The organism is Streptomyces sp. 2A115 (assembly GCF_052245575.1).
Classification (GTDB): Bacteria; Actinomycetota; Actinomycetes; order Streptomycetales; family Streptomycetaceae; genus Streptomyces.
In genome coordinates, this window is the sequence record NZ_JBQQCG010000037.1 from 57,672 (window position 1) to 107,120 (window position 49,449).

At 70.4% G+C, this 49,449-nt stretch carries 39 protein-coding genes and 1 pseudogene; 23 read left to right on the plus strand and 17 right to left on the minus strand.

All coding sequences use genetic code 11. The features are described from left to right. Positions 1 to 55: 55 nt before the first annotated feature. Positions 56 to 1,552 carry a ketol-acid reductoisomerase gene (locus ACTWQR_RS28765; protein WP_443230092.1) on the plus strand — a complete coding sequence of 499 codons (1,497 nt, stop codon included), beginning with the start codon at positions 56 to 58 and terminating at the stop codon, positions 1,550 to 1,552. A gap of 17 nt (positions 1,553 to 1,569) precedes the next feature. Here the strand turns inward: ACTWQR_RS28765 and ACTWQR_RS28770 are convergent, their stop codons facing one another. From ACTWQR_RS28770 to ACTWQR_RS28780, 3 genes are all read right to left on the minus strand, one after another. Next, on the minus strand, positions 1,570 to 2,487 hold the full coding sequence (locus ACTWQR_RS28770) for a phosphotriesterase family protein (RefSeq protein WP_443230131.1): 918 nt from the start codon (positions 2,485 to 2,487) through the stop codon (positions 1,570 to 1,572). A 23-nt stretch (positions 2,488 to 2,510) separates the two neighbouring features. Continuing rightward, positions 2,511 to 3,095 (minus strand): DUF4865 family protein, encoded by a 585-nt coding sequence (locus tag ACTWQR_RS28775; RefSeq protein WP_443230093.1) that lies wholly within the window; start codon positions 3,093 to 3,095, stop codon positions 2,511 to 2,513. Between the two features lie 71 nt (positions 3,096 to 3,166). Next, complete coding sequence (locus ACTWQR_RS28780) at positions 3,167 to 3,742, minus strand: TetR/AcrR family transcriptional regulator (RefSeq protein ID WP_443230094.1); 576 nt, start codon at positions 3,740 to 3,742, stop codon at positions 3,167 to 3,169. A 182-nt stretch (positions 3,743 to 3,924) separates the two neighbouring features. On the opposite strand from ACTWQR_RS28780, the gene ACTWQR_RS28785 reads away from it, so the two are divergent. Genes ACTWQR_RS28785 through ACTWQR_RS28795 form a run of 3 tightly spaced genes read left to right on the plus strand, consistent with a single transcriptional unit; the run spans position 3,925 to position 7,561 of the window. Beyond that, entirely contained in the window at positions 3,925 to 4,227 is a 303-nt protein-coding gene (locus tag ACTWQR_RS28785) for an SHOCT domain-containing protein (protein ID WP_443230095.1), read from the plus strand. Beyond that, positions 4,224 to 5,003, plus strand: coding sequence for an ABC transporter ATP-binding protein (locus ACTWQR_RS28790; protein ID WP_443230096.1), 780 nt, complete (start codon positions 4,224 to 4,226; stop codon positions 5,001 to 5,003). Before ACTWQR_RS28785 ends, ACTWQR_RS28790 begins: the two co-directional genes overlap by 4 nt. After that, positions 5,000 to 7,561 carry an ABC transporter permease gene (locus ACTWQR_RS28795; RefSeq protein WP_443230097.1) on the plus strand — a complete coding sequence of 854 codons (2,562 nt, stop codon included), beginning with the start codon at positions 5,000 to 5,002 and terminating at the stop codon, positions 7,559 to 7,561. The genes ACTWQR_RS28790 and ACTWQR_RS28795 overlap by 4 nt, the downstream gene beginning before the upstream one ends. A 74-nt stretch (positions 7,562 to 7,635) precedes the next feature. Here the strand turns inward: ACTWQR_RS28795 and ACTWQR_RS28800 are convergent, their stop codons facing one another. Together ACTWQR_RS28800 and ACTWQR_RS28805 are read right to left on the minus strand one after the other, a co-directional pair. Beyond that, the gene (locus tag ACTWQR_RS28800; protein WP_443230098.1) at positions 7,636 to 8,169 is read right to left on the minus strand and encodes an ATP-binding protein; all 534 of its coding nucleotides are present in this window, start codon (positions 8,167 to 8,169) and stop codon (positions 7,636 to 7,638) included. Positions 8,170 to 8,383: 214 nt separating this feature from the next. Then, on the minus strand, positions 8,384 to 8,707 hold the full coding sequence (locus ACTWQR_RS28805) for a hypothetical protein (RefSeq protein ID WP_443230099.1): 324 nt from the start codon (positions 8,705 to 8,707) through the stop codon (positions 8,384 to 8,386). Between the two features lie 331 nt (positions 8,708 to 9,038). Here ACTWQR_RS28805 and ACTWQR_RS28810 point away from each other — a divergent pair, with 331 nt between their 5' ends. Beyond that, positions 9,039 to 10,172 (plus strand): PLP-dependent cysteine synthase family protein, encoded by a 1,134-nt coding sequence (locus tag ACTWQR_RS28810; RefSeq protein WP_443230100.1) that lies wholly within the window; start codon positions 9,039 to 9,041, stop codon positions 10,170 to 10,172. A gap of 127 nt (positions 10,173 to 10,299) precedes the next feature. Here ACTWQR_RS28810 and ACTWQR_RS28815 read toward each other — a convergent pair whose 3' ends face one another. Then, positions 10,300 to 10,779, minus strand: a complete 480-nt coding sequence (locus tag ACTWQR_RS28815; protein WP_443230101.1) for an SRPBCC family protein — start codon at positions 10,777 to 10,779, stop codon at positions 10,300 to 10,302. A 130-nt stretch (positions 10,780 to 10,909) separates the two neighbouring features. Further along, positions 10,910 to 11,767, minus strand: coding sequence for a DeoR/GlpR family DNA-binding transcription regulator (locus ACTWQR_RS28820; RefSeq protein ID WP_443230102.1), 858 nt, complete (start codon positions 11,765 to 11,767; stop codon positions 10,910 to 10,912). 292 nt (positions 11,768 to 12,059) lie between these two features. Here ACTWQR_RS28820 and ACTWQR_RS28825 point away from each other — a divergent pair, with 292 nt between their 5' ends. After that, entirely contained in the window at positions 12,060 to 14,468 is a 2,409-nt protein-coding gene (locus tag ACTWQR_RS28825) for a hypothetical protein (RefSeq protein ID WP_443230103.1), read from the plus strand. A gap of 4 nt (positions 14,469 to 14,472) precedes the next feature. Here ACTWQR_RS28825 and ACTWQR_RS28830 read toward each other — a convergent pair whose 3' ends face one another. The 4 genes from ACTWQR_RS28830 to ACTWQR_RS28845 form a co-directional block, all read right to left on the minus strand. After that, on the minus strand, positions 14,473 to 16,908 hold the full coding sequence (locus tag ACTWQR_RS28830) for a right-handed parallel beta-helix repeat-containing protein (protein WP_443230104.1): 2,436 nt from the start codon (positions 16,906 to 16,908) through the stop codon (positions 14,473 to 14,475). 177 nt (positions 16,909 to 17,085) lie between these two features. Then, on the minus strand, positions 17,086 to 17,691 hold the full coding sequence (locus tag ACTWQR_RS28835; protein ID WP_443230105.1) for an Rv1733c family protein: 606 nt from the start codon (positions 17,689 to 17,691) through the stop codon (positions 17,086 to 17,088). 160 nt (positions 17,692 to 17,851) lie between these two features. Next, on the minus strand, positions 17,852 to 18,676 hold the full coding sequence (locus ACTWQR_RS28840) for an MOSC domain-containing protein (protein WP_443230106.1): 825 nt from the start codon (positions 18,674 to 18,676) through the stop codon (positions 17,852 to 17,854). 45 nt (positions 18,677 to 18,721) lie between these two features. After that, a complete protein-coding gene (locus ACTWQR_RS28845; protein ID WP_443230107.1) occupies positions 18,722 to 19,159 on the minus strand; it encodes a DUF6643 family protein in 438 nt (145 codons plus the stop codon). Between the two features lie 273 nt (positions 19,160 to 19,432). Between ACTWQR_RS28845 and ACTWQR_RS28850 the strand changes: the two genes are divergently transcribed. Continuing rightward, on the plus strand, positions 19,433 to 20,725 hold the full coding sequence (locus tag ACTWQR_RS28850; RefSeq protein ID WP_443230108.1) for a TerD family protein: 1,293 nt from the start codon (positions 19,433 to 19,435) through the stop codon (positions 20,723 to 20,725). A 34-nt stretch (positions 20,726 to 20,759) separates the two neighbouring features. On the opposite strand, the gene ACTWQR_RS28855 is transcribed toward ACTWQR_RS28850, so the two are convergent. Beyond that, entirely contained in the window at positions 20,760 to 21,974 is a 1,215-nt protein-coding gene (locus ACTWQR_RS28855; protein ID WP_443230109.1) for a glycosyltransferase, read from the minus strand. A 58-nt stretch (positions 21,975 to 22,032) separates the two neighbouring features. Between ACTWQR_RS28855 and ACTWQR_RS28860 the strand changes: the two genes are divergently transcribed. Together ACTWQR_RS28860 and ACTWQR_RS28865 are read left to right on the plus strand one after the other, a co-directional pair. Further along, on the plus strand, positions 22,033 to 22,818 hold the full coding sequence (locus tag ACTWQR_RS28860) for a glutamate racemase (RefSeq protein ID WP_443230110.1): 786 nt from the start codon (positions 22,033 to 22,035) through the stop codon (positions 22,816 to 22,818). 96 nt (positions 22,819 to 22,914) lie between these two features. Beyond that, positions 22,915 to 23,472, plus strand: a complete 558-nt coding sequence (locus tag ACTWQR_RS28865) for a hypothetical protein (RefSeq protein WP_443230111.1) — start codon at positions 22,915 to 22,917, stop codon at positions 23,470 to 23,472. Positions 23,473 to 23,515: 43 nt separating this feature from the next. On the opposite strand, the gene ACTWQR_RS28870 is transcribed toward ACTWQR_RS28865, so the two are convergent. Further along, positions 23,516 to 24,592 (minus strand): O-antigen ligase family protein, encoded by a 1,077-nt coding sequence (locus tag ACTWQR_RS28870; RefSeq protein WP_443230112.1) that lies wholly within the window; start codon positions 24,590 to 24,592, stop codon positions 23,516 to 23,518. Positions 24,593 to 24,811: 219 nt separating this feature from the next. Here ACTWQR_RS28870 and lnt point away from each other — a divergent pair, with 219 nt between their 5' ends. From lnt to ACTWQR_RS28890, 4 genes are all read left to right on the plus strand, one after another. Further along, positions 24,812 to 26,425: an apolipoprotein N-acyltransferase gene (gene lnt / locus ACTWQR_RS28875; protein WP_443230113.1), complete on the plus strand. Its 1,614-nt coding sequence runs from the start codon at positions 24,812 to 24,814 to the stop codon at positions 26,423 to 26,425. A 66-nt stretch (positions 26,426 to 26,491) separates the two neighbouring features. Further along, positions 26,492 to 26,965 carry an NUDIX hydrolase gene (locus ACTWQR_RS28880; protein ID WP_443230114.1) on the plus strand — a complete coding sequence of 158 codons (474 nt, stop codon included), beginning with the start codon at positions 26,492 to 26,494 and terminating at the stop codon, positions 26,963 to 26,965. A 60-nt stretch (positions 26,966 to 27,025) separates the two neighbouring features. Beyond that, the gene (locus ACTWQR_RS28885; protein WP_443230115.1) at positions 27,026 to 27,826 is read left to right on the plus strand and encodes a 3-hydroxybutyrate dehydrogenase; all 801 of its coding nucleotides are present in this window, start codon (positions 27,026 to 27,028) and stop codon (positions 27,824 to 27,826) included. A 57-nt stretch (positions 27,827 to 27,883) separates the two neighbouring features. Further along, positions 27,884 to 29,809 (plus strand): helix-turn-helix domain-containing protein, encoded by a 1,926-nt coding sequence (locus tag ACTWQR_RS28890; RefSeq protein ID WP_443230116.1) that lies wholly within the window; start codon positions 27,884 to 27,886, stop codon positions 29,807 to 29,809. Positions 29,810 to 29,871: 62 nt separating this feature from the next. Here the strand turns inward: ACTWQR_RS28890 and ACTWQR_RS28895 are convergent, their stop codons facing one another. Beyond that, positions 29,872 to 31,263, minus strand: coding sequence for an MFS transporter (locus ACTWQR_RS28895; protein WP_443230117.1), 1,392 nt, complete (start codon positions 31,261 to 31,263; stop codon positions 29,872 to 29,874). A gap of 741 nt (positions 31,264 to 32,004) precedes the next feature. Here ACTWQR_RS28895 and ACTWQR_RS28900 point away from each other — a divergent pair. The 3 genes from ACTWQR_RS28900 to ACTWQR_RS28910 are packed head-to-tail and all read left to right on the plus strand — an operon-like array spanning position 32,005 to position 35,660. Continuing rightward, positions 32,005 to 33,303, plus strand: coding sequence for an NtaA/DmoA family FMN-dependent monooxygenase (locus ACTWQR_RS28900; RefSeq protein ID WP_443230118.1), 1,299 nt, complete (start codon positions 32,005 to 32,007; stop codon positions 33,301 to 33,303). A gap of 1 nt (position 33,304) precedes the next feature. Beyond that, positions 33,305 to 34,615 (plus strand): NtaA/DmoA family FMN-dependent monooxygenase, encoded by a 1,311-nt coding sequence (locus ACTWQR_RS28905; protein ID WP_443230119.1) that lies wholly within the window; start codon positions 33,305 to 33,307, stop codon positions 34,613 to 34,615. A gap of 1 nt (position 34,616) precedes the next feature. Continuing rightward, entirely contained in the window at positions 34,617 to 35,660 is a 1,044-nt protein-coding gene (locus tag ACTWQR_RS28910; protein WP_443230120.1) for an MsnO8 family LLM class oxidoreductase, read from the plus strand. 277 nt (positions 35,661 to 35,937) lie between these two features. On the opposite strand, the gene ACTWQR_RS28915 is transcribed toward ACTWQR_RS28910, so the two are convergent. Beyond that, positions 35,938 to 37,257 carry an NtaA/DmoA family FMN-dependent monooxygenase gene (locus ACTWQR_RS28915; RefSeq protein WP_443230121.1) on the minus strand — a complete coding sequence of 440 codons (1,320 nt, stop codon included), beginning with the start codon at positions 37,255 to 37,257 and terminating at the stop codon, positions 35,938 to 35,940. Positions 37,258 to 37,493: 236 nt separating this feature from the next. Between ACTWQR_RS28915 and ACTWQR_RS28920 the strand changes: the two genes are divergently transcribed. Further along, the gene (locus ACTWQR_RS28920; RefSeq protein ID WP_443230122.1) at positions 37,494 to 38,693 is read left to right on the plus strand and encodes an MFS transporter; all 1,200 of its coding nucleotides are present in this window, start codon (positions 37,494 to 37,496) and stop codon (positions 38,691 to 38,693) included. A gap of 959 nt (positions 38,694 to 39,652) precedes the next feature. Here the strand turns inward: ACTWQR_RS28920 and ACTWQR_RS28925 are convergent. Together ACTWQR_RS28925 and ACTWQR_RS28930 are read right to left on the minus strand one after the other, a co-directional pair. Next, complete coding sequence (locus ACTWQR_RS28925; RefSeq protein WP_443230123.1) at positions 39,653 to 40,153, minus strand: flavin reductase family protein; 501 nt, start codon at positions 40,151 to 40,153, stop codon at positions 39,653 to 39,655. After that, positions 40,150 to 40,638, minus strand: a complete 489-nt coding sequence (locus ACTWQR_RS28930) for an NADPH-dependent FMN reductase (RefSeq protein ID WP_443230124.1) — start codon at positions 40,636 to 40,638, stop codon at positions 40,150 to 40,152. Before ACTWQR_RS28930 ends, ACTWQR_RS28925 begins: the two co-directional genes overlap by 4 nt. A gap of 243 nt (positions 40,639 to 40,881) precedes the next feature. On the opposite strand from ACTWQR_RS28930, the gene ACTWQR_RS28935 reads away from it, so the two are divergent. From ACTWQR_RS28935 to ACTWQR_RS28960, 6 genes and pseudogenes are all read left to right on the plus strand, one after another. Then, complete coding sequence (locus tag ACTWQR_RS28935) at positions 40,882 to 42,207, plus strand: NtaA/DmoA family FMN-dependent monooxygenase (RefSeq protein WP_443230125.1); 1,326 nt, start codon at positions 40,882 to 40,884, stop codon at positions 42,205 to 42,207. Positions 42,208 to 42,280: 73 nt separating this feature from the next. Continuing rightward, on the plus strand, positions 42,281 to 43,483 hold the full coding sequence (locus ACTWQR_RS28940; RefSeq protein WP_443230126.1) for an MFS transporter: 1,203 nt from the start codon (positions 42,281 to 42,283) through the stop codon (positions 43,481 to 43,483). Beyond that, on the plus strand, positions 43,480 to 44,772 hold the full coding sequence (locus ACTWQR_RS28945; protein ID WP_443230127.1) for an MFS transporter: 1,293 nt from the start codon (positions 43,480 to 43,482) through the stop codon (positions 44,770 to 44,772). The genes ACTWQR_RS28940 and ACTWQR_RS28945 overlap by 4 nt, the downstream gene beginning before the upstream one ends. 302 nt (positions 44,773 to 45,074) lie before the next feature. Continuing rightward, entirely contained in the window at positions 45,075 to 46,703 is a 1,629-nt protein-coding gene (locus tag ACTWQR_RS28950) for an ABC transporter substrate-binding protein (protein ID WP_443230128.1), read from the plus strand. Between the two features lie 258 nt (positions 46,704 to 46,961). After that, positions 46,962 to 48,944, plus strand: a complete 1,983-nt coding sequence (locus ACTWQR_RS28955) for a dipeptide ABC transporter ATP-binding protein (RefSeq protein WP_443230129.1) — start codon at positions 46,962 to 46,964, stop codon at positions 48,942 to 48,944. Positions 48,945 to 49,148: 204 nt separating this feature from the next. Then, positions 49,149 to 49,449: pseudogene (locus ACTWQR_RS28960) on the plus strand (NtaA/DmoA family FMN-dependent monooxygenase); the annotation flags it as partial.

Sequence of the window (49,449 nt, forward strand, 5' to 3'; positions counted from 1 at the left end):
GCGCTGCACAAGTTGCGCTTGCCGCAACACTCGGTCGGAGCCTACAACTCGGACCATGCCCTCAACCACGCACATCTCGACCAGGACCCCGACGACGTACACCTCCAGCGTCTTCCCGCTCGAAACCATGGCCGTCCCCGGCGGAGCCGAGACCATCCTGCGCGGCGGCCGCCACCTCTTCCCTCTCCTCCCGCGGGCCTTCGCGGGCGTCCACCGCGTCGGCGTCATCGGCTGGGGCCCTCAAGGCCGGGCCCAGGCAAGCAACTTGAGGGACTCGCTCGCCGACACGGACATCCGCGTCGCCGTCGGACTGCGCCCCGGCTCCGTCTCGGCCGCCGACGCCCGCGCGCACGGCTTCACCGAGGAGGACGGCACGCTCGGCGACTGGCTCACCGTCACCGCCGAGAGTGATCTGCTGATCCTGCTGATCGCGGACGCCGCGCTCGCCGCCCACCACGAGGAGATCTTCGCGGCGCTCAAGCCCGGCGCCACCATCGGGCTGTCACACGGCTTCCTGCTCGGCCATCTCCGGGAAACCGGCGGCGAGTTCCCCGCCGGGCACGGCGTGATCGCCGTCTGTCCCAAGGGGATGGGCGACTCGGTGCGGCGCCTCTACGAACAGGGCGCGGAGATCAACGGCGCTGGGATCAACAGCAGTTTCGCGGTCCACGCCGACCCCGACGGACGCGCGGTCGACCTCGCGCTGGGCTGGTCGGTCGCGCTGGGGTCCCCGTACACCTTCCGGACCACACTCGACAGTGAGTACCTCTCCGACATCGTCGGTGAGCGCGCGATCCTGCTGGGCGCCGTCCACGGCATCGTCGAGAGCCTGTACACGCGCTTCCGCCTCGCGGGCGACGACGCGGTTACTGCGTACGAGAGGTCCTGCGAGAACGTCACCGGCCCGATCGCCCGCACGATTTCCGGCGACGGCCTCCGGGCCGTGCGCGAGAACCTGGACCCAGCCGCGCGTGCCGTCTTCGACCGCGCGTACGCGGCCACCTACGGCCCTGCCCGCGACCTCGTGGCCGAGATCTACGACGAGGTCGCCGACGGCACCGAGCTGCGCAGCGTGATCCTCGCCGAACGCCGGCTCGGCAGCCGCCCGATGACCGTGATCGGCGGCTCGCCGATGTGGGCGGCGGGCGATGAGGTCCGCGCCCGCCGGACCCAACGCACCCTGCCCGTCGACCCGTTCACGGCCGGCGTGTTCGTCGCCACCATGACGGCCCAGATCGATGAGTTCGTCGAGCGCGGCCACCCCTGGTCGGAGATCGTCAACGAGTCGGTCATCGAGGCCGTCGACTCACTGCTGCCGTACATGCACGCCCGCGGCGTCGCGTACATGGTCGACAACTGCTCCCGTACGGCCCGCCTCGGCGCCCGCCGCTGGGGCCCGCGCTTCCAGGCGGCGTACGAGCAGATCGCCTTCCCCGCCTCCCGGCTCCCGGCCGACCAAGCCCTGTTGGACGCCTTCGACACCCATCCCGTGCACGGCGCCCTGGCCGCTGCCGCGAAGCTCCGGCCGTCCGTGGACATCGCCGTGGCCTAGGGGAGGCCGACGGATCCTCAGGGCCAATCCGCGGAGAACGCCCGCCCGGGGTTCTCGGTGAGGATTCTCCCCATCAGGTCCTTGCCGAGCGCGAGTTCGAGTCGTGGCTTCACCCGGCGGAGCAGATACGGCATCCCCGGCCCGCCGTTCACCGAGCGTGCCCCGGCCGTCGTGGTGTCTCCGCCGAGCAGCAGCCGGTCGCCGAAACCGGCGTCGGCGAGAGCCCGTACGGCGTCCGGCATGCACCAGTCCGTGGCGTGGTTGGCCCGGGAGGGTCCGTCGAAGGCGAGGTACGCGCCCGCGTCGGCGGCCTCTCGATGAACCACCAGATCGGGGGAGCGGTTGAGGTGCCCGAGGATCACCCGGTGCGGTGCCACCCCCAACTCGCCGCACAGCAGGTCGAGTACATCGAGTGCGCCCGTGCCCAGCTCCAGATGTACGGCGATGGGCGCACCCGTCCTGTGGTGCGCCTCGGCCGCCGCGGTCATCGTCCAGCGGGCGTGCGCGTCGACCGCGTGGAAGCCGCCCGCCACCTTGATGAACCCGGCTCGGACTCCCGAGGTGCCCAGGCCCTCCGTCAGCTCGGACACGAAGAGGCCGGCTAGCCTGCCCCGCAGTTCGCCGAGCAACTCCGGGGCGTAGTGGGCGGCTTGGTGAAGGCCGGTCGCGGCGACCACGTGGACGCCGGTGGAGCGGGCGAGCAACGGCAGGTCCGCGGCCCGCCGCCCCAGGCCGTACGGGGTCCACTGCACGACACTGCCGCCGCCCGCCGCACGGAACGCGGCCAGTTCGGCCGTCGCGGCGGACGCGTCGCGCAACTCCTGCCTGGGAAGCCGGGGGCTGCTGAGGAACAGGTGGTCGTGGGCGTCGCACAGCCCCAAGTCCGCTGGGGATACATCTCCCAGGACCGTACGGACAGCAGGGACGGCGGGTATCGGTCGGGCCGTACCGGCCGTGCTCACCACTGCCGACCCCGCGCCAACCGGTCGCGCCCCGGTGCCGACAGATGCAGTACCCGGTACACCTCGCCGGCCGCCTTGGGCGTGTCATGGGCCCAGAGGGAGAAGTGCACCAGTTCCCAGTGACGCGGATCGACGGCGACTGCGGCACACACCGCGCCGTCCAGCGCGGCCAGCCTCCCGGCCTCCCGCACGGCCTCCTGCGTCACCTCGGCGAGCGGGACCCCCTCCGGAACGCTCACGCGCCTGCGTACCGCGACCTGGGGCGCGGAGGCCGCGGACACCCCGTCCTCGTACGCGAGGCCCATCCAGTGCTGCACGACCGGGCGGCCGAAGTCGTTCACCAGGCCCTGGAAGCCCGGGCCCCAGAGGAAGGAGTTCATGCCCTCGGGGGTGTGCCACAGGTAGAACGGCCCGTACTGGTTGACCGGCGAGCCGTCCACCCCGCGCTCGCGCATCAGATAGGCCTTGAGACCGAGGCCGTCCCAGTCGTCGAGCAGGTGCCCGACGCGGGACACCCGGTCGCGGATGATCCCCATGTCGTAGTCGGCGGGCAAAGTGAGCTCGTACTGCATCGCGTGCACGGAGGCGCCTTCCTCGGGACTCAGGATTCGGACTCGGACTCGGTGTTCCTCGCACGGAGTGTCCGCGCGCGTCACCGAGCACGGGAGAGCAGGGAGAGCAGCCCGCGCACTCCCGTGTCGAAGGCGGCAGCCGACCCGGACGCGCGCGCCAGTACATAGCCGCCCTGGACTGTCGAGACGATCACCGCGGCGATCTCCTCGCCGTCCAGCGAGGGCGCGAACTCGCCCCGCTCCTGGCCCTCTTCGACGATCCCGGCGAGCCGCTCGCGCAACCAGTCCAGCGTCTCGTCGACGGGCGCGCGCAGCTCGTCGCTCTCGATGACCTCCGGGTCCATCGTGAGCCGCCCGACCGGGCAGCCGCGCAGCACATCGCGCTCGCGCCGGAGATAGGCCTCGATGCGCTGGTAGGGAGAACCAGGGCCGCCGAGTACTCCCTCGGCGGTAGCGCGCATTTCCTCCGCCGTGCGCCCAATCGCGGCCAGGGCCAGGTCGGACTTGCCGGTGAAGTGGTGGTACATGCTGCCCTGACCGGCGCCCGACCGCTGCAGGATCGCCTTGGGGCTGGTGCCCACGTAGCCGCGCTCCCACAGCAGCTCGCGGGTGGCCTCGATCAGTCGCTCCGGAGTGCTCATGCACCCACTGTACATACCAGTAGGTACAGAAGTGCGGGGGTGTGGAAGCAGCCGCGCGCCCACTGCGTACTCCCGCGGGGGTACGCACACTGCCGCTGACCGTATGACGACCCGGACCCCCTCCCGGGACGAGTCTCGAAGCATCACCGAAACAGCCAGAAACAGCCAGAGACAGCCACTTGAGGAGATGACTTCAGATGCAGACTCTCGCGCACTGGGACGGCGGCCCCGGCCCGTGGATCCTGTTCTTCCCGCTGATCTGGGCGGCTGTCGTGATCGGCGTCGTAACCCTCCTTCGCCGTACCGTGTGGCGCGGTCGCCGAGGCCCGTGGCGCGCTATGGACGACGCCCGCACGGACGCCCGTACCACCGGCGACTCGCCGATCGCGATGCTCGGCCGGCGCTTCGCCTCCGGCGAGATCGACGAGGACGAGTACTGGCGCCGGCTCTCCGTCCTGGACGAGCAGTTCGGGCGTACGGGCAAGGGCGGTGCGGCATGAGCACCGCGACCGCCACGAAGGGCACGAAGACCGCGGCACGTGTCGCCGACGCCGTGAAGGTGTACGGCAGCGGCGACACCGCCGTGCGGGCCCTGGACGCGGTCAGCGTCACGTTTCCGGCCGGGCGCTTCACCGCGATCATGGGGCCCTCGGGCTCCGGCAAGTCCACCCTGATGCACTGCGCGGCCGGCCTGGACGCCCTCACCTCCGGGGCGGCGTTCATCGGCGACACCGAACTGAGCAAACTCGACGACCGCCGCCTCACGATGCTGCGCCGCGAGCGCATCGGCTTCGTCTTCCAGGCCTTCAACCTGGTGCCGACGCTGACCGTCGCGGAGAACATCACGCTGCCCATGGACCTCGCGGGCGGCAAGGGCAAGGGCAACGGCTCGGCGGAGTGGATCGACGCGCTCGTCGACGTCGTGGGGCTGCGCGACCGGCTGCACCACCGTCCGTCCGAGCTCTCCGGCGGACAGCAGCAACGCGTCGCCGTGGCCCGCGCGTTCGCCGGACAGCCCGATGTCGTCTTCGCCGACGAGCCGACCGGCAACCTCGACTCGCGCTCCGGCGAGGAGGTCCTGAACCTCCTCGGCCGGGCCGTACGCCAGATGGACCGCACGGTCGTCATGGTCACCCACGACCCGGTCGCCGCCGCGCATGCCGACGAGGTCGTCTTCCTCGCCGACGGCCGCCTCGTGGACCGGATGGAATCCCCCACGGCCGACAAGGTCCTCGACCGCATGAAGGCCTTCGACAGCAAGGGGGCACCATCATGAACGCGTCCGTGCGGATCAGCGTGTCGTCCCTGCGCGCTCACAAACGACGCTTCGCCGGTACCTTCCTGGCGGTGCTGCTCGGCGTCGCCTTCCTGGCCGGCACCCTCGTCATGGGCGACACGCTGCGCGCCAGCTTCGACACGATGTTCGGCAACGCGACCAGCGGCACGGACGCCGTCGTCCGCAGCGCCGACACCATCACCACGCCCGGCGAGAGCGAAGGCGTGCGCCAGCCCGTCGACACGGACCTGGTGAAGACCGTCGACGAGACGCCCGGTGTCGCCGCCGCCGTGCCCAACATCCAGGGCGCGGGCCAACTCGTCGCCGCGAACGGCAAGCCGATCGGCGGCGAGGGACCGCCCACGCTCGCGGGCAACTGGATCGACGACCCGAAACTCAACTCGTACCAACTCGCCGAAGGGCGGGCCCCGTCGAAGTCAGGCGAGGTCGTCGTCAACCGCGGCGCGGCCGAGACGGGCGACTTGAGGATCGGCGACACGACGACGCTGCGGACGCCCGATCCGGTCAAGGTGACGATCGTCGGCCTCGCGACCTTCGGCGGCGAGGACGGCATGGCGCAGGTGACCTTCACCGGCATGACACAGGCCGACGCCGAGAAGTACCTGACCGCGAGGCCCGGAGAGGCCGCGAGCATCCTGGTGCGAGCCGGTCCCGGCACCGGGCAGCAGGAACTCGTCGACGCCCTGACTCCCGTACTCCCCAAGGGAATTGAGGCGATCACCGGGCAGGAGCTGGCCGAGGAGAACAACGACATGATCTCCGGGCAGTTCCTGAGCCTCTTCACCACCTTCCTGCTGGTGTTCTCCGGTGTGGCGCTGCTGGTCGCGACCTTCTCCATCCACAACACCTTCGCGATCGTCGTCGCCCAACGCACCCGCGAAAACGCCCTGTTGCGAGCCCTCGGCGCCTCGCGGCGCCAGGTCACCGCCTCGACCCTCGTCGAGGCGAGCGCGGTCGCCGTTGCGGCGTCCGCCGCCGGTCTCGCGGGCGGCATCGGTATCGCGGCCGGCCTCCAGGCACTGTTCCCGGCCATCGGATTCCCGTTCCCCGAGGGCGACTTGGTGATCAGCGGCCTGGCGATGATCCTGCCGCTCGCGGTCGGCGTCGTGGTCTGCCTCGGCTCCGCGCTGCTGCCCGCCGTACGCGCCGGGCGCACCGCACCCCTGGCAGCGCTGCGGGAGACGTCCGTCGACCAGTCCGGCGCGTCCCGCACCTGCGCGGTCGTCGGCACCGGTCTCGCCGCACTGGCGGTCGCCATCACACTGACCGGTGTCATCGTCAGTCCCTCCCTGTGGCTCGCGGGCGCCGGGGCCCTGTTGGCACTGGCCGCCTTCGTGGTCCTCGGCCCGGTCGCGTCGACCACCGCCGTACGCGTCCTGGGCAGCCCCCTCGACCGACTGCGCGGAGTCACCGGCGGCCTGGCCCGCCGCAACGCCCTGCGCAGCCCGAAGCGGACCGCCGCCACCGCGAGCGCGTTGATGATCGGCGTCGCCGTCGTCTCGTTGTTCACGGTGTTCGGCGCTTCCCTGAAGGCCACCATGGACCAGACGGTGTCCCGGTCCTTCGCGGGTGATGTCGCGGTGAGCACCCCGTCGTTCGGGGCGGGCGGCAGCGGACTGAGCCCGAGGCTCGCCGGTGCGATCGCCGAGCGGCCCGAGGTCGACACGGCGGTCGGACTCGGCCGAGGAGTCGCCGAAGTCGAGGGCGAGGGAAGGGCGTTGACGGTCACCGACCCGGTCGCGCTCGCCCGCACCTTCGACCTCGGCAAGGTCCAGGGCTCGCTCCAGGACCTGGGAGCAGACGGCATCGCCATCACCCAGAACGAGGCCGACAAGCAGGGTCTCAAGACCGGCGACACCACTCAACTCGCCTTCACCGACGGCGAGAAGGAGACCTTCACGGTCCGCGCGGTCTACGGCCAGTCGGAACTCGCCGGCGACTACGTCATCACCCGCGACGCCTGGGCCCCGCACCGCACCCAGGACTCCGACACGCTTGTCGCCGTCTCCTTCAAGGACGGCGTGAGCGCGGCAGACGGCAAGACTGCGGTCGAGAAGGTCGCGGCGGCGTACGGCAATCCGGAGGTGCAGACCCGCGACGAGTACGCGCAGTCCTCGGCCGGCGGCATCGACATGATGCTCACCCTGGTCTACGCGCTGCTCGCGCTCGCGGTGCTCATCGCGCTGCTCGGAATCGCCAACACGCTGACGCTGGCGGTCCACGAACGCACCCGTGAACTCGGCCTGTTGCGGGCCGTCGGGCAGACCCGTTCACAGCTGCGCGCCATGGTCCGCTGGGAGTCGGTGCTGGTCGCCGCGTTCGGCACGGCGGGCGGACTCGCGCTCGGCGGGTTCCTCGGCTGGGTACTGGTCAAGGCATCCGACGGAGCCTCCGACAGCGCCTTCGCCTTCGCGGTGCCGCCGGTCCAGCTCCTGGTGGTGGCCCTGGTGGGCCTCGCGGCCGGAGCCCTCGCGGGCTGGCGCCCGGCCCGGCGGGCCGCACGCCTCGACGTGCTGCGCGCCATCGCCACCGAATGACGGGCCATCGCGGAATGACGGGCCTTCGCCGTCGTGTGAACCAGGTGACGGAGGAGGCCTTGGTCACCGCCCGGTCAGCCGGCAACGGCCGACCGGGCGGGAGCGTGTCCGGCCTTGAGCACGCCGGCGGCGTGCTCCACCTCCGCGAAGCTGCGGGCGGGCGACTCCGCGGCCGCGCCGTACGGCGGGCAGGGAGGCAGCGCCGCCGTGGGGGAGGATGCCGGAAGCGTGAACCACACGACCTTGCCCGACTCGCCGTCCGGGCGCACACCCCAGCTCTCGCTGACCGCGGCGATCATCGCGAGCCCGCGCCCGCAGGTGTCGGAAGCGTCGGCGTCCCGTACCTCGGGCAGCCGGGGGTCGTGGTCGTGCACCGACACCGTGAGCCGGTCGAGCAGCAGCTCGATCTCCACGGTGCACAGCTTGTCGGGCCGGGCGTGCTGGTGGACGTTGGTCAACAGCTCCGTCACACCGAGCGCGGCCCGGTCTATCAAGGCGTCCAGATGCCAGTAGCGCAACTGCGCAGAGACGATTCTGCGGACCTGGCCGATCCGCGACGGCAGGGCTTGGAGCTCCACCGTGCAATGCCTGCTTGGCTGGCTGATCACGGCTGCGACTCCCCGAATTGAGGTCCGGAAGAAGACGGAGTACGGATCCAGCGGGCTGCCTGCGCGCGACGGCCGCCTGCTGTTGGTGGCCGGCGGGCTGGTTCGCAGCGTTATCGCCGGTAAACCCAGAGTGACGTGAGAACAGCGTGACCCAGGAGGTGCGGCCCCGCAACTCGCGGCGATCCGGGCAGCTGTACTTGTGGCGGCCGGAGCCTCAGTGCCCGCGCCCCGCCGCCTTGCGTACGGCCTCGATGAACCGGCGGGCCGCCGGTGGGCCGGGCTCCCCCGGAGCCGGGTCGTGGTCACCCAGGGTGAGCAGATAGCGCGTGCCGTTGACGTCCGCCAGCGCCCGGTCGTCGTGGGCGAACCAGGGCTTCGACGCCCGGACCGCCTGTACCGGCGCGCTGTCGATCTCGCTGCCGTAACTGGTGAGCAACTCCAGCCTGCCGCCGCTGATCCGGACCTGTCCGGCCCGCGTGAGCGAACGCAGCCTCTTTCCGATCCGCACGCCTGTGGCTGTGAACTCCGGCTCCGCCATTGTGCCCCGCCCCCTAGTGCGCTTCGGTGGTGCTCTGTCGTGATCCGGCGTGGATCCTGATCCAGTGTGCATCCCCGCATGGGATCGCCGTCCCCTGCGGTGCAGTCTGCCCGCGTCCGGCGTCGAGCACCAGTGCGCATGACGACGTCACAGGTGCTCTCCGGCGCACTCGCGCGGATGCGCCCCCCACCGCCCGCGCACAGGTGCACCAGGGGTTGCTTTGAGGGGCTCAAAGTTATGTTTATGCAGGTGAGGAGGGTGCGGAAGGTGTCTATGATCGGGGTGTCCGACCGGGTGAACCGGCGTCGGCGCGACCCGAAGGAGCCCCGCCGTGACGACCCCACAGCAGGCCCGCCCCTATGAGCCGATCGCCACGCTCGATGTCGACCGCAGCGACACGGAGTACCGGCACTGGCTGAAGGAAGCCGTACGCAAGGTCCAGGCCGATGCCAACCGCTCGGCCGACACGCATCTGCTGCGCTTCCCGCTCCCCGAGAAGTGGGGCATCGACCTGTATCTCAAGGACGAGTCCACCCACCCCACCGGCAGCCTCAAGCACCGCCTGGCGCGCTCGCTCTTCCTGTACGGCCTGTGCAACGGCTGGATCCGCCACGACCGCCCTGTCATCGAGGCGTCCAGCGGATCCACTGCCGTCTCCGAGGCGTATTTCGCCAAGCTGATCGGGGTGCCCTTCATCGCGGTCATGCCCCGCACGACCAGCGCCGAGAAATGCCGCCTGATCGAGTTCCACGGCGGGCAGTGCCACTTCGTCGACGACCCGCGGACGATGTACGCGGAGTCGGCGGCCCTGGCGGCCCAGACCGGCGGGCACTTCATGGACCAGTTCACCTACGCGGAGCGGGCCACGGACTGGCGCGGCAACAACAACATCGCCGAATCGATCTACCGCCAGCTGGAGCTGGAGCGGTACCCCGAACCCGCGTGGATCGTCGCCACGGCCGGCACCGGCGGCACGTCGGCGACCATCGCGCGATACGTGCACTACATGCAGCACAACACCCGCATCTGTGTGGCTGACCCGGAGAACTCCTGTTTCTTCGAGGGCTGGACCACGGGCGACGCGAACGTCACCACCGACTGCGGTTCGCGCATCGAGGGCATCGGCCGGCCGCGCATGGAGCCGAGCTTCGTGCCGGGCGCCATCGATCGGATGATGAAGGTGCCGGACGCGGCCAGCGTGGCCGCCGTGCGGGCCCTGGAACAGGCCATAGGGCGCAAGGCGGGCGGCTCGACCGGTACGGGTCTGTGGGGCGCGCTGAAGATCGTCGCCGAGATGGTGGCGGCGGGGCGTACGGGGAGCGTCGTCACGCTGCTGTGTGACCCCGGGGACCGCTATCTGGACAAGTACTACTCGGACGAGTGGCTGGCCGGTCAGGGACTGGATATCGCTCCGTATGCGGCGGCGATCGAGTCGCTGCTCGTTACCGGGGTCTGGCCGGACTGAGCGGAGCACGCCGCGGGGAACGCGGTACGCAGACTGCGGGTCATCCGTGGCTGGTCGCGCAGTTCCCCGCGCCCGTGAGGGGCGCCCCGGCCGGCCGCCACCTCGGCCCTGGGCACGTCGTCCCGTCTCACGCGTGCGTAGAGCTCAGCCGGCGATCCAGCTTTGTCACCGCGTCGCGGAACGCGCGGCCCAGGCCCGACCGGCCCAGCTTTGTCGCGAACCGGAACGCGGCCGTTCCGTCGGCGGCCCAGGTCCATTGGACCCGTGTCCCCGTCGCCTGCCGGGTGAGCCGCCACTCCTCGATGAGGGCGCGGACTCCGGGGGCGTTGGTCTCGTCGACGCGGTAGGCGTAGACCTCGGCGGGCTCGGCCGCGATGACCGTCTCCTGGAAGCGTGTCCCGCCCTTGAGGCGGATCTGCCGCCCGGCGCCGCCTTCGGTCGACCGGGCGAGCGTCACCGCCGAGAACCACTCCGGCCAGCCGGCCACATCCTCGGCCAGCGCGCGAAAGACCGCCTCGGGAGACGCGGTCACCTCTCTCGCGAACACCAGACGCACCGGAGCGGTGTCGATGAAGTCGAGCCCCACCGGGCGCAGTCGGCGAGCCATGTACGGAACCCCCTCGCGGGAACGAATCCGGACGGAACCTCAGGCCCACGGAATCCCCGACCCACGGAACCTCGAACCCGAGGTGAAGCGGGGTGTGCGCGCGGGCACGGTCACCTTAGCTGGCGGACCGTCAGATGTCTGTACCGTCATTGTCGTCCGTGCTGTCCGTGCCGTTGTCCGGCTCGCCCGCCACCACCAGACGCCGCAGGTGCTCGGAGACCTCCGTACGCGCTTCGGCGGGCAGCCCGGCGTCGGTGACCAGCGTGTCGATCTGCTCCAGCGCGGCGAACGAACTCAGGCCGACCGTGCCCCACTTGGTGTGGTCCGCGACCACGACGACACGTCGCGCGGACTGCACGAGCCGCCGGTTGGTCTCGGCCTCCGCCAGGTTCGGGGTCGACAGGCCGGCCTCGACCGATATGCCGTGCACACCCAAGAAGAGGACGTCGAAGTGGAGCGCCTCGATCGCCTGGTCCGCGACGGGCCCCACCAGCGAGTCGGACGGGGTGCGCACGCCACCGGTCAGGACGACCGTCGCCGCCCCCGGCCGCTGCCCCGAGGTGCGCTGTGCGGAGTGGAAGACGTCGGCCACGCGTACCGAGTTGGTGACCACGGTCAGATCCGGCACGTCGAGGAGCTGATGGGCGAGGGCGTACGTCGTCGTACCGCCCGACAGCGCGATCGCCGTCCCCGGCGTGACCATGGCCGCGGCGGCCCGCGCGATGTCCTCCTTGGCGGTCAGCTCCAAGCCCGACTTTGCCTCGAAGCCGGGCTCGTGGGTGCTCGCCTCGACCACAGGTACGGCGCCGCCGTGCACCTTCTCCACCACGCCCTGCCGGGCGAGTGCGTCGAGGTCACGGCGGACCGTCATGTCGGAGACGCCGAGTTTCCTGGTGAGTTCGTTGACGCGGACGCCGCCGCGCCGCCGGACCTCGTCGAGGATCAGAGCGCGTCGCTGCTCCGCGAGGAGGTTCTGATTCTCGCTCACGTCCGCTCCGGTTCCTTTCGCCTCGACACGCCGACATGTTCCTGGACATCCTCCGACAAGGGCGTTTCTTCACGCCTCCGGTCCCCGGGACGCCCCATCCTTGCATGGGTCCCCGCAGGTCGCGCCACTGCCTGTGGCGATGCGCACACGTCACGCTGTCATCTTTTGTTCGTCACTGTCACACGGATCGGGGAGATTCCGTGACGAGTGGTGCGCACGGGCAGCGCAAGAGAGATCCTTGTACCTGAACATGACACATATGCCACACGGGTATCACGGGGGAAACGGAACAGTGGAGCGTCCACAGGAGCGGACCTCGACGGACGAGGCGAGCGGCTCCGAGCAGCGGCCCATGACGGCCGACACCGCACTCGAACTGCTGGTCCACGGCGTCGGCGGCACGACGCCCGAGGAAATGTTGAACGATCCGCGGACCGTCCGGATCACCGGTGACGACACGGCGGCGGTCTTCCGGCGCGTCGACGACACCGAAGCGGAAGAAGAAGCGCGAAAAGAAGCGGAAGAACGGCCCGAGGAGCACCGGAGCAAACCGGTGCCCGAGGCGTACGTCTGGTGCAACCTGACCTCCGGCAACGGCTCCCGGGCGCTGTGGTTACTGCTCCTTCCGTTCATGGTGGTCAACCTTGCCCACTGGATGCGGCCCACGGTGAGCGACAACCGGACGCGGACGGTACGCCTCTACGGCCTGCTCGTCCGCCTGGCGGGCCTGACCCTCACGGTGCTGCTGGTCGCTGCCGCCTGCGAGGTGGCCCTCGACCTGACCGCCTGGCAGTGCGCGGGCACGCGCGCGTGTGCGCAGCAGCACTCCTGGCTGGGCTTCCTCTCCCCGGCCGACGCCGGCTCCGAGGAGCGCTGGTGGAGCCAGCCCGGCCGCCGCCTCGCCCTCGCCTCCCTCGTGCCCGCCGCCCTCACCGGCCTCCTCTGGTACCTCTCGCACCGCACCTGGAGCACGTACGAGTCCGCGCAGCCGATGTCGCGGCAGGACGAGTCCGACGAGGAGAGCGGCCGGGCCGGGCTCGGCCGCCCCGGCTTCTGGTACGGGCGCCGCCTCGTGGCCCGGCTGCGCGCCGCGCACGCCGCCGCGGGCCTGCTGACGGTGGTCGCGGCGGTCGGCACCTCCGCCGCCCGCTACGACCGCGATGCTGGCGGCCCGGTCGCCCTGGAGGCGCTCGGCCGGCTCCTGGAGGCAACGCTCGCGGTGGGCGCGGTCGTCGTGCTGTGGGTGGTCTGCCGCCGGGGCCGCAGCGAGAACCGTCTCGACCAGCACCTCGACCGAAGCGTGGTGTGCTGGCTGCCCATCGGTTCGCTCATCCTGCTCGCGCTCACCCTCGTGTACGCAGGCTGGTCGCGCCCGGAATGGCAGTCGGAGCGCCGGCTGCCCGGCGACGCGATCTTCGGCGCCATCGCCCTCGGCCAAGGCCTGCTCGTGGTCGCGCTCGGGGTGGTGGCCCACCTCCTGTACCGCGCCCACCCGGACACCCGTACCGCGATGCGCGGCCTGGCCGGGCCCGCCGTCGCGATGCTGGCCTGCGCCCTGGGCGGCGTGATGTCCGGCGGCGTGGCCCAGCGCGTCGCCGACTGGCTGGACGGCACCGGAGGAACGATCAAGGGCCCGCCCGTCTTCCTGACCTGGCAGGCATCCGTCATCCCGCCCCTCATCGTCGTCCTGCTGGGACTCATCGGCTGGCTGGCCTGGCGCACCATGGTGCTGCGCCGCTCCGAGATGGCCGCCGTGGAACGGGACTACGAGGAAGAGCCCAAGGACACCGCGCGTACCCGTCGCATCGCGAGTACGCGCGCGATGGCCGCCCTCACCGACCGGGCGCCCCTGATCGTCGGCATCACCTCCACCGTGACGCTGCTCCTGGGCGCACTGGCCCTCGTGGGTGCCATGACCACCGACAAGGTCCCGGGTGAGGCCGCGCACGGCGCGCACGCCATCGTGCAGGGCGCCGCCGACACCGCGCAGGCGCTCGGCTCCTGGCTGATCGGCGCCGGCTTCATACTGTTCGTAGCCTCGGGCCGCCGCGCCTACAAGGACCCCTCGGCCCGGCGCACCATCGGCATCCTGTGGGACGTCGGCACCTTCTGGCCGCGCGCGGCTCATCCCTTCGCTCCCCCCTGCTACGCCGAGCGCGCCGTGCCCGACCTGACCTGGCGCATGGCCACCTGGACCAGCACCACGGGCGGCCGCCTCGTCATCTCCGGCCACTCCCAGGGCAGTGTCCTCGCGGCCGCCGCGGCCTGGCAGCTCAAGCCGTCGGTACGCAAGCGGGTCGCGTTGCTGACGTACGGCTCACCTCTGGAGCGGCTCTACGGGCGCTGGTTCCCGGCCCACTTCGGGCCCGCCGCGCTCAGCAGCCTGCACCGCGAGGTCGACTGCTGGCGCAACCTGTACCGGGCCACCGACCCCATCGGCGGCCCCGTCCGGCTCCCCGGCGACTGCGGTCCGCAGGTCGACCACGAACCTCTCCAGGATCCGCTGGCCTACGGCCGCACCCAAGAGCACCCGCTGCCCGCGCCGATCCTCGGACACTCCGAGTACCAGGCGGACCCGGCGTTCGCGCGGGAGCGGGAGAAGCTGCTCGCGCGGCTCAGGCCGGGAGTGCCGGGCCCGCGCCCGGAGAGCGAGTCGGACGGGCCTCACGAGCCGCAGCTGGACCCATCGCCGACGGGATGAGGCCTCATGGAAGGTCCGGCAGGTCCTCCGCGTACAGCAGGGTGAGGTCGTCCGTGCTCGGCTCGTCGAGCTGGGCGACCCGCCCCGCGTGCCGCTCCACCATCGCCTCGAAGGTCTGCCGCGCGGTACGGCCGTTGCCGAACGCGGGCCCCTTCGGGATCGCCGTGAAGTACTTGATCAGCGCCTCGGACGCGCCGGGCGCCAACTGGTACTCGTGCTCCTCGGCCTGCTGCTCCACGATCCGCAGCAGCTCCTCGGCGTCGTAGTCGCTGAAGGTGATGGTCCGTGAGAAACGGGACGCCACCCCGGGGTTGACCGACAAGAAGCGTTCCATCTCGGCCGTATAGCCCGCGACGATCACCACCACGGCCTCCCGGTGGTCCTCCATCAGCTTCACGAGCGTGTCGATGGCCTCGCGGCCGAAGTCGCGCCCCGAGTCCTCCGGCGAGAGCGCGTACGCCTCGTCGATGAACAGCACCCCGCCGCGCGCCTTGTCGAAAGCCTCCTGCGTACGGATGGCTGTGGAGCCGATGTGCTCGCCGACCAGGTCGACCCGGGACACCTCGACGAGATGCCCCTTCTCCAGGACGCCGAGCGAGGCCAGGATCTCGCCGTACAGCCGGGCGACCGTCGTCTTGCCTGTGCCTGGCGAGCCCGTGAAGACCAGATGGCGCCGCGCGGAGGCCGCTTTCAGGCCCGCCAGTTGGCGGCGGCGGCCCACTTCGATCATGTCGGTGAGGGCCCGCACCTCACGCTTGACGCTGTCCAGGCCCACCAGTGCGTCCAGTTCACCGAGCACCGCCTTCGACGTCCGCGCGGCCGGCTCCGGTCCCTGTGGGGTGACGAGCGGCTCCTGCTCGGTGGCGCGCTGGCCCGGGATCGCCCCCAGCAGGCCGGGGGACTGGCTCGTGGTCTGCACGGCGGTCTCGTGCGCCGGGGGGCGCACACCGGCGCTCTCGTCGCTCGTGCAGTCCTCGACCGTGGGGCCGGTGCCGGAGGCCTGGTCGCCGCCGGCGTCCGCGAACTCGTAACCGCCGCGCGCACACCGCTCCGTACGGCACTTCTTGAGCGTCGTACGGCTGCCGTCGATCACATGGAACCCGTAGCCTCCGCTGCCCGTGACCCGGCAGCCGTGGAAGCTGCCCCGGCCGCCCGCGGACACGTAGAAGCCCGCCTCCGCCGGCGAGGTGATGGTGCACCGCTCGATCGTGGGGTCGGCGCCCTTGGTGACGATCACACCCGTCTGCGTGCCGTCCACGGTGCAGCCCGAGAGCGTCCCGCCGCTGCCGTGGTCGCGGAACCAGGCGCCTGTCGCGGCGTCCCGGATCCGGCAGTCGTCGAGCTGCGCGGTGGCGCCGTCACTCACCGAAACCGCCGTGTTGCGCACTTGCGAGATGTCGCTGTCGACGACGTCCGCGCGCGAGCCGCGGTCGAGGACGAAGAGGGCGTCCGGCACGTCGTGCACCCGGCAGGAGTCGAGCACGACGGTCGCGCCGTCGCTGACCCACACCGCGGGGTAGTCGCCCGTACTGTCGTGGATCTCGCACTGGTTGGCGTCCACGCGGGTGCCGGGGTCCCAGACCGACAGACCGTTGCGCCCGAACTGCCGCACGGTGGAACGGGTCATGGTGAGGACCGAGCGGGAACGCAGGTCGATCGCGTTCTCCGGGATGTCGTGGATGCGGCAGTCGGCGAGTGTCAGCACGGCGTCCGTGTCGAGCGTGACGCCGTCCGCGGTCGTACGGTGCACATCGCAGTCGGTGAGATGCGCCGTGGCCCGTGCGGTGACCTGTATGCCGCTGCCCCTGACCTCGTACACCTCGCAGCCCACCGCTTCGAGGGCGGACTGCTCGCCCGTCACCGACAGGCCCGCGCCCGAGGTGTGGTGCACCCGGCAGCGTTCCAGGCGTGGATGGGCGCCCCCGCGCACGGCGATGCCCGACTGGCCGGCCGCGACGACCTCGCACTCCTCGAACACCCCGCCCCCGCCGTCCAGTACGGCGATACCGATGCCCGCCGGATTGTCCACCGTGCATCGCCGGACCGTCGGACGCGCACCACCGCGCACCTCGATCCCGGCCGCGGACCGCGTGACGATCCGGATGTCCATGAGCTCCGGAGTGCCCTCCTCGACGAGCAGCGCGGGCGCGGCCGAGTCCTGGCCCTCCACGAGCAGGTCCTGGACCACGGCGGAGGCACGCACCGTGAGAGGCACTCCGTCGATGGGCGCGATGCGCACCGAGCCGGGGGAGCCCTCGGGGCCACGCAGCGTCACCGCTCGCTGGACCACGAGGTTCTCCCGGTAGGTCCCGGCAGCGACGGTGAGGACATCACCGTCGGCCGCGGCCTCCAGGGCCGCGGCGAGCGATGCGTACTCACCCGTGCGGCGCCGCCACCGCGACGTACCGGTGTGCGTCACCTGGACCGTGCCCTGTGCCATGGCGCTGTTGTGCCCCCACCTTGTCGTACGCGGGTCCTGAGAGGCTGTCGCCGATACCCGGCCGGACCAACTCGGCTTACGGGCAACGAGAAAAGCCTCTCACGACGGTGCCGAACACCTCGGCCGGTCCACCGTAGCGTGCGCGGAGGCGGCCGGTTGACCGGAGCGGGGAGGCTGTCAGCTGCCCGTGCCCGTCCTGCCCCAGTCCGGCCCGGCCTGCGACCATGCCTGGTCCCAACGGACGTACCTGCGCCGCACCATGCGCCAGACCATCAGCCGCCGGGCACCCTCCACGAGACCCGCGCACACTGCGGCCGTGCCGAATCCGGCGAGAACCGCGTGTGTCGCCGCGGTCGCGGTGTCCAGTGGCCGGCCGACTATTCGGCCTTGCTCGTCCGTCCACAGCGTGAAGTGGTCGCCGCGGTGCGGGGAGTCGAGCGCCGCCATGACCGTGTCGCGCCGCGCGGTGCCGTCCGGTGCCGTCCAGTTGGCGACGACGCGGCTGTGGGAGTCACGCCCCGAGGCCGTCTCGGGGTCGGGGTCGAGCGGGGTGCGGTCCGCTTTCTTGATGACGGTCGCGACCACCGGATGGCGGTCCTGTCGCTGCTCCCGCACGGACTGCTGCAGGGCGTCCTGGGCGAGCCCTCCGACCAGCAGACCGAGCAGGGGCGCGGCGACGAGGATCAGCAGCAGCGCGGCCAGCGCCAGCCACGCCTCGGCGAGGTCCGTCGGTCGCCGCAGCGGGTTGTGCCGCCAACGCCAGAGTCCCCTGATTGCCCGCACTGTCCCGCACCCCCTTCCGCGTCCGTGATAACCCCCAACGGAGTCGTTCACGCGCGGGGCCGGGGAAGAGAGAGCGAAATCACCCCTCGTACCGGCCTCTCATGAACTTCTCATGAAGCTCAACGGCCGTGCCCGGCGCCAGTGTTCCCCACGAGAGGGGCTATTCGAGGATCACGACCGGATCGCCCACGCGGACCGTGCCGGGGGACTCCGGCACGAGGTTCTGCCCGAAGACCAGTTTGTCGCCGAAGCGGCGGTGGCGCGCGAGGGTGCGCAGCGGCTCCCTGCCCCGCTCGGCGGTTGTCTGATCGGTGGTGGTCACGACGCAGCGTCCGCACATCTTGGCGACCCGGAAGGTGACCTCCCCGATGGCGAGACGGGACCAGTCGTCCTCGGCCCAGGAGGCGGTGCCCTCGACGACCACGTTCGGCCGGAAGCGGTTCATGGGGAGCGGGCCCTCGCCGTGCCGGTCGCCCTGCGCGACAAGCGCGTTGAGGGCGTCGAGCGAGGCGAGCGTGGTGAGCAGCAAGGGATAGCCGTCGGCGAAGCTGACGGTCTCGCCCGGCCGTGCGAACTCCGGGTCGATGGGCCGGCGCGTGGCCGGGTCGTCGAGGTGCACGAGACGCACCTGGGTGCCGAGATAGTCGCTGAACCAGGCGTGTGCCGCGGCGTCGGCGAGGACCCCCTCCACCTTGTCGCTCCAGATTTCCACCGTCGTCGTCCCCGTCGGCTCGCGCACGGGGACGGTCAGCGGCTCACGGCCGGGCGCGGACAACCCGATACCGCCGCCGGGCAACGGCTCGGCGGCGGCCAACGCCATGCGCGGCTGAGGGCGTTGGGTGACAACCTTGCCTGCCTCGTCGATCAGTACCCAGCGCCGGTCGCCCGCCAGACCCCATGGCTCCACTACGGCCTCGCGCGGGGCATGCCCCCTGGCCGCCTTCAGCGGATAGAAGTGGATCGAGTGCAGCACCGGCTTCGACATGAGGCCATCCTGCCAGCGAGCACGGACAACCTCCGCCGAATAACCTCAGTAGCCCCGGTACTGCTGGTTGTTGTACGGATCCTGGTACGGCGCCGGGGCGGGGCGCGGCGCCGCGGGGCGCATCGCTTCGTAGCCCGTGCCGCCCGCCATGGGGCGCTGCGGCTGGGGGGCCTGGGGGCCCGGGTAGCCGCGGGGCGCGCCGGCCTGCTGCGGGATGTAGGGCGCTGCGGCCTGCTGGAGCGGGGCGGGCTGCTGCGCCTGCGGGTAACCGTACGAAGGGGCCTGCGGCGAGGGAGCGGCCGGCAGCGCGGGCAGCGCCGACGGAAGCGCGGGCAGGTGATTGCCCGTGTCGTAAGCCGCGGGGACCCGGATCGGGGCGATCTGCGGGGTTCCCCGCTCGGCCACGAGGGAGTCGTAGATCGGAGTGTCCGGGAAGGAGGCGGAGTAGTAACCGCCGCCATAGGTGGAGCGGGGGGAGGTCATGGCACATAAGTTAAGCCCACGATGTGCTGGTTGGGGAGACAGATAAGAGGGTTGTTTTTCGTGTCGGCGGTGACGTGGCATCCCCAATGCGAGCGAACTTGGTAAAAAAGGGCGACAGACGGTGTTGGGATCATGTAAAGGCCGAGTTCCGGGCGGGTTACCGGGGGTTGGCCGGCGATCTCCCGAGCCGGGTCATGGGCGTTCGCCGCTCGGGGGAATAGGTTGGCGAAGAACGACAGAACGTATCGAGGCGCGGTCTTGCGCGGAGACCCGATGGGGGCGGACATGTCAATGCCTAAAGGTTCGAACGTTCCGGTGCCGACGACCGGACTCCGCGTCGAATTGGGATGGGGCTCCAGCCCGGGAGTACCCGACGTGGACGCCTCGGCCCTCCTGCTGGCCTCCGGGAAGGTCCGCTCCGACGCGGACTTCGTCTTCTACAACCAGCCGGCGCACTCCTCCGGCGCGGTGCGCCACGAGGGCAAGCGGAACTCCGGCGGCCAGGTGAACGACACGCTGTTCGTCGACCTCGCGCGCGTGGAGCCCGCGATCGAGACGGTGGTGCTCGCGGCCTCCTCGGACGGCGGCACGTTCGGGCAGGTGCCCGGGCTGTACATCCGGGTCCTCGACGCACAGCAGGGCACGGAGGTCGCGCGCTTCGACAGCGAGGGGGCGAGTGTCGAGACGGCCTTCGTGCTCGGGGAGTTCTACCGCCGCCAGGGCGCCTGGAAGTTCCGTGCCGTCGGGCAGGGCTACAGCAGCGGACTCGAAGGGCTGGCCACGGACTTCGGGATCTCGGTGGACGAACCGCAGCAGGCGGCTCCGTCGGCTCCCACGGCGCAGCCGCCCGCCCCCGTGGCCCCGCCCGCCACGGTCGCGCCGCCGGTGACACCGCCGCCCGCCCAGCCCGCACCGCCCGCCGCCCCCGTACGCCTGACCAAGGTCACGCTCACCAAGGAGGCCCCGTCGGTCTCGCTGACCAAGCAGGGCGGCACTTCCGGAGCGATGCGCGTGAACCTCAACTGGCAGGTGCGCAAGCAGTTCTCGGGGTGGCAGGCCAAGCTCGGGCGGGCCGTCGCGATGCACGCGGACCTCGACCTCGACCTGTGCGCCCTGTACGAGCTCTCCGACGGACAGAAGGGCGTCGTCCAGGCGCTGGGCAACGCCTTCGGAGCGCTGCACCAGCCTCCGTACATCCATCTCGACGGCGACGACCGTACGGGCGCCTCGACGAGTGGCGAGAACATGAGCATCAACCTCGACCACCTGCGGGACTTCCGCCGCATCCTCATCTTCGTGACCATCTACGAAGGAGCTCGCTCCTTCGCCGACCTGGACGCCACGGTGACCCTTCAGCCGCTGCGCGGCGCGCCGATCGACTTCTCGCTCGGCGAGTGCACCGTGCCCTCGACGGTGTGCGCGCTCGCCCTCATCACCAACACCGGCAGCGACCTCGTCGTCCAGCGCGAGGCCCGCTTCCTCGTCCCCGACCGCGGGGTGAGCCCGCAGCGCACCGTCGACTACGCCTACGGGTGGGGCATGAACTGGACCCCCGGCAGGAAGTGACCGGGCAGGTGTTTACGGGGCGCGAAGCGGCCGCTCACCGCTGCTCGGGCGCCGTGTCGGGGCGGGTGTAGGTGCGGCCCTTCCAGGCCGCGCCGCGCCCCCTGTAGTGCTGCACCGCGGAATCCACCGTCATGAGGAGGTACAGAAACGCGGTGACCGGGAGCAGCGGGGCGAGCAGGAGGGACTGGCGGTAGTAGCGGAGCATCGGCACGTACGTCACCGTCATCAGCAACCACGCGAGACCCCCGGCCACCGTCGCCCCGGCACTGTCCGCCGCGAGGCCCGCGAAGAACGCCACCGGCGGCACCAGATACACCACCGCGAGCCCCAGGACCGTTCCGGCCAGCAGGAGCGGGTTGTGCCGCAGCTGGGCGTACGCGCTGCGCGAGACCATCCGCCACAGGTCGTGCAGCCGTGGATAGGGGCGCACGCTGTCGACCTTCCCCCGGACTCCGTCAGGGGGGACTCCCGTCTCGCCGCGCTCGGCGAGTCCCAGCCAGATGTGCCCTCCGGAGTCCTTGACCGCCCTCGCCAGTGCCACGTCGTCGATGACGGCCTGCCGGATGGCGTCGGGAATCCGGGCCCGCTCGGCGGCGTCGGTGCGCAGCAGGACGCAGCCGCCCGCCGCGGCCGCGGTCCGCGATCCCTTCACGGCGATCCAGCGGAACGGATACAGCTGCGCGAAGAAGTACACGAACGCGGGCACCACGAGCCGCTCCCAGACGCTCTCCACGCGCAGCCGGGCCATCTGGGAGACGAGGTCGAAGCCGCCGGTGCGCGCCGCGGCCACCAGCTCCCGCAGGCTGTCGGGCGCGTGGGCGATGTCCGCGTCCGTCAGCAGCAGATATTCGGGTGCACGCGCGCGTGCCAGGCCGATGCCGTGGCGTACGGCCCAGAGCTTGCCGGTCCAGCCCGCGGGCGGCTCCCCGGGCGAGTCGACGGTGAGTGTCAGCCCGCCGTGCCGGCGCGACAGCTCACGGGCCAGCTCCCCGGTGCCGTCCGAGCTGCCGTCGTCGACGAGGAAGATCTCGGCACGCCCCGGATAGTCCTGCGCGAGGAGCGAGGGCAGGCTCTCGGGCAGTACGGCGGCCTCGTCCCGCGCCGGTACGACGACACAGACGGACGGCCAGGCGTCGGGTTCCCGGCGAGGCGGCAACCGTAGATCCGTACGCCAGAAGAAGCCCTGGCCGAGGAACAGCCACAGCCAGGCGGCCAGTGATCCGACAGCGGTCCATACGACGGCACTCACCCGCCGCAGTCTGCCGCACCCCAGCGGCCCGTTGAGGCGGATCGTCTATGGTGACCGGGTGAAGATCGCGCTCATGGACTCCGGAATCGGACTGCTCGCGGCGGCCGCCGCGGTACGTCGTCTGCGCCCCGACGCGGATCTCGTTCTCTCCTCCGACCCCGACGGTATGCCGTGGGGCCCCCGCACGACGGAGGACCTGACCGCGCGTGCCCTCACCGTCGCCGAGGCGGCCGCGGCGCTCGGGCCCGACGCGCTGATCGTCGCCTGCAACACCGCCTCCGTGCACGCCCTGCCCGCGCTGCGTGCCCGCCTGGAACCGGGGGTGCCCGTCATCGGCACGGTCCCGGCGATCAAGCCGGCCGCCGCCGGGGGTGGACCCGTCGCCATCTGGGCCACGCCCGCCACCACCGGCAGCCCGTACCAGCGCGGCCTCATTCGTGAGTTCGCCGACGGAGCGACCGTCACCGAAGTGGCCTGTCCCGGGCTCGCCGACGCCGTGGAGCACGCGGACGAGGCGGCCATCGACGCGGCGATCGCCGCGGCCGCCGTGCGTACCCCAGATGACGTAAGGACCGTCGTTCTGGGCTGCACCCATTACGAACTGGTCGCCGAGCGGATCCGAGCGGCCGTGCAGCGGCCCGGCCACGCGCCGCTCGTCCTGCACGGCTCCGCCGGCGCCGTGGCCGCCCAGGCACTGCGCCGGATCGGTGAGCGCCCCGCTCCCGACGCGCCCGGGCAGGGCGGCCTCACGGTGCTGCTCAGCGGACGCGAGGGTGCGCTGCCCGCGGCGGCGCTGAGGTACGACGAGGGCACGCTGCTGCAGGCGGTCAGCCCCGCGCGCTGAACGTCCTGCCACGGACCGGACACCCCGCCTCCACCCGGAGCAGTAACAGTCCGCAACCCGGTGCCCCCGCTGCGGAACATGAGTACGCTCGTAAACATGAGGGACCACCCCCACGGCGAACAGGGCGCTGCCGACGCCCCGCATCCCGATGTCTGGACCGGCCACGCGTCCAACCGCGTGCAATGGCTGCTCGCGACCGGCGGCGCCGCCTGCTTGGCGCTGGGCATCGAACTGGCCGTTGACTCGGCATGGACGTCGGGCATCGCCCCCCTCGTCATGGCCGTCGTCGGCTGCATCGCCGCGGGACTCCTGGTCCTCTTCGGGACGCTCGCGTTCGTGCATGTCGCCGTGAAGGTCGACAAGGAATGCCTCGAAGTGCGCTGTGGCCACATGGGCCTCCCGCGCCGCCGCATTCCGCTGTCGGACATCACCGGCGCCGAATTCGCCCCCCAGGTCACACCGCGGCAGTGGGGCGGCTGGGGCTACCGCTGGCGGCCCGAGCAGGGGACCGCCGTGGTCGTCCGGCGCGGCGAGGGCCTGGTGCTCCGCCTCGGCGACGGCCATACGTTCACGATCACGGTGGACAACGCGGAGGCGGCCGTACGGGTCATCCGCCGTCGGCTGAGGGCGGCCACTCCGGGCCAGGCCCACTGACCTCAGGCCCACTGACTTCGAGCGGGCAGGCTCGCAGCCGACCTCACGAATCCAGTCGGCCGCTACGGGGGCGTCCACCCGGAACCACCGCCTTGTCCGGCTCCTCGCCGACCAGGGGACGTGCTGTGGCGACGCCCGCGAGCAGGCCCGCGCCCGCCGTCACCGCGGTGAAGCTCAGCGCGTTGCCGACCGCGGCGATCGCGGCCAGTGCCGTCAGGGCCGCGCCCGCGGTGAGCACGACCGGCGTGGGACGCTGCGAGCGCCACAGGGCGAACAGGACCCAGCAGAACCCCGCGGCGAGCAGGGCCACGCCTACCAGGCCCTGCTCGGCCGCCTGCTGGAACGGCGCCGAGTGGGGTTTGCCGTCGGGCAGCAGCGACTGCGTGACGGTCGGACTGAGCTCGGCGAACCGTCCAGGGCCGACGCCAAGACCCGGCTCCCGGCGTGCCATGTCGAGCGCGTCGTGCCACAGCAGGACCCGGTGCTGGGTGAGCTGCCCCTCCAGAGATGAGGTCAGGCCGTCCGGCAGTACGTTCTCGACGATCGCCCAGGTCGCTCCGGTCACCAGGGCCCCGGCGAGGGCGAGGCCGCTGAGCCCCAGGACGCGGCGGCGCATGCGGTCGGCGGCGAGGGAGCACAGCAGCACGCCCAGGCAGGCCACGAAGCCCGACGTCGAACCCAGCACGGCCGCCGCCACCGCGATGCCGGCCGCCAGCAGGCGCAGCACGAGCCGCAGCCCCGGCGGGCGGGCCGCCCAGGCCGCGCAGCACGCGGCTCCGGCGGAGAGGGTCAGGAGCGCGGCGGTGGCACCGGTTTGCCCGAGCGGTGACGAGACGACCTGGGGCCCCGGGGTGGTGTGCGGGGCGGCCACCGCCAGACCGAGCCCGGCGAGCGCGCCCGCACAGGGCGCGGCGACCGCGAGGAGCGCACCGCAGATCCGTCCCGCGGCGTAACCGGCGGCCACGGCGAGAACCGCGAGGAGAACCCCTTCGGGCCGCCCGCCGTGCGCCGCGGCCGTGATCAAGGACCAGACCGCGCAGGCTCCGAGCACGACGACGCCTGTCGCGTCCGACACACTGCGTCTCTCGTGCGCCGACTCCGGACCGGCCGTCGACGCCATCCCCGTGAACCCCACCCCGTCGCCCCCCGACCTGTGACGGGCCCCGACCGCCTGGCCGGACACGGCCCGTTCGTCAGAGGCTCCGGCACACGCTAACGGGTGATGCGCCGCTTTGTGGACGAGTTGCGCAGAAACGATGCGGCAGGTGGGAGGGAACGCCCGGCCAGGTGGCAAGGGCCGCGCTGTCGGCGCCGAGGTCACGCGCCGTACACTCCCGGAGTGACCGTCACAGCAACCTCCGTAGACGAGCCGGAACAGCTCGAACCGCAGACCCGGCCCGTATCGCGCGGGGTGCGGCTGGCGCGGCGACTCGCCCCGGCCGCCGCCGCGGCACTCTCCGGGGTGCTGCTGTACGTCAGTTTCCCGCCGCGCACCCTGTGGTGGCTGGCCCTGCCCGCCTTCGCCCTCTTCGGCTGGTGTCTGCGCGGCCGCACCTGGAAGGCGGGCCTCGGCCTCGGGTACCTGTTCGGCCTCGGCTTCCTGCTGCCCCTGCTCGTGTGGACCGGTGTGGAGGTCGGGCCCGGGCCCTGGCTGGGGCTCGTCGTCATCGAGGCGGTGTTCGTCGCGCTCGTCGGCGCCGGCGTCGCGGCGGTCTCGAAGTTGCCCGGGTGGCCTCTGTGGGCGGCTGCCCTCTGGATCGCCGGCGAGGCGGCACGCGCGCGTGTGCCGTTCCGCGGCTTCCCGTGGGGCAAGATCGCCTTCGGCCAGGCGGACGGGGTCTTCCTGCCGCTCGCGGCGCTGGGCGGCACTCCGGTCCTCGGGTTCGCGGTCGTCCTGTGCGGCTTCGGGCTGTACGAGATCGTCCGCCAGGCCGTCGAAGCGCGGCGCACCCGTGTCGTACGCCGCGGGGCCGCCGCGGCGGCGTTGCTCAGCTTCGTCCTCCCCGTGGTGGGTGCCTTCGCCGCGCGGCCCCTGGTCAGCGACAAGGCCGAGGACGGCACCGCGACCGTCGCGGTCATCCAGGGCAACGTGCCGCGTGCGGGCCTCGACTTCAACGCCCAGCGGCGTGCCGTCCTCGACTACCACGCACGGGAGACCGAGCGCCTGGCCGCGAAGGTCGAGGCGGGCGAGGTCGCTCAGCCGGACTTCGTGCTGTGGCCGGAGAACTCCTCCGACATCGACCCGTTCGCCAACCCCGACGCCCGCGCCGTCATCGACCAGGCGGCCAAGGCGATCGGCGCGCCCATCTCGGTCGGCGGCGTCGTCGAGAAGGACGGCAAGCTCTACAACGAGCAGATCCTGTGGGACCCGGAGAAGGGGCCCGGCGAGACCTATGACAAGCGCCAGGTCCAGCCGTTCGGCGAGTACCTCCCGCTGCGGTCGCTCGTCGGTGCCATCAACGAGGACTGGACGTCCATGGTCCGCCAGGACTTCAGCCGCGGCACCGAGCCGGGCGTGTTCACCATGGCGGGCACCAAGGTCGGGCTCGCGACCTGCTACGAGGCCGCTTTCGACTGGGCTGTGCGCGACACCGTCACCAACGGCGCCCAGATGATCTCGGTGCCCAGCAACAACGCCACGTTCGACCGCAGCGAGATGACGTATCAGCAGCTCGCGATGTCCCGGGTGCGCGCCGTCGAGCACAGCCGCACCGTCACCGTCCCGGTGACCAGTGGCGTGAGTGCCGTGATCATGCCGGACGGGAAGATCACCCAGCGGACCGGCATGTTCGTGGCGGACTCGCTGGTCCAGGAGGTGCCGCTGCGCTCCTCCGAGACTCCCGCCACTCGGCTCGGGATTCTGCCGGAGATGGTTCTGGTGCTCATCGCGGCGGGTGGCCTCGGCTGGGCCGTGACGTCGGCCGTGCGCGGGCGGCGCGCCGGGGGGCTGTAGGCGTACGCCCGTAGTGCGCCCAGGGAAGGCGCCGAGGTGACGGAACCCGGCCGTTAGGGTCGGTCCATGGCTACTCCTGACTTCATTCACACGATCCGGGCCACCGCGGGGCAGCAGCTGCTCTGGCTCCCCGGAGTCACCGCCATCGTCTTCGACGACGAGGGGAGGGTGCTGCTGGGGCGCCGCACCGACACCCGCAAGTGGTCGGTGATCGGCGGAATCCCGGACCCGGGAGAGCAGCCGGCGGCGTGTGCCGTGCGGGAGGTCTTCGAGGAGACGGCGGTGCGCTGCGTCGTCGAGCGGGTCGTGGTGGTCCAGGCCGGGCAGCCGGTCACCTACGACAACGGCGACACCTGCCAGTACATGGACATCACGTTCCGTTGCCGGGCCGTCGGCGGCGACGCGTGCGTCAATGACGACGAGTCGCTGGAGGTCGGCTGGTTCCCGGTTGACTCCATGCCGGAGCTGAACGAGTTCGGGCTGTTCCGGATCAAGCAGGCACTGTCCGACGCACCCACGTGGTTCGACCCCATGACGTGAGTGCAAAGTGTGGGTGGTGACCACATCGGTAGGGGCGTCGCTGCTGCCTAGGGTCAGAGCATGACCGCGCCCAGCGCCCTCCCGGGCCCTCATGCCTCGTCCCTCGACCTCGGCGGCCGTACCGCCCTCGTCACCGGCGCCGCGGGCGGCATCGGCCGCGCGTGCGCACTGCGGCTCGCCGCGGCCGGGGCCAAGGTGCGGGCGGTCGACCGGGAGGCCAAGGGCCTGGAAACGCTCGGCGAACAGGCCCGGGGCCTCCCGGGCACCGTCGAACCACACGTCCTCGACCTCACCGACCTGGACGCCGCGGAGTCCGCAGCCGCGGGAACGGACGTCCTCGTCAACAACGCCGGGCTGCAGCTGGTGCGCCCGATCGAGGAGTTCCCGCCCGACACCTTTCACACAGTGCTGACCGTGATGCTGGAGGCCCCGTTCCGGCTGATCCGCGGGGCACTGCCACATATGTACGGGCAGGGGTGGGGCCGCATCGTCAATGTGTCCTCCGTCCATGGACTGCGGGCCTCTGCCTTCAAGTCGGCGTATGTGGCGGCAAAACACGGACTGGAGGGCCTCTCCAAAACCGCCGCCCTGGAAGGCGCCCCCCATGGCGTCACCTCGAACTGTGTGAACCCCGCCTATGTGCGCACACCACTGGTCGAGAAGCAGCTCGCCGACCAGGCCGCGGCCCACGGGATCCCCCAGGGGCGGGTGCTGACCGAGGTCCTGTTGCAGGACAGCGCCGTCAAGCGCCTCATCGAACCGGAGGAGGTCGCGGAGGCGGTGGCGTACCTGTGCAGTCCGCGGGCCTCCTTCATCACCGGGACCTCGCTGGTTCTCGACGGTGGCTGGACCGCGCACTGACATGAGTTGTCCACAGGGCTGGTCAGGCTGTCGGTGCGGTGAGTAATCCTGGTGGACATGTCTCGCGATCAATTGCAGTCCGCCGGGCGCTCCGAGACGAGCGCCGAGGCGCCGTTCCTGGAGCTGCTGGCCCGGGGCGCGTCCGCCGACGCGTACGAGCAGCCGGTGCTGCTCGCCCGCGCGGACGGGCTGCCGCCCGAGCGGGTCTCCGCTCTGGAGCACGCCAAGGCGCTCGCGCTGCGTGTGCGCTCCGAGATGGAGGGCCGCCGCCGACGCGAGGCCGAGCTGTCCGCGCTCTTCGAGACGGCCCACGACCTGGCCGGGCTGCGCGACCTCGACGCCGTGCTGCAGGCGATCGTGCAGCGCGCGCGGTCGCTGCTGAGCACGGACGTCGCATACCTCAGCCTGAACGATCCGGTCGAGGGCGACACGTACATGAGAGTCACCGAGGGCTCGGTGGCGGCGCGCTTCCAGCAGTTGCGGCTCGGCATGGGGGAGGGGCTCGGCGGGCTCGTCGCCCAGACCGCCCGCCCTTATGTCACCGACGACTACTTCCAGGACGACCGCTTCCAGCACACCTCGACCATCGACGCGGGCGTCCGGGACGAGGGCCTGGTGGCGATCCTCGGCGTGCCCCTGATGCTCGGGCCGCACGTCATCGGCGTGCTCTTCGCGGCCGACCGCCGGGCACGGGTCTTCGAGCGGGAGCAGATCGCGCTGCTCGGCTCGTTCGCCGCCCTGGCGGCCGCCGCCATCGACACCGCGAACCTGCTCACCGAGACCCGCGAAGCACTCGGGGATCTGGAGCGGGCCAACGAGATCATCCGGGACCGCAGCGGGGTCATCGAGCGCGCCTCGGACGTGCACGACCGGCTCGCCGAACTCGTCCTGCGCGGCGGCGGGGTCCACGACGTGGCCGCCGCGGTCTCCCAAGTCCTGGACGGTGCCGTGGAGTTCGCCGAGGCGGGCACCGCACTCGGTGAAGCCTTGGAGGTGTCACGCGCCGAAGGACATGCCGTCCGCCACGGGGACGACTGGGTGGCGGCCGTCGCCGCCGGCGGCGAACTGCTCGGCGCGCTGGTCCTGCACGGCCATCCGGGGCTCGACCCCGTCGACCAGCGCACACTGGAGCGGGCCGCCATGGTCACCTCGCTCCTGCTGCTCGCCCGCCGCTCGGCCGCCGAGGCCGAACAGCGCGTCCGCGGCGAGCTGTTGGACGATCTGCTCGACGCGCGCGACCGTGATCCCCGGCTGCTGCGTGAGCGCGCCGCCCGGCTGGACGCCGACCTCGACACCACGCATGTGGTGCTGGCCGCCCGTCTCGACGCCGTGGCCGCGGACGCGGACCAGGAGGCCGCCGCCCGCCGCAGGCTGTGGTCCGCCGCCTCCCACCTCGCCGCCACCCGGCACGGACTGGCCGCCGCCCGCGACGGCGGCACCGTGCTGCTCCTGCCCCTGCGCCCCGGCGACACCGCGACGGACCTGGCCCGCCGCACGGCCGCAGACCTGGGCATCGCGGTCCACGAGGCGGTCACCGTCGGCGCCTCCGCGCCCGTCGAGAACCTCGCCGCCCGCCCGGACAGCGTGGCCGAGGCCTACGCGGAAGGGCAGCGCTGCCTCGACGCGCTCCGGCTGCTCGGCCGGGCCGGGGACGGCGCCGCCGCCGAGGACTTCGGGTTCCTGGGACTGCTCCTCGCCGGTAGCCGGGACATCGCCGGCTTCGTCGAGCGCACCATCGGCCAGGTCGTGATGTACGACGAGAGACGGGGCACCGACCTCCTGCGCACCCTCGACGCGTACTTCGCGTGCGGCATGAGCCCGGCGCGCACGAAGGACGAGCTGCACGTCCACGTCAACACGGTCGCGCAGCGCCTGGAGCGGGTGGGCCGGCTGCTCGGACCCGACTGGCAGAGCCCGGCCCGCGCACTGGAGATCCAACTCGCCCTGCGGCTGCACCGGTTGTCGTCCACGGCGCGGCACTGACCCCCGCACGCACGGGCGCACGGGGGTCGGTCTCCGGGACACGTCCGCTCCGGTGAACCGGCTCAGGCGGTGCGGGCGTCAGCGGTCGGCGCCGACGCCGTCGCGGGCTCCGCGCCGGGCTCGGCGTCCACCTCCGCGAGGTCACGGTGCCGGGTCTCCTTCGCCACTCCCACCGCGATCAGCGTCAGCAGGACCGCCCCGATCACGTACAGGGCGATCGGAGTGGAGCTGTCGTAGTCCGCCAGCAGCGCGGTCGCGATGAGCGGCGCGGGCGCGCCCGCCGCGACGGACGAGAACTGCGCGCCGATCGACGCGCCCGAGTAGCGCATACGGGTCGCGAACATCTCCGAGAAGAAGGCGGCCTGCGGTGCGTACATGGCCCCGTGCAGGACCAGGCCCACGGTCACGGCGAGGATCAGGTTCCCGAAGCTCCCGGTGTCGATGAGTGAGAAGAACGGGAACATCCACAGGCCGACTCCGGCCGCGCCCAGCAGATACACGGGCCGACGGCCGACGCGGTCCGACAGAGCACCCCAGGCCGGGATGACGGCGAAGTGCACGGCGGAGGCGATGAGCACCGCGTTGAGCGCGGTCTGCTTGGAGAGGCCGGCCGACGTGGTGGCGTACACCAGGATGAAGGCGGTGATCACGTAGTAGCTGATGTTCTCCGCCATGCGCGCGCCCATCGCGATCAGGACGTCCCGCCAGTGGTGCCGCAGCACGGACACCAGCGGCAGCTTCTCGGCGGGGCCGTCCTGGGTCGCCTTGCGCGCCTCGGCCTGTGCGAGGGCCGCCTTGAAGACGGGCGATTCATCGACAGACAGACGAATCCACAAACCGACGATCACCAGCACGCCCGACAGCAGGAACGGAACGCGCCATCCCCAGGACATGAAGGCGGCGTCCGAGAGGACCGCGGTCAGCAGCGACAGCACGCCGGTCGCCAGCAACTGTCCGGCGGGCGCCCCCGTCTGCGGCCACGAGGCCCAGAACCCGCGCCGCCGCGCGTCCCCGTGCTCCGACACCAGCAGCACGGCGCCGCCCCACTCGCCGCCCAGCGCGAAGCCCTGCACCAGGCGCAGCACGGTCAGCAGCACCGGGGCCGCCGTACCGACGGTCGCGTGCGTGGGCAGCAGCCCGATCGCGAAGGTCGCCCCGCCCATCAGCAGCAGACTCAGCACCAGCAGCTTCTTGCGCCCGAGCCGGTCGCCGTAGTGTCCGAAGACCAGCGCCCCGAGCGGCCGGGCCGCGAATCCCACCGCGTACGTCAGGAACGACAGGAGCGTGCCGACGAGCGGGTCGGAGCCCGGGAAGAACAGCTTGTTGAAGACGAGCGCGGCGGCGGATCCGTAGAGGAAGAAGTCGTACCACTCGATGGTGGTGCCGATGAGGCTGGCGGCGACGATGCGCTTGAGGCTGGCGGGGGGTGGGGGAGCGGTCGCGGGGGAGGACATCGGTACCACTTCCTGGCGGTTGGCGGGGACGTGTTCGTGTCGCCATACCGTAGGAATCCGCAGAACAGCGGCACATGTGGTGGGGCACCATAGTTCTGCGTGCGGGGGTGCGTGCGAGCACCATGACGGCGTCACCGGAGCCTCTACGAGAGCCCAAAATCAAGCCACGAGGTTCTACGTGGTGGTCGCTCGTTGGTCCATGTGCGGGGCGGGGTACGTGGAGTTGGAGTGTTCCGGACTGTTCGCGGCGATCGTCTACGTGTTGGTCAACGGCTGCGCCTGGCGGGCTTTTCCTCCGTGCTTCGGAATCTCGCCCCGTGGACCGGGCAGGCCGGGGGACGGGCGAGGTCGGTCAGGTGACCGTCATCGGCCCTGTGGACGTGCGGAGGAGGCGAGTCAGCCTATCGCCGGGTCGAGGGCGAGCTGACATGGGCGCTCCTGGACCGGCCCAATTCGACGCGCACTTCGCGAATCTGTGCGGGGTCGCCCAGGAGCTGACGCCCTGATCTGGGCCTTCGACCAGATCGGTGGCCATCGACAGTGACGGCCACTGCCCGATAACGGGTGATGACCGACCCCTCAGCGCCTTGACGCGCGGGCCGAGGAGCTGTGAGCGGAGTGTGTCCAGGCTTGAGTTCCATCGTGGTTCCGGCAGCGCAATGCCGGGGGTACCGGGCAGACATTGCGAGGTAACGGCCCGCTGGTCCTCTCGATCGGAGCGCATCGAGAGGAAGGCACGGCATGGCGGGTAAGTTTCATCTGGGATGGTTTCTGAACTTCGTCGCGGACGAATGGAACGGGAACTGGGGCGATGGCGGACGGGACTTCACCGGTGACTTCTACGTCGAGATGGCCAGGGATCTGGAGCGGGCCAAATTCGATTACGTGCTGATCGAGGACAAGCTGATGGTGTCGACGGCTTTCGGCGGCACGATGGAGCACGACCTCAAGCACGGGGTGAACCCCAAGCATGACCCGGTTCCGCTCGCCCTCCTGATGGGCAATGCCACGACTCGCCTGGGCGTCATCCCGACGATGTCAACCAGCTTCTACCCACCGTTCCTGCTGGCCAGGCTGTCCAGCACCATCGACCACATCACCAAGGGACGGTTCGGCTGGAACGTCGTGACGTCGGGCGAGGACCGGGCCGCGCAGAACTTCGGCCTCGACAAGCTCTACGAGCACGACGAGCGCTACGTCCGTGCCAGCGAGTACCTCGAGCTTGTCAGCAGGCTCTGGGAGTCGTGGGAGCCGGACGCGATCGTGCGCGACTACGCGACCGGTACGTACGCCGACCACACGAAGGTCCACACGATCGACTTCGAAGGCAAGTTCTTCAGGTCTCGAGGGCCGCTGAACACCGCGCCGTCCCCGCAGCACCGTCCCTCGATCGCGCAGGCCGGCGCGTCACCGCCGGGGCGCGAGCTCGCGGCGCAGCACGCCGACACGATCGTCGCCCCGTCGGACGGCGTCGAGGCGATGAAGGCCTACCGCGACGACATCCACGCCCGGATGCGCGCCCATGGCCGCGACCCCGCGCACTGCAAGGTGCTCTACATCGTCGCCCCGATCGTCGCCGATACGAGGGAGGAGGCGCTGGCCAAGCGGGAGCGGTGGTTCAACGACCCGCGCTACATCGAGTACATGCTGGCCGAGATCTCGTCCATCACCGAGATCGACTTCGCCCAGTTCGACCTCGACAAGCCGCTGCCGGAAGTGTGGACGAACGGCGAACGCGGCGCGCTGAACAGCTTCATCTCCCGCGGCAAGGACAAGACGCTGCGCGAGCTGGTCACCGGCAGCGGCCTGAGCGGCAACGTCCAGTTCACCGGCACGCCCGAGGAGGTCGCCGCGGAGATGGCCGCGGTGATGGACGAGGTCGGCGGTGACGGGTTCCTCATCACCAGCCCGGTGATGCGGCTCAACCGGCGCTACGTCACCGAGATCACCGACGGGCTGATACCCGCGTTGCAGAAAATGGGCCGCACTCGGCAGGAGTACACGACCACCATGCTGCGCGATCACCTGCGGGAGTTCTGACATGGCCGGCAAGCAGTTCCACATGGGCTGGTTCATGAACTTCACGACGAACGAGTGGAACACGCCGTTCGGCAACGACGGCATGCCCTGGAACGGGAAGTTCTACATCGAGATGGCCCAGGCGATGGAGCAGGCCTGCTTCGACTACATCATGATCGAGGACACCCTCATGGTGTCCGAGGCGTACGGTGGCACATCCGAGGCGTACCTGAAGTACGCCAGCATGGCGCCCAAGGGCGACCCGGCGCCGCTGGCCGCCATCATGGCGGCGGCCACCAGCAAGATGGGCGTGGTCGCGACGATGTCGACGACCTTCTACCCGCCCTTCTTGCTCGCCCGGCTCTGCTCGACGCTGGACAGCATCGCCGAGGGCCGCTTCGGCTGGAACATCGTCACCTCGGGCGAGGACGGCTCGGCGCAGAACTTCGGCATGGACAAGCTCACCGAGCACGACCTGCGCTATGACAAAGCGGATGAGTACGTCGACCTGGTGTGCAAGCTCTGGGACTCCTGGGAGCCGGACGCGGTGGTCCGCGACCGGGAGACCAACACGTACGCGGATTTCAAGAAGGTCCGCCCCATCAACTTCTCCGGCACGTACTACAAGTCCCGCGGCCCGCTGAACACGGTGCGCTCGCCGCAGGGCCGTCCGGTCTTCGTCCAGGCGGGCGGGTCGCCGCGCGGCAGGCAGTTCGCCGCCAAGTCCGCCGACTCGATCATCGCCGTGGCCAACGGGGTGGAGGGGATGAAGGCCTACCGCGATGACGTAAGGGCCCGGGCCGCGGCGCAGGGCCGCGATCCCGACGACATCAAGGTGCTGTTCGTGATCGGCCCCGTCCTCGGCGAAACCGAGGAGGAAGCGCGTGCGAAGAAGGAGCGTATGGGCTCCGACCCCGACGCGATCATGCAGTCGCTGGCCGGCCTGTCGTCCGTCACCGACATCGACTTCTCCCAGTTCGACCTCGACAAGCCGCTCCCTCGTCTGGAGACCAACGGTGAGCGGGGCTCGCTGGACAAGTTCGCCCAGTGGGGCAGCAACAAGACGCTGCGTCAGCTCGTCCTCGACAACGGCGGGACATCGGACTCCATCGAACTGGTCGGCACGCCCGATCAGGTCGCCGAGAAGATGGGAGAGGCCAACGAGGCGATGGGCGGCGGAGACGGCTTCCTGATCAGTGCCCCGTACATGCGAGTCAGCAAGCAGTACATCACCGAGATCTGCGAAGGGCTCATCCCCGCCCTGCAGCGTCGCGGGCTGACCCGCACGGAGTACACGGCCTCGCACCTGCGCGACACATTGCGCGAGTTCTGATTTGCGTTACTCGATCCTGGACATCTCGCCCGTCCCGCCCGGCGGGACGGGCACGGATGCCTTCCGGCAGAGCGCGGAGCTGATCTCGATCGCTGAGCGTGCGGGGTACGAACGGTACTGGCTCGCCGAGCACCACGGCATCGGCCACCGCAACGCGGGGTCGGCACCCGAGGTGCTGATCGCGCACCTCGCCACGCTGACCTCGCGGATCCGCGTCGGCTCGGGGGCGGTGCTGATCGACAAGTACCGTCCGTACAGAGTGGCCGATACCTTCCGTGTGCTGCACGCCCTGTTCCCCGGCCGCATCGACCTGGGCATGGGGCGGGGCAGCAGCCCGCCGCCGGTGGAGGCGGCCCTGGGTGGCGCGGATGATTACGACGACGACCCCATGTTCGCCGCGCTGGCCGCGACCACCTCGCTGATGGCGTATCGGGAGCAGTTGGTCGAGCTGCTGGCGTGGCTCTCGCACGACTTCCCGCCGGAGCATCCTTATGCCGCGTATCCGCTCTCACCCGGCGTCGCGGGCGGGCCACAGCCATGGCTGCTCGGGTCCAGTGCCGAGAGCGCCGTCCTGGCCGGCCGGCTCGGCATGCGCTACTGCTTCGCCGCGTTCCTCAATCCGCTGGACGCGCCGTCGGTCCTGTCGATCTACCGCTCGGCGTTCCGCCCGTCTTCCGGCGGGGCGGTGCCGTACGCGATGCTCGCCGTCAGCGCGGTCTGCGCCCCGACCGACGAAGAGGCCGACCTGCTGCGCGCGGGCGCCGAACTACACGCTCGCCGTGTCGCGGACCGCGACCCCGCCGCCGACCTGCCCTTGCCGACCCCGCCGCGGGCCCTCGCCGAGCTCGGCCACGTTCCTGCACCGGTGGCCGTCAAACCGGGGCAGTGGCCACGCCACCTGTCCGGGGCACCGGAGCGGATACGGGAGCAGCTCGCGCTGATCCGCGCCGAGAGCGGAGCGGAGGAACTGATGATCTGCGACTTCGTGGGCGATCACACCGCCCGGCTGCGGTCCTACGAACTGCTTGCCCGGCGGCCGGCTTAGGCCTGTCCGGCGGATCATGCCACAGACGCGGGGCTTGGCACTCCCCTCTGCGGCGTTGGCGCCGGTCACCGACTCCCTCACTCTCGACTTCGCTCGAGCGGGGGCCCCATCGCGTCGACTCCCTCCTCCGCCCTGCAGCTGGACGCTTCCTCGCTCGCACAACCTCGCGCGGGGGCACCCCCGTTCGCCCCGTTCATCGGTGCTGATTGGGCGCCTTCCTTGCGATCGCACGCACCACGCCCCGCTCCCTGATCCAGATCACAACCCCACACAGGCCCTAGAAGGCGCGCAGGTTGCCTCGCAGGTGCGGGTGGTCGTAGCGGGTGCGGGACAGGCCGCGGGCCTGGAGTTCGGGAACCAGCCCGTCGGCGATCTCGGCGATGGTGCGGCGGTTGAGCGGGTTGACGTTGAACAACAGCCCGTCGCCGCCGACCTCCGCCATGACGGCGCCCACTTGGTCGGCGACCTCGGCGGGGGTGCCGACCGGCTCGAACGCGTACCCCCCGGCCGCGACCTCACGCAACGTCGTCCGCTCGCCCTTGCCGAGTCGCAGCGCCAGAGAGCTCTGGTGGCCGTTGGTGCTGAACGAGGTCTCGAGCTGCCCGAGCGGTGTGTCGACGTCGTAGCCGGAGAAGTCGATGTCGGTGATGAACCCCATGCCGGCCAGCCCACGCTCCGGGTGTTGCCACGCCTCGTCGTCGTGCCGCGCCTTGCGGTCGCGGGCCTCGGCCGTGGTCTCGCCGAGGTAAGGGGTGATGAGGAAAAGGACCTTGATCTCGTCCGGGTCGCGTCCGGCGGTCGCCGCGCGGGCCCGCACGTCGTCGCGGTACTCCTTCATCATCTCCGGCGTATTGGCCGAGGCGATGACGCTGTCGGCGTTGCGCGCGGCGAACTCGCGCCCGCGCGCCGACCCACCGGCCTGGATCAGGGCCGGACGGCCCTGCGGAGAGGGGGCTGTGTTCAGTGGACCACGGGACTTGTAGTACGTGCCGCTGAAGTCGACCGGGTTGACCTTGGTGTGCTCGGCGAAGACCCCGGCGGTGATGTCGGCCGGGATCGAGTCCGGCTCCCACGACCCCCACAGCTGCTTCACCAGGTCCGTCATCTCCTGTGCCATGTCATAGCGCAGGTCGTGGGGCGGCTGGGCATCCTTGCCGTAGTTCTGGGCCGCCCGGTCGGAGCTGCCGGTGACGATGTTCCACCCCGCGCGGCCGGCGGAGAGACCGTCCAGTGTGGCGACGAGGCGGGCGAGCAGGAACGGCGGGTATTCCGTCACGGTCAGCGTCGGGACGATGCCGATGCGCCGCGTCGCCAGCAGCATGACCGAGGCGAGCACCGCCGGATCGTGCTTGGGCACCGTCATCGCGTTGCTCAGGTAGATCTCCGACGACTGGCCGTAGGCGTCGCAGACGAAGCTGCTGTCCTCGATGATCAGGTAGTCGAAGCAGGCACGCTCCAGGGAACGTGCGAAGTCCTGGTGGAAGTCGGGGCGCATCCAGTCATGCCCACCCGTGCCGTGCCACGGACTGCGCCAGTCGCTGACCCCGAAGCCGTGGCCGAGGAACCATGCGAGGTGGACGCGCTTGTCGCGGGTCATGACTTACCTCCTTGGGTTTACGCCATAGAAGCGGGAGATCGTTTTCGCCGCGTGTCGGGAGCCGGCGTCGGTGATTGCGCCGGTGTCCGGCTGACGCCTGTGGTGACGTGCCCGCGCAATACATCCAGAACCGTAAGGAATCGCCGGGGTCATGTCGGCGGGGTCTCCTGGCGCAGGCGGATCTCTGGGGCGTCGAACCGTCGGTGCTCCCACTGCCCAGCGTCGGGAGGTGGCCGGTGGGACTGTCGATCGAGTACGCCGAACGTGGGGCGGTATGGACGCGTCGGGTGCGGTGGTTCCTGCCCTTGATGGCGGCGGCCGGAGTGACGATGAGCTTCACCGCTCCGCTGGAGGTGCTGTTCGGTCGTGAGCTCTCGCGAAGCAGCGTGTACATCGGCATCTTCATGCTGACCTCGGCAGTGGGCGTCATTCTCATCGACGTGTTCGGCACCAGGCTCGTCCCTGGCCTGGACGCCAGGGTCGCTCTCACCATCGGGCTGTCCCTGTTCGGCGTGGCGTCCATCGGGATGGGACTGGCGCACGACAACGTGCTGCTGATGGCGTCCCGGGTCGTGCAGGGCTTCGGTGGCGGCATGATGCTCGGCGCCGGCCTGCAGGCGGCTGTGCGGGTGTGCCCCGCGGCCGGGGATACCGCCCGCGCCCTGGGGCGGTTCAACGCTGCCTTCCTCTTCGGCGGTGCGGTCGGGTCGCCCGGCGGGTTGTTGCTCGCCGGGATGATCAGTGGCGAGGCGGGCTATCGGATCGCGCTCGTCGTCACCGGTGTCTGCGCGCTGGTGGTCGCCGCCGCGCTCGCCGCCGCGCTGCCGAACCTGGCGCCGCCGCCCGGCCTGCCGCGACCGCGGCTCGGCCTGCCTCGATTCGGCAGGTCGACCGGCGGCGGCGCCGCTCTCGTGCTGGCGATGTGCGGCGAATTCCTCCGCGGTGGCGTGCTGTTCACCGCTCTTCCGCTCGCGGGCGCGGCACGCCAGTACCCCACTGTCACGATCGCCCTCGCGATCGCGCTCATGTCCGCTTTCGAGATTGCCGTCCTCACCGTGGCGTACCGCCTCATCCGGCGCGTCGGAGTCGTCGCCGTGCTCCTCACCGCGTTCGCGCTGGGAACGGTATGCGCGACCGTCCTCGCCCTCACTTCGGATCGGACGGTCTACCTGGCGATGTCGGTGCTGTTCGGCGTCAGCCTCGCCGGGGCGACCGCGAGCCTTCCCGTGCTGGTGGTCGCGCAGGTCGGGGACTCCTCGGCCGGCCTGGCGAAATTCCGCATCTCCGCCGGCATCGGTGTCCTCGGCGGGACCGTCGGCTGCGCCGTGCTGGGCACGCAGATCGGGATGGCCGCGCTCTTCGGGATCATCGCCATCGTCCTGCTGGGCAGCGTACAGCTCACCCACTTCGTCGGGCGTCGCATGGCGATCACGTAGCCGCCGGCCCGCGAAGGGCTGGTCACCCGCGGACCCGAGACCGGAACCCGCGCGGCGGGCGCGTGGCTGCTGTTCATCGACGAGCTCAGCCGGGTGGCCCGGTTCGGCGACGAGTCGTCCCGCCCGGATCGAGGCGCGCGCCCACTGGACAGTCCTTCGGGTGCCCGCCGATGGTCCGCGACCGGCTGCGGCTGCCGCCCGGACCCTCGGTTCTCATGATCGAGGCTCTGCTGAGGCAGGACGACGCCCCTGGCCAAGGCTCAACGTCAACTACGCGGCGCCCAGTGATGAGCAGTCCGCCTGCTTCAACGTGCAGGGTGGACGGCGAGGGCCGGGGCGCCAGAGGAGCCCCGGCCCTCGCCGTCCACTGTTTCTCCGCCCGTGACGACCACGTCGGCACGGTTTTCCAGGTCTTCGGCACCCCCGGCCGGACTCCGCGGAATGTCACTGGCCGTAACTCGCCCTGTCAGCAGCTGACTTGGCGCCGATGAGCACGAAGGCGATGGACACCGGTCGGTCACCGCGATTGCGCCAGCCGTGGCGGGCCCGGGGGGACCGCTCGATCTGTTCGGCGGCCGCACCAGCCGAACGGGTGCGTCGCTCTGCTCGACGAACGAGCCGAGCAGCCTGGTGAAGGAGCGGAGTTACCCGAACACGTGGGAGGCCTCGTCGACCCCGGGCCCACGAGGCCGTCCACGAGAGACAGAAGCCGCACAGCAGGAATGCGGCTTCCGGCTCGTCGAGTCTGTCTGGTCCGTCGCGCGCAGGCGGTGGTACAACAGGCCGTCGCCGCGTTGAGGTGTTCGGTGAGCGCCCTTTTGGTGGCGACCATGCGCGGGTGATCGGCGGGAACCCGAGTGCCGGCGTTGCTGGGGGTCTCAGGGGGTGGCGAGCCAACCGGGGCGGACGTGAGCACGAGACCGACCGCCGGCCCGAGAGTCCGGATCGGCGGCCCGCTCTCATGCGCTCGATGCGAGCTCGTGGAAGCCGCTGCGGTGGAAGACCATCGGGGGAACGTCGGGATAGATGTCGAGTGCCTCGATCTTCAGCAGCACGATCGCGTGATCGCCTGCCACGACGACCTCGTAGATGGAGCACTCGAGCCACAGCGTGGCGCCGTGCACGAGAACCGCCCCGGTCTCGGTGGCGACCCAGTCGACGCCGGCGAAGCGTTGGCCGTTCTTCGACGCGAGCGAACGCGCCACCGAACCGTGCTCGCCGGCCAGCACACTCACCCCCAGGCGACTCGCCTCGGCCAGCCGCGGCCAGGTGGAGGACGTGTTGGCCACGCAGACGGACACCAGGGCCGGATCCAGCGAGACAGAGGTGAACGAGCTGGCGGCCATCCCCTCCGGGACGCCGTCCACCATCGCGCAGAAGGCGGTCACGCCACTGGGGAAGCAGCCGAACGCCTGCCGGAGCAGGCCGCCGTCGAACCGCATGTCGGATGCCCGGATCATGGCGTCACCACCGCCGGGACGTACTTCCTGGCCGACTCGAGCCAGATGGCCAGGTCCGGCGAGGTCTCGTACTCCGAGTCGATCAGGTACAGGCTCGGCGCGGGGCAGCTGGCTCCGATCTCGACCAGCACCGGACGCAGGGTCAGTTCGGGTGCGAGCGCGTGCTGGAGTCCGGCCCCGAGCATCACGGGGAACGTCGGGATCCCGCCCAGTTCGCCCTGTCCGAACTGGTCGAGAAACAGCTTGAGGAGACCCGTGTACGTGGCCTTGAACGTCGGTGACGCCACCACGAGCGAGTCGGCGCCCAGCACCGTGGCCTTTGCCTCGGCCACCTTCGGGTCACCCCAGCCGAGCAGGCCGGCCCCGAGATCCACCACGTCGACCACCGCGGACGGCGCGCTCCCGCTGAGTTCCCGAGCGATCAACTCGGCGGCAGCCCGGGTACGCGACATCGGCTTGGGGTTACCAACGACAACGACCGTCATATGAGTCCTCCGTAGCAGCGGACGAATGCTGACCCCGTCAGTGAAGGAGCGGCGGATTTCCCGGTCAGGTGTGGGCAGTAAACCTTCCATTGCGCCGCTGCCACCTCGCCGGCCCAAGCGCCTGGTCGGCGCAATCGCCTCGGAACGGTCGTGATCTGTCGGTGTCACGCCGCCTGGCTAGCTTCCACACGAAGGTCGGCGGCAGGACCGTACGCCGTCGCAGGAAGAGAGCGGGAGGCCGGGTTGCAAGCCAAAAAGTTCCACCTGGGCTGGTTCATGAACGGCTACCGCGTGCACGGCTGGCGGGACCAGTGGATCGGCACGCACAAGTCCGAGGGGATGCTTCCGGACTTCTACGTCGACATGGCGCGCTCCCTGGAGCGCGCGTGCTTCGACTACTTCATCCTCGAGGACTCGTCGTTCGTACCCGACGCCTGGCAGGGCAAGCACGACTTCTACCTGGAGAACGCGTACGCGGTCCCCAAGTTCGACCCGTCGGTCCTGGCCTCGATCCTCACCCAGAACACCTCGCGCCTGGGGATCGTCGCGACGCTGGCGATCACGGAGTACCCCCCGTATCTGCTCGCACGGCTCGTCTCGACGATGGACCACGTCTCCCGGGGCCGGGCCGGGTGGAACATGGTCACCGCGAGCTCGGACCGTGCGGCACAGAACTACGGCCACGACGCCCAGCCGGATCACGACGTCCGCTACGACATGGCCGAGGAGTTCGCCGAGCTGGTCGTCAAGCTCTGGGAGTCCTGGGAGCCCGGTTCCATGGTGGTCGACCAGGACGGCATCTTCGCCGATCCGTCCAAGGTCCACTCGGTGGACTTCGAGGGGACGTTCTACAAGTCGCGGGGCCCCATCAACTCGGCCCGCTCCCCCCAGGGCAGGTCGGTCATCGTCCAGGCGGGCGGATCGCCCAAGGGCCGTGCCTTCGCCTCGAAGTACGCCGACTCGATCATCGCCTCGGCGACCACGGTCGAGCAGATGAAGGAGTACCGCGACGACGTCCGGGCTCGTGCCGAGGCGCACGGTCGCGACCCGGACTCCGTGAAGGTGCTGTTCCTGGTGTCACCGGTCCTGGGCGAGACCCATCAGGCGGCCGTGGACCGTCGGCAGCAGGCCCAACAGGAGGCGGCCGCCAACCCGGTGACCCGCCTCGCCGGGATGGGCTACGCCACGGACATCGACTTCTCCGTGTTCGACCTGGACACCCCGATCAAGGATCTGGCGTCCCAGCTGGTGACCAACGGCCACCAGAGCTCGCTGCAGCAGTTCGTCGCCCACAACGGGGACCGCACTCTGCGCGAGGTCGCCGCGCAGTCGTCCACCAGCGCCGGACAACGCGTCGAGCTGCTGGGGACGCCGTCCGAAGTCGCCGACCAGATGGGTGACGTCATGGCCACGGTGGGCGGCGACGGGTTCCTGCTCACCCAGGACGTTCTGACGCGGCGCTCCATCAGTGAGGTCTGCGACGGGCTGGTGCCCGAGTTGCAGAAGCGCGGGCTGACACGGACCTCGTACTCCTATGAGATGTTCCGCGACAACCTGCTCGAGTTCTGACGTGGCTTCCCCGTCCTGGGGGATGTCCCGAACGCCGGTCGAGCGCGCGGAGATCCAACGCAGGAGCCTGCGCGTGCTCACCCTGGGACAGGTGGTGGGCGCCGGTGCGCTCGGTGCGGCCGTCACGATCGGCGGCTTCGTGGTCGAGGACATCGTCGGCGTCGCCACGCCGTGGGTGGGTCTGTCGACCGCGGCCGTCACCGCGGGCTCGGGAGTCATGGCGCAGGTGCTCGCCCGGGTCATGGCGCTGCGCGGACGGCGGGTCGGCATGCAGCTGGGCTACGCACTCGCCGCCTCGGGAGGTCTTGTCGCGTGTGCCGGCGTGCAGATCTCCTCCCTCGCGCTCTTCCTGTGCGGCCTCCTGCTGTACGGCGCCGGTTCCGCCACCAACCTGCTCGCCCGGTACGCGGCGACCGACTTGGCCGAGCCGGACCAGCGAAGCCGGGCGATGGGCCGGATCCTGTTCGCGGCCACCTTCGGAGCGATCTTCGGCCCGACTCTCGTCGGACCCGCCGAGGCGCTCGGCCAATCCGTGTTCGGGCTCGAGAAGTACGCCGGTCCCTGGCTGCTGAGCTCGTTCTTCTTCGTCTGCGCGATGGTCAACGTGGGCGTGCGACTACGCCCCGACCCCTTGGCCGTCTGGGCGGAGGGCAATGTCGCGACCGTCGCCGTCCGGTCGATCCGCGTCACCGGCTCACTGCGGGTGATCGCCACCACACCCGCGGCCCGGCTGGCTCTGCTCTCCATGGTTGTCGCCCAGGCCGTGATGGTGGGCGTGATGGCCATGTCACCGATCGAGATGAAGACGCACCACCACGAGGTGATCATCCCTTTCGTGGTCTCGGCCCATATGGCGGGCATGTTCGCCTTCAGCCCGCTCGTCGGTCGCTTCGCGGACCGCTTCGGGCGGCTCGTGACGATGCGGTACGGCGCGTTCGTGCTCGTTCTCGCCGGCTGCGCAGGGACGGTGGCGGACAACGTCACCATGATGTTCGTCTCGATGTTCACCGTGGGGCTCGGTTGGGCGCTCGTCTTCATCGGCGCCTCGACGCTTCTGGTGGACACCGTCACCTCCGGTGATCGGGTGCAGGTCCAGGGCGCGGCGGACTTCGTCACCGCTGTCTCCGGCGGAGTCGCCGGAATCCTGTGCGGGTTCCTGCTCAGCTGGATCGGGTTCTCCGCGCTCGCCCTGGGCTCCGCGTGCCTGAGCCTGCTGATCCTCCTCGGGGTGTCCGGTCTGCGGCGACGGGAGAAGGCAGCGGTGAACACAGGATGACCACGGACGAAGCACGATCCACGCCACACTCGACCGACCCGGCGCCGTCGTACTCGTTGCGGGCGCTGTTCCAGGTCCCCGGCTACCGCTACCTCTGCGTGAGCTCCTTCGTCTGGCACACCACGCGGTGGGGTGGCCTGTTCACCACGAGCTACCTGCTGGCCCAGATGTCCGGATCGCCCATCCTCAACCAGGTGGTCGGCGCGCTCGTCTTCCTCCCGATGCTCATCGGTGGCTTCGTGGCGGGGGTGATCAGCGACCGACTTGACCGCCGCAAGCTCGTCCGTCGCGTCCAGTTGGTGCTGATCCCGGTCCAGTTCGCGATGTTCGGACTCGTCCAGTCCGGACGGGTCGAGGTCTGGATGACCCTTCCCTTCATGTTCGCGCTGGGAATCGGGGGGCTGGTGAACATGACCGCGCAGCGCCCCCTCATCTACGAGACCGTCGGTCCGCGTTTCGCCGGGCAGGCGATGACGATCGAGGCCACCGCACAGGCGGGGTCGGCCATGTTCGGCACGCTCGCCGGTGGTGCGCTCATCGACCACGTGGGCATGGGAGCGGGATTCGCCGGGATGGGCGTGCTGCTGTGCGTTTCGGCGGCCTTGCTGCGGCTGGTCCCCAGTCCTCGCTACGCCACCCCGCGCGACCCCGGTGTGCGCGTGTCGATCGTCACGCAGGCCGCCGCCAGCATCAGGCTCGCCCGGCGCAGCCGGCGCCTGATGGCCACTTTGGGTGTGACCGTGGCGATGAACCTGTTCATGTTCGGCTACGTTCCCCTGGTACCTCTCGTGGCCGCTGAGTTCTCCGCCGACGCCGTGCTCGCCGGCGCCCTGGGCGCCGCTGCGGGCGGCGGCCAGATCCTCTGCGGAATCGTCCTGAGCACCCGGCCGCTCGTGAGGCGTGGACTGGTCTTCGCGGTCGGCTCGATGGTCGCTCTGCTCGGCCTGTTCTGCTTCTCCACCGCACCCATATTCCAACTCGCGTTCATCGCGCTGTTCGTGGCCGGGATGGGACAGGCCGCGTTCGGGTCCATGCAGAGTCTCCTCGCGATCGAGTCCGCACACGACACCGAACGCGGCGTCGCCCTGGGGGTGCTCAGTACCGCGATCGGCGCGATGCCGATAGGAATGGTGCTGATCGGAGCGGGTGCCGAACTGCTCGGCACCAGGAACGCCCTGATGCTGTCGTCCCTGGTCGGGATGGCCGCGGTACTGACGGTCGTCCTGCGCCTGCGCGACCTGCTGTCAGCCGCCCCGGAGACCGCTCTCCGCCCTGCTCCCGGGACCTGAGTACGCCTCCCTCCGCGCCGGCACAGACGGCGTGCCAGAGCCCGCATTGTGACGCGCGCCCCTGGCCCCTCGTGACGCGCACCTCTGGCCTTCCGAGTGCCCCTCATGGCTTCGGCCGCTCCGTGACTAAAACACTGTCTGTTACGAACCAGGCGCAATAGGAAAGCCACGATGACGACGCTGCGGTGTCACACACCGCCGCTTTGATCTGGCGAACAGCGTGGAGACGAGCCGAACGCCTCGCCTCATCCCTCACCGCACTGTCCAAGTTGCTTCGTGAGTCCCCGCCGTAGGAGGCGTCCGTGCCCACCAAGACCGAAGCCCAGCACAGACCGGAACCGCGCACCCAACTGAGCCGTCGCAGCCTGCTCAAGGCAGCCGGCATCACGCTCGGCAGCGTCAGCCTGATGAGCCTGCTCGAGGCCTGTGGCACCGATGAGGCCAGCGAGGACGGCGCGGGCAACCTCACCCTGCGCATGCCGTTCCTGCAGGACATGCAGGTCCCCGACCCGGACATCATGTACGAGGGCGAGGGCGTGCAGGTCATGCACGCGTGCTACGACGGCCTCGTCACCTACAAGTCCGGCACGTCCGAGATAATCCCGCAGCTGGCGGACTCCTGGACGGTCTCCGACGACCAGCTGACCTACACCTTCAAGCTGAAGCCGGACGTCACGTTCCACGACGGTACACCCGCCGACGCCGAGGCGTGGTTGAAGAGCTTCAAGCGTCGGGCCGGGGTCAAACAGGGACCTGCCTACATGGTGGAGGGGATCGAGAAGACCACGGCGAAGGACGCGACCACCCTCGTCATCAAGCTCAAGGAGCCCAACAACGCCTTCCTCCACTACGCGGCCTGCCCGTGGAAGATGCTGGTGACCAGCCCGACGGCGGTCACCAAGAACGCGGTGGGCGGCGACCTGGCCCAGAAGTGGCTCAAGACCCACGACGCGGGCACCGGTCCTTATGTCATGAAGGAGTTCGTGCCGGGGAGCCACTACGTCCTGGAGCGATTCGACGGCTACTGGGGCGCGCAGCCCTATTTCAAGACGATCCGGATCCAGATCACCCCCGAGATCGCTACCCAGAAGCTCCAGCTGGACCAGGGCGCGTTCAATCTGGTCAGCCACGGGTTTGCCATCGCCGACGTGCTCAGCTACCGGAAGAACAAGAAGTTCGCGGTCGCCACGAACCTCGGCGCGTCGATGATGTCGCTCTACATGAACCCCGGCGCGGGCATGTTCAAGGACAAGTCCCTGCGGCAGGCGATGATGACCGCCATCGACCGCGCCACTGCGGTCGAGACGTCCTTCAAGGGGCTCACCACGGTCCAGGAGAACTTCTGGCCGGAGAACATGTTCCCCAAGGGGCTCGCACCCTTCGACCCGAAGGTCGACCTCGCTCCGCTGACCAAGAAGATCGCCTCGCTGTCGAACAAGAAGATCGACTTCGCCTGGGTGTCGTCCAACGGCGCGCCGGCCCAGCAGATGGCCGAGCTGATCCAGACCCAGCTCGCCCCGACCGGGCTGGAGATCACCATCCGGGCAATGCCCTCGGCGGAGTGGTTCGACCTGTGCAACCAGCCGGCCGAGAAGCGGCCGGACCTGCTCCTGGGGACGATGGGCGGTGACGCGCTGCACCTGGACACCGCGCTGCGGATCTTCCTGCGCACCGGCGCGAAGCCGCTGAACGCGTTCCAGTACGGCAACCCCAAGGTGGACGCGCTCATGGACGAGGCGATCACCAAGGGCACCGAGGACAAGACCAACGACGTCTACCTGAAGATCACCGACATCATCGCGGACGAGGCCCTGTGGGTCCCGTTGTGCCGTATCCCGCAGAACTTCGTCACCCACTCCGACCTCGCGGGGATCGAGCTCGATTCGTACCTTCCCTACGTCTTCAACCCGGCCAAGATCGAACGGGTCTGAGCCGGTGGCGGCCTGCCCGTTGGAAACGCCTCTCGCGACCGTAACTCCGGTTCAGACAGGCTGAGTTGGGCCTGTTCTCAGTCCCGAGGAGACCGGCGAGGTCCATGAGGAAACGAGCGAGGTCCGGCTCGACGAAGCGCCTGATCTCCCTCCGCCCGCGACCGACAAGTCATCTTGCGCACGTACCTGGAGGGGCTGGAGCAGAACTCCTACCTCACCGACATCGTCACCACCACCAGGCTGAGGAGGGCATCAACCATGACCAGCACCAGCACTCCCGGGAACAGCGCCGCGGCACTCGCCGAACCACCGACCGCGTCACGCGCTCGGGTGGAGGACCTCACGGTCACCTTCAGGCGTCGAGGAGTGCCCGTCCACTCCCTGCGCGGCGTCACCCTGGACATCGCCCCCGGCGAGATCCTCGCCGTCGTCGGTGAGTCCGGCTCGGGCAAGAGCGTGATGGCGCTGGCCCTCCTCGGGCTGCTCGCCGGGGACCCGATGCCCGTCGTCACCGGAAAGGCCGAGGTGTGCGGCGTCGACATGGTGTCCGCGTCGGACGAGGAGCGGCGCCGCGTGCGCAAGCTGCACCTCGGCGCGGTGTTCCAGGACCCCATGACCTCGCTCAACCCCACGATGCGCATCGGTCGCCAGGTGGTGGAGGCGACCGGGTCCGAGGAGGAGGCGCTGCGGCTTCTCGACCTCGTCGGCGTCCCGGACCCCAAGCGGCGGATGAAGGCGTTCCCCCACGAACTGTCGGGTGGGCTCAGGCAGCGCGTGATGATCGCCATGGCGGTCGCCGGCAAGCCCGAGCTGGTGATCGCCGACGAGCCGACCACGGCACTCGACGTGACGGTGCAGGCCCAGGTCCTCGCCCTCATCCGCGACCTCTGCGACAAGCTCGGCACCTCCTTCATCCTGGTCACGCACGACATCGGCGTGGCCTCGCAGGTGGCGGACCGGATCGCGGTCATGTACGGCGGTCGGGTGGCCGAGATCGGGAAGACGGAGGAGGTCCTGCGAGCACCATCACATCCCTACACCGTGGGCCTGCTGAACGCCCGGCTGGATCTCGACCTGCCGACCGGCCGACCGATCCCGGCGCTCCCTGGCGAACCGCCGGATCCTCGGGCACATCCACAGGGCTGCGCCTTCGCGCCGAGGTGCTCGGCGGCGGTCCATGACTGCGCCGAGGTTCTGCCGGTGCCGACCCCCGCGGCCACGCACTCGGGGGTGGCGGCCTGCATCATCCCCGGAGCGACGAGCCAAGAGACGATACTCGCCGCCGCACCGTCGTTCCGGCCCATGGCCGAAGTCGACGACACCGCTCCCGCACTGCGGATCAACGGCGTCGACAAGCACTTCACAGTCAGACGCGGGCTGCTCAAGAAGGACGAGCTCCACGCGTTGCGGAACGTGATTCTCGAGATCGCTCCCGGCGAGTCGATGGCCGTCGTGGGCGAGTCCGGGTCGGGGAAGTCGACGCTGCTCCGCGTCGTCGCGGGGCTGATGGCGCCCGACGGCGGGGATGTCGAGCGACCCGGCGGCCGGCCTCAAATGGTGTTCCAGGACGCCGGTGCCTCGCTCACGCCCTGGCTGACCGTGGGCGAGATCGTGGGCGAGCGGCTGCTCAAGGAGAACAACAGGGCAGACCGCCGGGAGCTGGTCGACCGGGCACTGCGCCAGGTGGGGCTTCCCCCGGACGTGGCCGGCATCAAGGCGGGCCTGCTCTCGGGCGGTCAGCGCCAGCGGGTGGCGTTCGCCAGGGCCGTCATCGTCCCTCCGAAGCTGCTGCTGTGCGACGAGCCCACCTCCGCTCTGGACGCCTCCTTGGCCGCCTCCGTGCTCAACCTGCTTCAGGACCTGCGGCGCGAGCTCGGGATGGCCGTCATGTTCGTCACCCATGACCTGGCCGCCGCGCGCTTCATCTCCGACCGCACCGCGGTGATGTACCTCGGGCAGATCGTCGAGCTGGGCCCGACCGAGGAGGTCATCAGCTCCCCCAAACACCCTTACACCAAAGCCCTGCTGGCCGCGATCCCCACCCCTGGGGCCGCTCCGGTGCGACTGCCGGGCGAGCCGGCGAGCCCGCTCTCCGTGCCGTCGGGTTGCTCGTTCCACCCGCGCTGCCGCGAGCGGATCGACCGATGCTCCACCGAGGCGCCGTTCCTCTACTCCATCGACGGCGTCGGGGGCCGGGAGGCCTCGTGCCATCTCCTCAGCGTTCCCGCGAACAAGGGATGACCAGGCGTGGTTCACCCCGTCCACCGAGGGGCGGACCACGGTCGCAGCGGCGCAATGCGAGTGCCATGACGGCGCATTCGTCGTGACACCGGCGCTGGATGTCATGGGTTCACCACGGACCAAGGCACGCAATGGAGCAGTGCCGACCTGCCCGGCGATCTCGTTCGCGGCAGCGGAGGCAGCAGGAGAGGCAGGAAAAGGCACATGACGATGTTCCACCTGGGTTGGTTCATGAACTTCACGCCGCCGGACTGGCAGTCCGAGTCGGCTTCCCCGGACGTGAAGAACTGGGCCAACGGCAAGTTCCACGTCGACATGGCCCGGTCGATGGAGCGGGCCTGCTTCGACTTCATGATGATCGAGGACACCGTGATGGTGGCCGACGCGTACGGCGGCACCATGGAAGGTTCCCTCAAGAACGCCGTCTTCGCGCCCAAGCAGGACCCGATCCCGCTGGCCGTCATGGTCGCCGCCAACACATCGAAAATGGGCGTGGTGGCCACCA

What these genes read in the sequence shown, in the direction of transcription:
- ACTWQR_RS28930 (WP_443230124.1), bottom strand. Translation starts at nt 40,638, where the DNA reads ATGACGGTCGTTGTCGTTGGTAACCCCAAGCCGATGTCGCGTACCCGG.
- ACTWQR_RS28785 (WP_443230095.1), top strand. Translation starts at nt 3,925, where the DNA reads ATGCAGACTCTCGCGCACTGGGACGGCGGCCCCGGCCCGTGGATCCTG.
- ACTWQR_RS28830 (WP_443230104.1), bottom strand. Translation starts at nt 16,908, where the DNA reads ATGGCACAGGGCACGGTCCAGGTGACGCACACCGGTACGTCGCGGTGG.
- ACTWQR_RS28795 (WP_443230097.1), top strand. Translation starts at nt 5,000, where the DNA reads ATGAACGCGTCCGTGCGGATCAGCGTGTCGTCCCTGCGCGCTCACAAA.
- ACTWQR_RS28955 (WP_443230129.1), top strand. Translation starts at nt 46,962, where the DNA reads ATGACCAGCACCAGCACTCCCGGGAACAGCGCCGCGGCACTCGCCGAA.
- ACTWQR_RS28765 (WP_443230092.1), top strand. Translation starts at nt 56, where the DNA reads ATGCCCTCAACCACGCACATCTCGACCAGGACCCCGACGACGTACACC.
- ACTWQR_RS28895 (WP_443230117.1), bottom strand. Translation starts at nt 31,263, where the DNA reads ATGTCCTCCCCCGCGACCGCTCCCCCACCCCCCGCCAGCCTCAAGCGC.
- ACTWQR_RS28900 (WP_443230118.1), top strand. Translation starts at nt 32,005, where the DNA reads ATGGCGGGTAAGTTTCATCTGGGATGGTTTCTGAACTTCGTCGCGGAC.
- ACTWQR_RS28870 (WP_443230112.1), bottom strand. Translation starts at nt 24,592, where the DNA reads ATGGCGTCGACGGCCGGTCCGGAGTCGGCGCACGAGAGACGCAGTGTG.
- ACTWQR_RS28805 (WP_443230099.1), bottom strand. Translation starts at nt 8,707, where the DNA reads ATGGCGGAGCCGGAGTTCACAGCCACAGGCGTGCGGATCGGAAAGAGG.
- ACTWQR_RS28915 (WP_443230121.1), bottom strand. Translation starts at nt 37,257, where the DNA reads ATGACCCGCGACAAGCGCGTCCACCTCGCATGGTTCCTCGGCCACGGC.
- ACTWQR_RS28780 (WP_443230094.1), bottom strand. Translation starts at nt 3,742, where the DNA reads ATGTACAGTGGGTGCATGAGCACTCCGGAGCGACTGATCGAGGCCACC.
- ACTWQR_RS28845 (WP_443230107.1), bottom strand. Translation starts at nt 19,159, where the DNA reads ATGACCTCCCCCCGCTCCACCTATGGCGGCGGTTACTACTCCGCCTCC.
- ACTWQR_RS28890 (WP_443230116.1), top strand. Translation starts at nt 27,884, where the DNA reads ATGTCTCGCGATCAATTGCAGTCCGCCGGGCGCTCCGAGACGAGCGCC.
- ACTWQR_RS28790 (WP_443230096.1), top strand. Translation starts at nt 4,224, where the DNA reads ATGAGCACCGCGACCGCCACGAAGGGCACGAAGACCGCGGCACGTGTC.
- ACTWQR_RS28885 (WP_443230115.1), top strand. Translation starts at nt 27,026, where the DNA reads ATGACCGCGCCCAGCGCCCTCCCGGGCCCTCATGCCTCGTCCCTCGAC.
- ACTWQR_RS28925 (WP_443230123.1), bottom strand. Translation starts at nt 40,153, where the DNA reads ATGATCCGGGCATCCGACATGCGGTTCGACGGCGGCCTGCTCCGGCAG.
- ACTWQR_RS28840 (WP_443230106.1), bottom strand. Translation starts at nt 18,676, where the DNA reads ATGTCGAAGCCGGTGCTGCACTCGATCCACTTCTATCCGCTGAAGGCG.
- ACTWQR_RS28815 (WP_443230101.1), bottom strand. Translation starts at nt 10,779, where the DNA reads ATGGCTCGCCGACTGCGCCCGGTGGGGCTCGACTTCATCGACACCGCT.
- ACTWQR_RS28850 (WP_443230108.1), top strand. Translation starts at nt 19,433, where the DNA reads ATGGGGGCGGACATGTCAATGCCTAAAGGTTCGAACGTTCCGGTGCCG.
- ACTWQR_RS28945 (WP_443230127.1), top strand. Translation starts at nt 43,480, where the DNA reads ATGACCACGGACGAAGCACGATCCACGCCACACTCGACCGACCCGGCG.
- ACTWQR_RS28880 (WP_443230114.1), top strand. Translation starts at nt 26,492, where the DNA reads ATGGCTACTCCTGACTTCATTCACACGATCCGGGCCACCGCGGGGCAG.
- ACTWQR_RS28905 (WP_443230119.1), top strand. Translation starts at nt 33,305, where the DNA reads ATGGCCGGCAAGCAGTTCCACATGGGCTGGTTCATGAACTTCACGACG.
- ACTWQR_RS28865 (WP_443230111.1), top strand. Translation starts at nt 22,915, where the DNA reads ATGAGGGACCACCCCCACGGCGAACAGGGCGCTGCCGACGCCCCGCAT.